The organism is Neisseria dentiae (genome assembly GCF_024580525.1).
GTDB classification, from domain to species: domain Bacteria; phylum Pseudomonadota; class Gammaproteobacteria; order Burkholderiales; family Neisseriaceae; genus Neisseria; species Neisseria dentiae_A.
This window is the reverse complement of the sequence record NZ_JANIKQ010000017.1, coordinates 1-56790: the sequence shown is the minus strand read 5'-3', so window position 1 is coordinate 56790 and position 56790 is coordinate 1. Positions and strand designations below refer to the sequence as shown.

General features: G+C 54.7%; 52 protein-coding genes, 1 tRNA gene and 4 pseudogenes (1 of these 57 only partly in view). 30 read left to right on the top strand and 27 right to left on the bottom strand.

The features are described from left to right. A protein-coding gene (locus tag NQ012_RS10320; RefSeq protein WP_306440850.1) for a zinc-dependent alcohol dehydrogenase family protein crosses the window boundary here: on the top strand, positions 1-398 show its 3' portion. Its footprint begins 424 nt before the window's first position; 398 of the gene's 822 nt are visible here — the last part of the coding sequence; its start codon lies beyond the left edge, outside the window; its stop codon occupies positions 396-398. 52 nt (positions 399-450) lie between these two features. Here the strand turns inward: NQ012_RS10320 and NQ012_RS10315 are convergent, their stop codons facing one another. Next, positions 451-570 (bottom strand): arsenical resistance-3 family transporter, encoded by a 120-nt coding sequence (locus NQ012_RS10315; protein ID WP_444939765.1) that lies wholly within the window; start codon positions 568-570, stop codon positions 451-453. A 77-nt stretch (positions 571-647) separates the two neighbouring features. Between NQ012_RS10315 and NQ012_RS10310 the strand changes: the two genes are divergently transcribed. From NQ012_RS10310 to NQ012_RS10295, 4 genes are all read left to right on the top strand, one after another. After that, entirely contained in the window at positions 648-878 is a 231-nt protein-coding gene (locus tag NQ012_RS10310) for a hypothetical protein (protein WP_444939764.1), read from the top strand. Positions 879-1010: 132 nt separating this feature from the next. Further along, positions 1011-1247, top strand: coding sequence for a DUF2933 domain-containing protein (locus NQ012_RS10305; protein ID WP_025235801.1), 237 nt, complete (start codon positions 1011-1013; stop codon positions 1245-1247). Next, complete coding sequence (locus NQ012_RS10300) at positions 1247-2851, top strand: multicopper oxidase family protein (protein WP_078318301.1); 1605 nt, start codon at positions 1247-1249, stop codon at positions 2849-2851. The genes NQ012_RS10305 and NQ012_RS10300 overlap by 1 nt, the downstream gene beginning before the upstream one ends. An 87-nt stretch (positions 2852-2938) precedes the next feature. Then, entirely contained in the window at positions 2939-3421 is a 483-nt protein-coding gene (locus tag NQ012_RS10295) for a DUF411 domain-containing protein (RefSeq protein WP_253224326.1), read from the top strand. Positions 3422-3621: 200 nt separating this feature from the next. Here the strand turns inward: NQ012_RS10295 and cueR are convergent, their stop codons facing one another. Beyond that, positions 3622-4026, bottom strand: a complete 405-nt coding sequence (gene cueR, locus NQ012_RS10290) for a Cu(I)-responsive transcriptional regulator (RefSeq protein ID WP_257067521.1) — start codon at positions 4024-4026, stop codon at positions 3622-3624. A 393-nt stretch (positions 4027-4419) separates the two neighbouring features. Here cueR and copM point away from each other — a divergent pair, with 393 nt between their 5' ends. The 6 genes and pseudogenes from copM (at position 4420) to NQ012_RS10260 (ending at position 10456) form a co-directional block, all read left to right on the top strand. After that, complete coding sequence (copM, locus tag NQ012_RS10285; RefSeq protein WP_257067514.1) at positions 4420-5160, top strand: CopM family metallochaperone; 741 nt, start codon at positions 4420-4422, stop codon at positions 5158-5160. Between the two features lie 296 nt (positions 5161-5456). Beyond that, a complete protein-coding gene (locus NQ012_RS10280) occupies positions 5457-7649 on the top strand; it encodes a copper-transporting P-type ATPase (RefSeq protein ID WP_445013496.1) in 2193 nt (730 codons plus the stop codon). Positions 7650-8089: 440 nt separating this feature from the next. Then, positions 8090-8266, top strand: a complete 177-nt coding sequence (locus NQ012_RS10275) for an alcohol dehydrogenase catalytic domain-containing protein (protein ID WP_005612082.1) — start codon at positions 8090-8092, stop codon at positions 8264-8266. A 53-nt stretch (positions 8267-8319) separates the two neighbouring features. Further along, a pseudogene (locus tag NQ012_RS10270) lies at positions 8320-9620 on the top strand (IS3 family transposase); the annotation flags it as partial. A gap of 145 nt (positions 9621-9765) precedes the next feature. Beyond that, entirely contained in the window at positions 9766-10191 is a 426-nt protein-coding gene (locus NQ012_RS10265) for a DUF4405 domain-containing protein (protein ID WP_257067513.1), read from the top strand. Between the two features lie 52 nt (positions 10192-10243). Then, positions 10244-10456 (top strand): Gfo/Idh/MocA family oxidoreductase, encoded by a 213-nt coding sequence (locus tag NQ012_RS10260; protein ID WP_005628486.1) that lies wholly within the window; start codon positions 10244-10246, stop codon positions 10454-10456. Positions 10457-11165: 709 nt separating this feature from the next. Here the strand turns inward: NQ012_RS10260 and NQ012_RS10250 are convergent. Continuing rightward, positions 11166-11309: pseudogene (locus tag NQ012_RS10250) on the bottom strand (lipoprotein signal peptidase); the annotation flags it as partial. 25 nt (positions 11310-11334) lie between these two features. Here NQ012_RS10250 and NQ012_RS10245 point away from each other — a divergent pair. Continuing rightward, the gene (locus NQ012_RS10245) at positions 11335-12066 is read left to right on the top strand and encodes a phosphoadenylyl-sulfate reductase (protein ID WP_257067511.1); all 732 of its coding nucleotides are present in this window, start codon (positions 11335-11337) and stop codon (positions 12064-12066) included. Positions 12067-12211: 145 nt separating this feature from the next. Here the strand turns inward: NQ012_RS10245 and NQ012_RS10240 are convergent, their stop codons facing one another. Further along, positions 12212-13378, bottom strand: coding sequence for a trans-sulfuration enzyme family protein (locus NQ012_RS10240; protein WP_257067510.1), 1167 nt, complete (start codon positions 13376-13378; stop codon positions 12212-12214). A gap of 234 nt (positions 13379-13612) precedes the next feature. Here NQ012_RS10240 and folE2 point away from each other — a divergent pair, with 234 nt between their 5' ends. After that, positions 13613-14386: a GTP cyclohydrolase FolE2 gene (gene folE2, locus NQ012_RS10235; protein WP_257067509.1), complete on the top strand. Its 774-nt coding sequence runs from the start codon at positions 13613-13615 to the stop codon at positions 14384-14386. 90 nt (positions 14387-14476) lie between these two features. On the opposite strand, the gene NQ012_RS10230 is transcribed toward folE2, so the two are convergent. After that, positions 14477-16057: a YdgA family protein gene (locus NQ012_RS10230; RefSeq protein WP_257067508.1), complete on the bottom strand. Its 1581-nt coding sequence runs from the start codon at positions 16055-16057 to the stop codon at positions 14477-14479. A 158-nt stretch (positions 16058-16215) separates the two neighbouring features. Between NQ012_RS10230 and NQ012_RS10225 the strand changes: the two genes are divergently transcribed. Continuing rightward, positions 16216-16659, top strand: a complete 444-nt coding sequence (locus NQ012_RS10225; RefSeq protein WP_257067507.1) for a DUF4149 domain-containing protein — start codon at positions 16216-16218, stop codon at positions 16657-16659. 84 nt (positions 16660-16743) lie between these two features. On the opposite strand, the gene yhbY is transcribed toward NQ012_RS10225, so the two are convergent. Continuing rightward, positions 16744-17025, bottom strand: coding sequence for a ribosome assembly RNA-binding protein YhbY (gene yhbY / locus NQ012_RS10220; RefSeq protein ID WP_257067506.1), 282 nt, complete (start codon positions 17023-17025; stop codon positions 16744-16746). 113 nt (positions 17026-17138) lie between these two features. On the opposite strand from yhbY, the gene NQ012_RS10215 reads away from it, so the two are divergent. Continuing rightward, complete coding sequence (locus tag NQ012_RS10215) at positions 17139-17759, top strand: RlmE family RNA methyltransferase (protein ID WP_257067505.1); 621 nt, start codon at positions 17139-17141, stop codon at positions 17757-17759. A gap of 63 nt (positions 17760-17822) precedes the next feature. Continuing rightward, a pseudogene (ftsH, locus tag NQ012_RS10210) lies at positions 17823-19667 on the top strand (ATP-dependent zinc metalloprotease FtsH); the annotation flags it as partial. A 413-nt stretch (positions 19668-20080) separates the two neighbouring features. On the opposite strand, the gene NQ012_RS10205 reads toward ftsH, so the two are convergent. The 3 genes from NQ012_RS10205 to rlmB all read right to left on the bottom strand — a co-directional run bounded on the left by NQ012_RS10205 (position 20081) and on the right by rlmB (position 22567). Continuing rightward, a complete protein-coding gene (locus NQ012_RS10205) occupies positions 20081-21031 on the bottom strand; it encodes an SPFH domain-containing protein (RefSeq protein WP_257067520.1) in 951 nt (316 codons plus the stop codon). Between the two features lie 43 nt (positions 21032-21074). Then, positions 21075-21491 carry an NfeD family protein gene (locus tag NQ012_RS10200; RefSeq protein WP_257067503.1) on the bottom strand — a complete coding sequence of 139 codons (417 nt, stop codon included), beginning with the start codon at positions 21489-21491 and terminating at the stop codon, positions 21075-21077. 323 nt (positions 21492-21814) lie between these two features. Next, positions 21815-22567, bottom strand: coding sequence for a 23S rRNA (guanosine(2251)-2'-O)-methyltransferase RlmB (gene rlmB, locus NQ012_RS10195; protein WP_257067502.1), 753 nt, complete (start codon positions 22565-22567; stop codon positions 21815-21817). Between the two features lie 120 nt (positions 22568-22687). Here rlmB and NQ012_RS10190 point away from each other — a divergent pair, with 120 nt between their 5' ends. Beyond that, entirely contained in the window at positions 22688-23947 is a 1260-nt protein-coding gene (locus NQ012_RS10190; RefSeq protein ID WP_257067519.1) for a multifunctional CCA addition/repair protein, read from the top strand. Between the two features lie 83 nt (positions 23948-24030). On the opposite strand, the gene NQ012_RS10185 is transcribed toward NQ012_RS10190, so the two are convergent. The 4 genes from NQ012_RS10185 to icd all read right to left on the bottom strand — a co-directional run bounded on the left by NQ012_RS10185 (position 24031) and on the right by icd (position 26856). Further along, a tRNA-Ser gene (locus tag NQ012_RS10185) sits at positions 24031-24124 on the bottom strand. 136 nt (positions 24125-24260) lie between these two features. Next, positions 24261-24749, bottom strand: a complete 489-nt coding sequence (locus tag NQ012_RS10180; protein ID WP_257067501.1) for a GNAT family N-acetyltransferase — start codon at positions 24747-24749, stop codon at positions 24261-24263. 18 nt (positions 24750-24767) lie between these two features. Next, on the bottom strand, positions 24768-25538 hold the full coding sequence (tam, locus tag NQ012_RS10175; protein ID WP_257067500.1) for a trans-aconitate 2-methyltransferase: 771 nt from the start codon (positions 25536-25538) through the stop codon (positions 24768-24770). A gap of 79 nt (positions 25539-25617) precedes the next feature. After that, positions 25618-26856, bottom strand: coding sequence for an NADP-dependent isocitrate dehydrogenase (gene icd, locus NQ012_RS10170; protein ID WP_257067499.1), 1239 nt, complete (start codon positions 26854-26856; stop codon positions 25618-25620). Between the two features lie 249 nt (positions 26857-27105). Here icd and NQ012_RS10165 point away from each other — a divergent pair, with 249 nt between their 5' ends. From NQ012_RS10165 to NQ012_RS10150, 4 genes are all read left to right on the top strand, one after another. Continuing rightward, positions 27106-27666: a pseudouridine synthase gene (locus NQ012_RS10165; protein WP_257067497.1), complete on the top strand. Its 561-nt coding sequence runs from the start codon at positions 27106-27108 to the stop codon at positions 27664-27666. Positions 27667-27803: 137 nt separating this feature from the next. Beyond that, positions 27804-28883, top strand: a complete 1080-nt coding sequence (gene mltB / locus NQ012_RS10160; RefSeq protein WP_257067496.1) for a lytic murein transglycosylase B — start codon at positions 27804-27806, stop codon at positions 28881-28883. 11 nt (positions 28884-28894) lie between these two features. Then, positions 28895-31084 carry a DNA polymerase III subunit gamma/tau gene (gene dnaX, locus NQ012_RS10155; RefSeq protein ID WP_257067495.1) on the top strand — a complete coding sequence of 730 codons (2190 nt, stop codon included), beginning with the start codon at positions 28895-28897 and terminating at the stop codon, positions 31082-31084. A 245-nt stretch (positions 31085-31329) separates the two neighbouring features. After that, the gene (locus NQ012_RS10150) at positions 31330-31665 is read left to right on the top strand and encodes a YbaB/EbfC family nucleoid-associated protein (protein ID WP_257067494.1); all 336 of its coding nucleotides are present in this window, start codon (positions 31330-31332) and stop codon (positions 31663-31665) included. A 247-nt stretch (positions 31666-31912) separates the two neighbouring features. Here the strand turns inward: NQ012_RS10150 and adhE are convergent, their stop codons facing one another. The 3 genes from adhE to mfd all read right to left on the bottom strand — a co-directional run bounded on the left by adhE (position 31913) and on the right by mfd (position 39306). Next, a complete protein-coding gene (gene adhE / locus NQ012_RS10145; protein ID WP_257067493.1) occupies positions 31913-34528 on the bottom strand; it encodes a bifunctional acetaldehyde-CoA/alcohol dehydrogenase in 2616 nt (871 codons plus the stop codon). Between the two features lie 517 nt (positions 34529-35045). Next, positions 35046-35699, bottom strand: coding sequence for a hypothetical protein (locus tag NQ012_RS10140; RefSeq protein WP_257067492.1), 654 nt, complete (start codon positions 35697-35699; stop codon positions 35046-35048). A 145-nt stretch (positions 35700-35844) separates the two neighbouring features. Further along, positions 35845-39306, bottom strand: coding sequence for a transcription-repair coupling factor (gene mfd, locus NQ012_RS10135; protein ID WP_257067491.1), 3462 nt, complete (start codon positions 39304-39306; stop codon positions 35845-35847). Positions 39307-39675: 369 nt separating this feature from the next. Here mfd and aroD point away from each other — a divergent pair, with 369 nt between their 5' ends. Next, positions 39676-40431: a type I 3-dehydroquinate dehydratase gene (gene aroD, locus NQ012_RS10130; protein ID WP_257067490.1), complete on the top strand. Its 756-nt coding sequence runs from the start codon at positions 39676-39678 to the stop codon at positions 40429-40431. Between the two features lie 53 nt (positions 40432-40484). Here aroD and NQ012_RS10125 read toward each other — a convergent pair whose 3' ends face one another. The 3 genes from NQ012_RS10125 to NQ012_RS10115 form a co-directional block, all read right to left on the bottom strand. Beyond that, on the bottom strand, positions 40485-41165 hold the full coding sequence (locus NQ012_RS10125; RefSeq protein ID WP_257067489.1) for a TetR/AcrR family transcriptional regulator: 681 nt from the start codon (positions 41163-41165) through the stop codon (positions 40485-40487). 119 nt (positions 41166-41284) lie between these two features. Continuing rightward, entirely contained in the window at positions 41285-42322 is a 1038-nt protein-coding gene (gene murB, locus NQ012_RS10120; protein ID WP_257067488.1) for a UDP-N-acetylmuramate dehydrogenase, read from the bottom strand. Next, positions 42322-43701 (bottom strand): MATE family efflux transporter, encoded by a 1380-nt coding sequence (locus NQ012_RS10115; RefSeq protein WP_257067487.1) that lies wholly within the window; start codon positions 43699-43701, stop codon positions 42322-42324. The genes murB and NQ012_RS10115 overlap by 1 nt, the downstream gene beginning before the upstream one ends. A gap of 67 nt (positions 43702-43768) precedes the next feature. Between NQ012_RS10115 and NQ012_RS10110 the strand changes: the two genes are divergently transcribed. From NQ012_RS10110 to NQ012_RS10085, 6 genes and pseudogenes are all read left to right on the top strand, one after another. Continuing rightward, complete coding sequence (locus NQ012_RS10110; RefSeq protein WP_257067518.1) at positions 43769-43963, top strand: lipoprotein signal peptidase; 195 nt, start codon at positions 43769-43771, stop codon at positions 43961-43963. A 97-nt stretch (positions 43964-44060) separates the two neighbouring features. Next, the gene (gene bioF / locus NQ012_RS10105; protein ID WP_257067486.1) at positions 44061-45218 is read left to right on the top strand and encodes an 8-amino-7-oxononanoate synthase; all 1158 of its coding nucleotides are present in this window, start codon (positions 44061-44063) and stop codon (positions 45216-45218) included. After that, a complete protein-coding gene (bioC, locus tag NQ012_RS10100) occupies positions 45208-45990 on the top strand; it encodes a malonyl-ACP O-methyltransferase BioC (protein WP_257067485.1) in 783 nt (260 codons plus the stop codon). The genes bioF and bioC overlap by 11 nt, the downstream gene beginning before the upstream one ends. A 30-nt stretch (positions 45991-46020) precedes the next feature. Further along, positions 46021-46167 (top strand): annotated as a pseudogene (locus tag NQ012_RS10095) (lipoprotein signal peptidase). A 256-nt stretch (positions 46168-46423) separates the two neighbouring features. Beyond that, positions 46424-47872 carry a sucrose phosphorylase gene (gene gtfA / locus NQ012_RS10090; RefSeq protein WP_257067484.1) on the top strand — a complete coding sequence of 483 codons (1449 nt, stop codon included), beginning with the start codon at positions 46424-46426 and terminating at the stop codon, positions 47870-47872. Between the two features lie 366 nt (positions 47873-48238). After that, positions 48239-49294: a sulfate ABC transporter substrate-binding protein gene (locus NQ012_RS10085; RefSeq protein ID WP_373566650.1), complete on the top strand. Its 1056-nt coding sequence runs from the start codon at positions 48239-48241 to the stop codon at positions 49292-49294. Positions 49295-49370: 76 nt separating this feature from the next. Here the strand turns inward: NQ012_RS10085 and NQ012_RS10080 are convergent, their stop codons facing one another. The 3 genes from NQ012_RS10080 to NQ012_RS10070 all read right to left on the bottom strand — a co-directional run bounded on the left by NQ012_RS10080 (position 49371) and on the right by NQ012_RS10070 (position 52032). Next, a complete protein-coding gene (locus tag NQ012_RS10080) occupies positions 49371-49892 on the bottom strand; it encodes a C40 family peptidase (RefSeq protein ID WP_257067517.1) in 522 nt (173 codons plus the stop codon). A gap of 178 nt (positions 49893-50070) precedes the next feature. Further along, entirely contained in the window at positions 50071-50952 is an 882-nt protein-coding gene (locus tag NQ012_RS10075) for a cupin-like domain-containing protein (RefSeq protein ID WP_257067482.1), read from the bottom strand. A gap of 174 nt (positions 50953-51126) precedes the next feature. Then, positions 51127-52032, bottom strand: a complete 906-nt coding sequence (locus NQ012_RS10070) for an NAD(P)H-hydrate dehydratase (protein ID WP_373566649.1) — start codon at positions 52030-52032, stop codon at positions 51127-51129. Between the two features lie 128 nt (positions 52033-52160). On the opposite strand from NQ012_RS10070, the gene NQ012_RS10065 reads away from it, so the two are divergent. Further along, positions 52161-52832, top strand: a complete 672-nt coding sequence (locus tag NQ012_RS10065; RefSeq protein WP_257067481.1) for a cytochrome b/b6 domain-containing protein — start codon at positions 52161-52163, stop codon at positions 52830-52832. Positions 52833-52983: 151 nt separating this feature from the next. Here the strand turns inward: NQ012_RS10065 and NQ012_RS10060 are convergent, their stop codons facing one another. The 4 genes from NQ012_RS10060 to NQ012_RS10045 form a co-directional block, all read right to left on the bottom strand. After that, positions 52984-53904 (bottom strand): alpha/beta fold hydrolase, encoded by a 921-nt coding sequence (locus NQ012_RS10060; protein WP_257067480.1) that lies wholly within the window; start codon positions 53902-53904, stop codon positions 52984-52986. A 173-nt stretch (positions 53905-54077) separates the two neighbouring features. Continuing rightward, positions 54078-54401 carry a hypothetical protein gene (locus NQ012_RS10055; RefSeq protein WP_257067479.1) on the bottom strand — a complete coding sequence of 108 codons (324 nt, stop codon included), beginning with the start codon at positions 54399-54401 and terminating at the stop codon, positions 54078-54080. Positions 54402-54427: 26 nt separating this feature from the next. Further along, complete coding sequence (locus tag NQ012_RS10050) at positions 54428-54898, bottom strand: tetratricopeptide repeat protein (RefSeq protein ID WP_257067478.1); 471 nt, start codon at positions 54896-54898, stop codon at positions 54428-54430. Positions 54899-54916: 18 nt separating this feature from the next. Next, positions 54917-56218, bottom strand: coding sequence for a PHB depolymerase family esterase (locus NQ012_RS10045; RefSeq protein WP_257067477.1), 1302 nt, complete (start codon positions 56216-56218; stop codon positions 54917-54919). Positions 56219-56362: 144 nt separating this feature from the next. Between NQ012_RS10045 and NQ012_RS10040 the strand changes: the two genes are divergently transcribed. After that, positions 56363-56527: a hypothetical protein gene (locus NQ012_RS10040; RefSeq protein WP_257067476.1), complete on the top strand. Its 165-nt coding sequence runs from the start codon at positions 56363-56365 to the stop codon at positions 56525-56527. A 113-nt stretch (positions 56528-56640) separates the two neighbouring features. On the opposite strand, the gene NQ012_RS10035 is transcribed toward NQ012_RS10040, so the two are convergent. Next, positions 56641-56790 (bottom strand): integrase core domain-containing protein (locus NQ012_RS10035; RefSeq protein ID WP_257065795.1); only part of this gene is annotated, 150 nt, incomplete at its 5' end.

Here is a 56790-nt window from a genome sequence, read left to right as displayed (position 1 = left end):
AAGAAGATGACGTTACGGCTAAATTACTAGAAATTACAAACGGCAAAGGCGTGAATTTGGTGTTCGACCCTTTGGGTGACAAAGAAGCAGCAAAAATTATCAACGCAATGACACAAGACGGCAAATACATCATCTACGGTGCATTAAGCCACGATGATATCGCCGTGCCTGTGTTCCCAATTTTAGGCAAACACTTAACCGTGCGAGGCTATGAATTGTTTGAAATCACTACCGTACCAGAAAAACTCGCTCAAGCGAAAAAATTCGTGTTTGACGGCTTAGCAAGCTGTCAATTAAAACCAGAAATTGACAAAGTTTTTGCTTTTGATGAAATGGCGGAAGCTCACCGTTATATGGAAAGCAATGCACAGATTGGGAAGATTTTGGTAAAGGTTTGATTGTTTTAAGGTAAATATGCCGTCTGAAAAATAAGTTTCAGACGGCACATCGTTATTTTACCTGCCGATTAAGCCACCACATTAGCGAGAGCATCACAGGCACTTCCACCAGCACACCGACCACCGTTGCCAATGCCGCCCCCGAGTGCAAACCGAACAAAGAAATTGCCACCGCCACCGCCAATTCAAAAAAATTACTCGTGCCAATCAAGCACGCAGGGGCGGAAATTTCGTCTGGTCAAAGGCGATTTGCGGGGTATTGCCACCGCACGCAAATTGTCTGAGGCCACCGTGCGCAATATGAAGGAAAACCTGTTATTTGCCTTCTTATACAACGGCCTAGGGGTTCCCGTTGCCGCCGGCGTGCTGTACCCCTTTACCGGCTGGCTGCTCTCGCCGATGATTGCCGCCTTGGTGATGAGCGTGAGCTCCGCCTCGGTGATTGCCAACGCTCTGCGGCTGAACAACAGCAGGCTATGAGCGTAAAGAAACGGCAAGAAAACTTTACCCGGCGCCCACAAAAAAGCCCTTGACCCTAACGCAGGGTAAGGGCTTACACTGAGCCCAAGTTTTCAAAAAACCGTTTCACCCAAACCTTTAAGGAGACCGACGATGAACACCCTAAGCAAACTGGCAAAAAACAAAAAAGCCCTGTTGGTATTGGCGGCTGCCGCCTTCGCCGTCATCGCCTTTGCCAAGCCCGCACTTTTGCCCTTCGCCCTGTTGATGCTCTGCCCCCTGATGCACCTGTTTATGCACGGCGGACACGGCAGCCACGGCACGCACAATGCCAAAACCGAAGCGGTGAAGATAACACACCGCCCCAATCTTGACACAGGAGACAAATAATGGATCGCAGAAAATTTTTACTCTACGGCATCGGCATCGGTGCGGCGGGCGCGTCTTGGTATGCCTTGTCGCGCTTCGGAATGAACGGGCAGCCTATGGATATGGGCGGCCAAGGGCACCAAATGGCGTCCGGCACGATGGGCGGTATGGGCAATATGCAGGGAACGGGAAAACTGATGCCGTCTGAAATGATGCCTTCGGGCCAGCCGCTTAAAGATTTGCCTAGGCTTGCCAACGCTTCATCGCAGGCGGGCGTGTTTCAGGCAGCCATTACGGCCGCGCCGGTGAAAATCACAATGGCGGGCGGCAAAGAAACCGAGTTTTGGGCGTATAACGGGCAGCTGCCCGGGCCGCAGATTGAAGTGTACGAGGGCGATACGGTGGAAATCACCGTAACCAACCGCCTGCCGCAGCCCACCACCGTGCACTGGCACGGGCTGGATGTGCCCAACGACGCCGACGGTAACCCACAAGACCCGATAGAGCCGGGGCAGAGCAAAACCTACCGCTTCACCCTGCCCGAGGGCAGCGCCGGCACTTACTGGTATCACCCGCACCCGCACAATTATGTTTCCGAGCAGGTCTACAAAGGGCTGGCCGGTACGCTCATCGTCAAAGCCAAAAACGATGTGCTCGCCCACAGCGAACAGCACTGGCTGATTTCCAACTTGCGCCTGAATGAAGACGGCAGCATTCCGCCCAACACAATGCTCGACTGGATGAACGGGCGTGAAGGCGAATTCGTGCTGATTAACGGGCAATACCGCCCGAAAATCAAGCTCTCCGGCAACGAGCGCCTGCGTATCTGGAACGCCACCAGCGCCCGCTACCTGCGCCTGAAAATCAAAGGTGTGCAGTGGATTGTGGTCGGCACCGACGGCGGCCTCTTGGAAAAACCGCTTGCCCCCGCCGACGAGCTGTTTTTAGCCCCCGCCGAGCGGGTGGAAGTGTTCGCCGTCGGTCAGGCGCAGACCACGGCCGAACTCACCAGCCTGTACTACGACCGCCGCAAAATGATGGTGCAGGAAAAAGCCGCCGACCTGAACCTGGGCGAAGTGCAATTCACCCCCGCCGATGCCGCCCTGCCTGCCGCCTTGCGCACACTGCCTGCGCTGCCTGCGCCTGTGGTCAAGCGTGAAGTGGTGTTCAGCGAACAAATGAAGCCGATGCAAAACACGCAAAGCCAAGGCGGTATGCAGGGAATGGATCACGGCGCAATGGCGGGTGAAATGGCGGGCGCGATGCAAAACACCATTCCCCAAGATATGGTAGGCGTGTTTTTGGTCAACGGTAAAACCTTCGATATGAAGCGCGTGGACTTTGTCGGCAACGAAGGCGATGTCGAAGAATGGACGCTGGCCAACCAAAGCCATATGGATCACCCCTTCCACCTGCACGGCACGCAGTTTGAAGTGCTGCAAACCAGCCTGAACGGCAACACCGCCCCCGCGCCTTACCGCGCCCGCAAAGACACGGTCAACCTGCGCCCGGGCGAAACCGCCGTCATCCGCTTTATCCAAGGAAACAAGGGTCTCAAAATGTTCCACTGCCATATCTTGGAACACGAAAATCTGGGAATGATGGCAATGTTGCAAGTGAAATAAACCCCGAACCGCTTTTTCAGACGGCCTTGCTTGATTAAGCCTGCCTGAAAAATCCCCAAACCACTTAACCCACGACGAGGCAAAACAATGAACAAATCCTTTTTTGGCAAAACCTTGGCCCTATCAGCCGTCTTGGCAAGCGTGGCAGGCGCAGGCTGGATGCTCGCCAACCCCGCCCCCGCAGAGGCCAAACCCGTACTGGAAGTGTACAAAAGCCCAAGTTGCGGCTGCTGCGGCGAATGGGTCAAGCATATGCAGGACAACGGTTTTAGCGTGAAAATCCACGACACCGGCAACAGCCAAATCCGCACACAAATGGGCATATCGCCTAAATACGGCTCCTGCCACACCGCCGTGATTGACGGCTACGCCGTCGAAGGGCACACGCCCGCATCAGAAGTCAAACGCCTGCTTGCCGAACGCCCCGACGCCGTCGGCATCGCCGTGCCCGCAATGCCCATTGGCTCGCCGGGAATGGACGGTGAAGCGTACGGCGGCCGAAAAGACCCCTACGATGTGCTGCTGCTGGGCAAAAACGGCACGCACAGCGTGTACCAAAGTTATCCTTGAACGCTCGGCAAAAAAACCAGCCTGAAAACGCTCATCGGTTTTCAGGCTGAATTTTTTCTCATCAAAGCGTCAAAAACCGCTGTTTTTTACCACCGATAAGTGCTTCTTGCGGTAAAAAACAGCGGTAAAACGGCAAATTGTGTTTTTTAAGACGGCCTTCTTAAATTAACCCTGCCTGAAAAAACCGCCAAAAAACTTTGTCAGCCCTTATCCTCACCGCCCTCCGCCAAGCCTTTTAAAATCGGGCAGTCGGGGGCGTTGTCGCCGGTGCAGGCGTCGCTCCACGCCTGCAAGGTGGCTTTCATCTGTGTCAGTTCTTCGATTTTCTGGGTCAAAAATTCAATGTGCACGCCCGTCAGGCTTTTAACTTCACAGCTTTTGCGGTGTGGATTGTCTTGCAGTGCCAAAAGCTCGCCAATTTGGGCAAGCGAAAAGCCCACGCCCCTTGCTTTGGCGATGAATTTTAGGCGGTCAAGCGTATCATTGCCATAAATACGATAGCCTGATGCACTGCGTGAAGTGTTTGATAACAAACCGGCTTTTTCATAATCACGGATTTGCTTGATGGACAGCCCTGTGGCTTTGGACGCTTGACCGATGTTCATTGTTGCTCCTTGTTTTGGCGTTTGTAAAAAATTGTCAATCCGCAAAAATAATCCTTGACCCTAACGCAAGGTTAGGATTTATGATACGCTCATCAAAACAAAAAAGCAATGTTTTTAGTGGCTTAAAAACGGTTTTTGTTTTGATAATCAACCTTTAATTTGGAGAATTGTTATGAACGACATCATCAAAAACCCAAACGCCCACTGCGGTTGCCAATCTTGCACAGGGCAAAATTGCAATCCAAAATGCAACTGCCAAAATGGCGAGCCGTGCATTTGTCAAAACTGCACTTGTGGCGATTGTGATTGCAAGTAATTGATTAACTAAAAACATTGGGCGGGCTTAGGTTTGCCCAATGTTTGCCAAATCCCATTTTGATAAGGAAAACTGTAATGAAAATGTTTAAAAACCGTGCCGTACAATTATCTGCCCTTGCCCTTGTTGTGGCGACTTTGACCGCTTGTGGTAATGCCAAAAACGATGTACCAACGCATTCTAATGTAGGCGATAACAATTACACCCAAAGCACTCACGACACCACAAACAACCAAAACAGCCACGCCAATATGAACCATTCGGCAATGGCAATGGACAATCAAAACACCGCTCCGCATACCCAAGCCTACCTTGCGATGATGGGGGCGATGGGCGATAAAATGAGTGTGGCAGGCAGTTTGGCAGACCCTGATGTGGCGTTTGTCTCTGGTATGATTCCCCACCATATTGGGGCGGTGGAAATGGCAAAAGTACAGCTTGAATATGGCAAAGACGAAACAATGAGAAAACTTGCCCAAGCGATTATTGACGGACAACAAGCCGAAATTGACTTGATGAATGGCTGGCTGAATGGCAAAGACACGACCACCCAAAACGCCAACGCCCCACACGCCAAAGCCTATGCCGCAGGCAAGGCGCACCACGAGGCGATGATGGCGGCAATCAATGAGCCAAACCCTGATGTTGCCTTTGCCAAAGCAATGATTCCGCATCATCAAGGGGCGGTCGAGATGGCAAAAGTGCAATTACAGTTCGGCAAAGACGAAAAAATGAAAAAGCTCGCTCAAGACATCATCAAAGCCCAAGAACCTGAAATCAAGCTGATGCAAGACTGGCTAAAACAGCAGGGGCAATAAGGCAAAACACCGCTTTTGATAAAGCGGTGCTTTTGAGGTCGTCTGAAAACAGGTTTAAGGCTTTTTCAGACGGCATTTGGGGTTTTCAGGCAGCCTTTAAAACAAGCCCCAAGGAAATGATGATGCCGACTTGTCGGACACATCGGCAAGCGATGTTCTGAACCTTCTGCTTTTTCAGACGGCATCGGTATTTGCAGGCAGCCTGAAAAAACCGTCATTCTGACCGGCCCAATCCGTACCTACTTTTTCGGTAAACGACCGGTGATGACCCTATGAACCCAACAGGAGAAATTGTGATGAAGCAAGAAACACACAAACCGCCCAAACACCACGAGTGCCGACACGGACACGGACAGCACCGCCCTGTGCAGACACCGTCCGATGCAGCGGCTGCTTCGGGCTACACCTGCCCGATGCATCCGGAAATCCGGCAAGACCGCCCCGGCAACTGCCCTCTTTGCGGTATGGCATTGGAGCCGCTGATGCCTGAATTGGACGACGACAATCCGGAGCTGCGTGATTTTTCCCGACGCTTTTGGTACACGCTGCCCCTGACGGCGGCAGTGCTGGTGCTGGCGATGTTCGGCGAGCGTCTGAACCTGATGGATATGGCCGCACAAAGCTGGGTAGAGCTGGTGCTGTCGCTGCCGATCGTGCTGTGGGCGGGGCTGCCGTTTTTCTCACGGGGTTGGCAGTCGCTGGCAAACCGTAGTCCCAATATGTGGACGCTGATTGCACTGGGAACGGGTGCAGCCTTCGTTTACAGCGTTGTTGCCACCGCTGCACCCGGCATCTTTCCGGCATCGTTTGTATCGATGGGGCGGGTCGGCGTGTATTTTGAGGCGGCGGCCGTCATCATCTCGCTGACCTTGCTCGGCCAGATGCTCGAACTCAAAGCCCGGTCGCAGACTTCGGCGGCAATCAAGACCCTGCTCGGACTGGCGCCCAAAACCGCACGGCGTATCGGCCCGGGCGGTGCTGAAGAAGATGTGCCGCTCAGCCACATCCACATCGGCGACCTTCTGCGTGTGCGCCCCGGCGAAAAAGTGCCTGTCGATGGCGTGGTGGTTGAGGGCGCAAGCTCGGTAGATGAATCGATGCTGACCGGCGAGCCGCTGCCGGTGCGCAAAGCCACCGGCGACAAAGTCATCGGCGCCACGCTCAACACCGGCGGTGCGCTCGTCATCCGCTCCGAGCGCATCGGTTCGGAAACCGTGCTTTCGCAGATTGTCCAGATGGTGGCCCAGGCGCAGCGCTCCAAAGCACCGATGCAGCGTATGGCCGACGGGGTGGCAGGCTATTTCGTACTGGCTGTTGTCGCCGTCGCCGTTGCCACTTTCTTTGTCTGGGGCGTGTTCGGCCCGCAACCGTCTTGGGTGTTCGGGTTGATCAACGCCGTTGCGGTCTTGATTATCGCCTGCCCCTGTGCACTGGGACTGGCCACGCCGATGTCGGTGATGGTCGCCACAGGACGTGGGGCAGGCAGGGGCATATTGTTCCGTGATGCCGCCGCTATCGAAAACTTGCGGCGAGTAGACACTTTGGTGATTGATAAAACCGGCACACTCACCGAAGGCCGACCCGCCTTTGACCGTGCCGTTGCGGCAGCAGGCTTTTCCGCCGAAGAAGTGCTGCGTTTGGCCGCCAGCTTGGATCAGGGCAGCGAACACCCGCTGGCCGACGCCATTGTGCAGGCCGCACGGGCACAACAGCTGAAGCTGAGCAAACCCGAACAGTTTGATTCAGGCAGCGGCATCGGCGTGAGCGGCGTGGTTGAAGGGCGTGCGCTGGCACTGGGCAACACGGCGTTTATGCAGCAGAACGGGCTTAGCGTCGAACCACTGATCGAGCAGGCCGAATCCCTGCGCAGTGAAGGTGCCAGCGTGATATATCTGGCTGCGGACGGACATCTTGCGGGACTGCTTGCCGTCTCCGATCCTGTAAAAGACAGCACCCCCGAAGCATTGGCCTCGCTCAAAGCAGCCGGCCTGCGCATCATTATGGCAACCGGCGACGGATTGACCACGGCAAACGCCGTGGGCGCAAAACTGGGCATCGACGAAGTGCACGGCGAAGTCAAGCCCGCCGACAAACTGGCACTGATCGAGCGGCTTCAGAACGAAGGGCGGGTGGTCGCAATGGCAGGCGATGGCATCAACGATGCCCCCGCACTGGCCAAAGCCGATGTCGGCATCGCAATGGGTACCGGCACCGATGTGGCAATGAGCAGTGCGCAAATCACGCTGGTCAAAGGCGATTTGCGGGGTATTGCCACCGCACGCAAATTGTCTGAGGCCACCGTGCGCAATATGAAGGAAAACCTGTTATTTGCCTTCTTATACAACGGCCTAGGGGTTCCTGTTGCCGCCGGCGTGCTGTACCCCTTTACCGGCTGGCTGCTCTCGCCGATGATTGCCGCACTGGCGATGAGCCTAAGCTCGGCATCCGTGGTCGGCAACGCACTGCGGCTGCGCAAAAGCAAGTTGTAGACCACAGCCTCGCAGGCTTCTTCCAATGACAAAACGACCTCAAAAACACCGCTTTTGATAAAGCGGTGTTTTTTATGCCGTCTGAAAAGGTCTTTAATACTTTTTCAGACGGCATTGTGTTTTTCAAACAGTTTCGCAGTGTGCGTCATTGCACCAACCCAATATTTCATCAGGAAAATGGTGCAACAAGTTGCACCCTACATCTTTGATGCTTTTTTAAGACGGCATTTTTTTCAGACGGACTAAAACGCCCAATCTTTCCATTTTTAAAAACCAACTTCCCATTTTTCGCCATTCTTATTGTTATTTTAAAACGCTAAAATACGCCCATTTTTAATATAGGTCAAAACAATGAGCAAACAAATCCAATTTACAAAAACAGGTTCGCCTGATGTCCTGCAAATCGTTGATGTACAAATCCCCGCCCAAAATCGGGCGAAGTGCAAATCCAAATGCACGCTTTGGGACTAAACCGTGCCGAGATGATGTATCGGGAAGGGGCGTATGTGATTGACCCTGTGTTCCCTGCGACTTTGGGTTATGCAGGGGCAGGCGTGGTCGTGGCGGTGGGCGATGACGCTGGCGAATTTCAAATCGGCGACAAAGTGAGCGTCTGATCTGCACCCCAAAAGTTGGACTAAAAACCAACTGATTAAGGTGCAGATTTTTTATGACGAAATACAACCAATCTTTCAAACAAGAAGTGATCGCATTTTTTCTCCAAAACGGGAAAAATTGCTCACTCACTCGCCAGCAATTTCAGCTTAAAGCCTCCACGCTACGTCGTTGGATTTCGCAATATAACTATAATGGAATCAATAGTTTAGCCGTACTGGGTAAGAAGCAAAAATATTCCCCAGAATTTAAATTAACCGTCATACAAGCGGTCAAAAAGGGGCAATTTTCTGCAGAAAGTGCTTGTCTGCATTTTGGTATTGCTAATTCAGGGGTGATTAGCCAGTGGTTGCAAGCCTTTGAAAAACAAGGTATAAACGGCTTATTTCCAAAGCCGAAAGGACGACCAGCAATGAAACCGAAATACCCGAAAATGCCTCCCCCACCCAAAACCGAAGAAGAACGCTTGCGTTATCGGATTTTGGAACTGGAAGCGGAGAATGCTTACCTAAAAAAGTTGCGGGAACTCAACCAAGCAAAAATGCGGAAAAAGTAGCCATCATGAAAATGTTGAGGGTAAATTTTTCCTTGGAAATATTACTCCATTTGACAGGTTTAAAACGCTGTTCATTCTTTTATCATTTACAGCTTAAAATTGATAAAAATGTGGCAATTAGGCAGGAAATTGTTGAGATTTATCGCAAAAATGACGGCAATTATGGCTATCGTCGTATTACGTTAGCATTGCGAAAAATGTTCGGTGCAATTAACCATAAGCGTGTGCAAGCGATAATGCAACAGCTTGATTTAAAAGGAAAATGTAAGCAGAGAAAATATCGTTCTTACAAAGGCGAAGTGGGTAAAATTGCCGAGAATTTATTGCGACAGGATTTTCACACAAACGCTCCAAATGAAAAGCTCGTCACGGATATTACCGAGTTTAAATGTGCGGAAGGCAAACTTTATCTTTCGCCGATTAAGGACTTATTTAATGGCGAAATTATCGCCTATGACCTTGCCCGAAGCCCAAACTTTGAGCAAATAATGCGAATGATGAAACAATCTGTCGCAAAGCTCCCGCAAGGAGCAAGCCCGATTTTACATTCCGACCAAGGATGGCAATATCAGATGGCAGGTTATCAGGCGATATTGAAACAAAATGGCATCGTGCAAAGTATGTCAAGAAAAGGAAATTGCTTGGATAACAGTGCGATGGAAAGCTTTTTCGGGCGATTGAAGACGGAATGTTATTTTGGTAAACGATTTGAAACATTTGAGCAACTCGAACAAACTATTCACAAATATATTCATTATTACAATCACGAGCGTATTCAAGTGAGACTAAAAGGGCTAAACGGTTTTGAGGCGTATTTGCATAAAACGGTAAGGGCTGAACAACAAGTGGAAAAAAGATTAGCTAAATTCTTAACCGAAAATGGTTATACAAAATAAAAATGTAGGGGCACACAGCGTATGTCCCTACCATTTAAATTTCAATTTTATGAAGAAAAAATATCTCCTCCAACTCGCTCAAGATTTGGTTCTAACGGCAATATTGCTTTCTCTTTTTGGCTATCATCTTTATGAAGAAATCACGCACGAATGGCTCGGCTTGGTCTTTTTTGCTTTGATTATCTCACATCTTTCACTGAATACATGGTGGCTCAAAAAGACCTTTTCAGGCAGTTATAACAGCTATCGCATTTTGCAAAGTGCGGTCAATTTTGCAACTTTTTTGTTATTTTTAACCGCTTGTATCAGTGGCATTATGCTTTCTAAACATCTATTGGTGGAAATGCTATTCCACTCTACCACAGATTTAATGCGAAAAATTCATATGACCAGCACCCATTGGTTGCAAATTTTAGTGGGTGTACATTTGGGGTTACATTGGAAACCTATTGCTAATTTATTCGCAAATGGCTAGATAGAAACGATCTTATACTCGCCACAATTTTATTAATTAAGGATAGCCAAATATGAAGAAAATTAATGTTGCCATTGTGGGGAGTGGGTATTCTACCCGTATTTTCCACGTTCCCTTTTTTAAAAATGATCATCGGTTTAACGTGATAAAATTTTTTGAGCGTTCAACCACTCGGGCATTAGCATGGTTCCCCAACATTGATATTGTGTCAAATTTTGAAAAGTTACTGACTGATGAGGTGGATTTAATCGTGATTAGTCAATAAGTGTAAAAATGGCATAATCAACTCAATGAATTTATGGACAAATATTATCTGTTTGGTATTTTATAGTAAGTACATTGTGTAAAAATAAAATCTGAAATCTAGTCTTTTTATTCTTTATTTTTACATATTCACACTTCAAATTTGACAAGTTAATATTTAATTGATTGATTTTAAAGCATTTTATAATTTACATTTTATAAATGATATAGAAACAACCGTTCTAAAGTCTGCTGACAATTGACCGGCAGCGGTTTTTTGAGGCAATAAAGCGCAGCAAGGTTAAACACCTTGCGGGTATTTTAGCTTCGCAAGTCCGCTACGCTACCTAACGCCGTGGGCGGGATTGTTGACCAAAAATACCGCCGTTGCGTTGTGTCAACAGACCCTGGCCCAAACCGGTCGGTCAGAGACCTTTACAAAACCCCCAGATGCGGATGCAGTTCAAGGCGTAGCAGCGCAGCGAGCGCAGACATATCAAGTAGATAGGCAAGCGAGCGAGCAGCGCACAACACAGAAATGCGCCGCAGATGGGGTTTTGCAAAGGTCTCGGGCAGTTTTCCTGTCCGCATGGTTGGCACAGTAGGGCAAAACGAAATCAAGGCCGTCTGAAAACATTTTGATTGATGTTTTCAGACGGCCTTTGGTTATAACCAAATAAAAAACCATTCTTTCCCAATGCGGCAGGGGCGGGCGCACAATGCGGCAGAAAAACAGAATGAGACCTTTGCAAAACCTCCAGATGTGGATGCAGTTCAAGGCGTAGCAGCACAGCGAGCGCAGACATAACATGGAGTTAGGCAAGCGAGCGAGCAGCGCACAACGCAGAAATGCGCCGCAGATGGGGGTTTTGCAAAGGTCTCAGAATACGGAACCCTACTATGTCGCTATACGCCCCTAAACTTTGGCAGATTCCCGCCGTTTCAGAAGCCGAAGCCGCGCAACAGCCCGCTAAAGAACAGGTTTTGGCCGCGCGTTTGCAGGAAATCACCGAACGCTTTCCCCAAGCCGTTTTCGCTTCCAGCCTGGCGGTGGAAGATATGATTATCACCGACCAAATCGCCCGCCTGAAGCTGCCGTTGCGCATCATTACGCTTAATACCGGCAAACTCAATCCCGAAACCGCCGCCCTGATCGACGAAACCGACAGCCGTTACCGCATCCGTATCGAAGTGTTCCGCCCCGATGCGCAAGCGGCAGATGCGTTCGAGCAGGAATACGGCAGCGCCGCCATGTATGAAAGCGTGGAATTGCGCCGCCGTTGTTGCCATATCCGCAAAATCGAACCGCTCAACCGCGCCTTGGCCGGTGCGCCCGCCTGGCTGACCGGGCAGCGCCAAAGCCAGTCGGAAACCCGCAGCGGCTTGAATTTCGAAGAGCACGACGGCGCGCGCGGCATCGCCAAATTCAACCCGATTTTCGATTGGGACGACGGTGATGTGTGGGCTTATGCCCAAGCACACCAAGTGCCGCTCAACGCTTTATACCGCCAAGGTTATCCCAGCATAGGCTGCGAACCCTGCACGCGCCCGGTGAAAGAGGGCGAAAGTATCCGCGCCGGGCGCTGGTGGTGGGAGAATAAAGACACGAAAGAGTGCGGCTTGCATAAATAGCGGATTTGCGCAGCTAATGACGGTGGTAAGCATTTTTCAGACGGCCTAAATGGCTTGCAAAGGTTTCAACTCTTAAAAAAGTACACCCGTCATACTCAGGCGGAGTCCGAGCATGACGGGATGGTTATGAAGTTAAGCGGTTTAACTATTGGCCGGCCTGTGCCGTATCCAGCGCGGCGGAAATATCCGCCCAAATGTCTTCCACATCTTCCACGCCGATGGAAAAGCGCAGCAGGCCGATTTTGATGCCGGCGGCGGTTTTGATTTCGTGCGGCACGCCGCTGTGCGATTGCGAATAGCAGTGGTTAATCAGGCTTTCCACACCGCCCAAGCTGGAGGCCATCTGAACCATTTGCAGGTTTTTAATCACGCTGTTGGCGGCTTCTTTGCTGTCGTTTTTCAGCCAAATGCTCACCACGCCGCCGAAATCCCTCATTTGCCGTTTCGCCAGATTGTGATGTTCGTGCGAAGGCAGGCCGGGGTAGAACACTTTTTCAACCGCAGGATGCGCTTCCAAACGGCGGGCGATTTCCAGCGCGTTTTCGCAATGGCGCTGCATACGCAGGGCCAGCGTTTTGATGCCGCGCAGCACCAGCGCGCAGTCCATCGGCCCGGCCACGCCGCCGGTGTTCATCATCATGGTGCGCATCGGGCGCGCCAACTCTTCGGCTTTCACCGCCACCACGCCCATCAGCACGTCGGAATGGCCGCACAGGTATTTGGTGGCGGAATGGAACACGATGTCGCAGCCCATATCGAGCGGGTTTTGCAGATAGGGCGTGGCGAAGGTGTTGTCGATGCCCACCAGCGCGCCGGCGGCTTTGGCTTTGGCAGCAAGCGTTTCGATATCCACCAGCCGCAGCAATGGGTTGGACGGGGTTTCCAGCCACACCATTTTCACGTTTGCGTGTTCGGCCAGCGCTTTATCGAGATTGGCGGGGTCGGTTAAATCGGCGAACACCACGTTCACGCCCCACAGGGCATACACTTCTGTGAGCAAATCGTAGCTGCCGCCGTAGATGTCGCTCACCGCGATAATGGTGTCGCCGGGGCGCAGAAAGGCGCGGTACACGCAGTCGATGCCGGCCATGCCGCTGCCGAAGGCAAAGCCCGCCGCGCCGTGTTCCAGCGCGGCAACAGTGTCTTCCAGCACTTTGCGGGTGGGATTGCTTGCGCGGGCATAGCGGAACGGAATCTGCTCGCCGATTTCTTTCATGCGGAACATGCTGTTCTGATAAATCGGCGGCATGATGGCGCGGTTGTGGTCGTCGGGGTCGTAGCTGCTGTGGATGGCTTCGGTGGCGAATTTCATGGCGTGGCCTTTCGGTTGGAGGGATAGAGGATTTTAGCACTATCCGAAAAATAGAAACAATCAATGCCCGGCGGGGCGCTAAGTGATATAATCTCGCATTTGAAAATTCGGGCGGCCTGTTCGGATCTGCTGCAAGGCCGTCTGAAACTTTATTTCAGACGGCCTTGCATTTTGCGCCGCCTGCACACACATAGGGGCTTCAAGCCCTCTTCAGATTCTAAGGAAATCCGACGCATGAACGCCATTGTAGACGTGCAATCCACCCGCGATTTACGCAACCTGCCGATTAACCAGGTCGGTATCAAAGACTTACGTTTCCCCATTACGCTCAACACCGCCGAAGGCACGCAGGCCACCGTTGCCCGCCTGACCATGACGGTTTTTCTGCCCGCCGACCAAAAAGGCACGCATATGTCGCGCTTCGTCGCCCTGATGGAGCGCCAAACCGAAGCGCTGGGTTTCGAGCGCCTGAAAACGCTTACCGAAGAAATGGTGTCGTTGCTGGATTCGCATTCGGGCAAAATCAGCGTGTCGTTTCCGTTTTTCCGCAAAAAAAGCGCGCCGGTGTCGGGCATACAGTCGCTGCTCGACTACGACGTAACGCTAACGGGCGAAATCAAAAACGGCGAATACAGCCACACGCTCAAAGTGCTGGTGCCGGTAACCAGCCTGTGCCCCTGCTCGAAAGAAATTTCGCAATACGGTGCCCACAACCAACGCTCGCACGTTACCGTAACCATCACCTGCGGCAGCGAAGTGGGCATAGAAGAAGTTATCGACTGCGTGGAATCGCAGGCATCGTGCCAGCTCTACGGCCTGCTCAAGCGGCCGGACGAAAAATTCGTTACCGAGCAGGCATATGAAAACCCGAAATTCGTCGAAGACATGGTGCGCGACGTTGCCACCCGCCTAATCGCCGACGGCCGCATCTGCGGTTTTGTGGTTGAAAGCGAAAATTTCGAGTCGATACACAACCATTCGGCTTATGCCTATATCGCCTATCCTTAACTGCATCGCGGTTTCAAATTGAAACAGGCCGTCTGAAACGTTTTCAGACGGCCTGTTGCATTAACGGCGTTCGGGTTTCAACCGGCGGCCTTAAGGCGCGGAAGCTGCGGCTTCGCCCTCGGGCAGCATATCCGCCTCGGTGAATTCCGGCTCGGGCGCGGTTTCGAATATTTTGCCGTTGAGTTTCAGACGGCTGTTGTCCAGCTCGACCAGCGTTTTGATGTTGCCGTTGTCAACGGTGAGGTATTGCTCGCGCGCCATCGAGTTGACGGTGCTTTCCACCATCAGGCGCAGGGTTTCGTTGATGTCGTCGAGGCTGGCGCGGCCCTCGGCAAGGTCTTCAGGGTTAACGCTGAAGATATTGTCGGCCTGGTTGACGGCCAGCTGCTCGAGCAGTTTCTGCGGCACCTGCATGTCGAAACGGGCATGGGTTTTTTTGAGCATGGCGCTAAAGTCGTTCATCTCGGCCCGGGTGAGGCCGTTGAAACTGAGGCGGCCTTTCACATCAACCAAACCTTGCGGCATTTTGAAGGTGAAGGTTTTAACGTTCAGCACGGGATTCTGGGTGAACAGGCCGGCGGCTTCGTTGCGGGCGGTTTTCAACAGCTCGCTTTGAATCTGCTCTTCGGTCATTTCTTTCGACGAGAGTTCGGCCATTTTGTTTTTAATGGCCAAAAGGCTCTTGGCGTGCAGATGCTCGGCAGCCACGTTGATGTCGAGCGGGCCGTAGTGCTCGTCGCCGTAGGCAAGGGTTTCGAAGCGGAAGCGGCCTTCGCTGTTTACCCATTCGCCGTTTTCACCGGTTCGGGTGTCGAAGCTGAGTTTTTCAACGGCGATTTTGGAAGGGGCGACGGTGCCGGTGGGGTTGATAAACGCGCCGATCTGCAAATCGGTAACCAAATTCACCAGCTCGTTGATTTTGATGTTGTAGTCGAAACCTTCTTTCCACTGCATCGAAAATTTATCGAGTTTAAAGCTGCTGCTGCCCAGTGCCAGTTGGTTGCCGCCGTCGGTGGTTTCGGTGCGGATATGCAGGTTTTCCAGCGCAACATCACCTTTGTCGGCCAGCTTGGCTTGCAGCGAAGGAGCGGTGTAATCGTGGGTGTAGGCAGTGAATTCGGGTTGGTAAACAGTGGTGCCGCTCAAGCCTTTCCAGTTGAGCTTGATACCCGAAAGCTCTTCGTAATCGAATGCGGGCACGCTTAAGGCCAGCTCGCCGCTGCCGCCGAGGTTAACGGTGTTGGTAAGGCTCACGGGTGCTTGTGTGCCGAAAAAGCGGGCCAGCACTTTGGCCACTTCGGGGTGGTATTTGAATTCGGTTTCCACATGGGCGCGCACGGGCGTAAAACCGCCGGCAAACGGGCCGTGTTTAACATGGTTGATAACCGTAATCGGTTCTTTCAAAACGGTTTTGAGGTTGTCGGGCAGGTATTTTCCGGTGTTGTGGAGCAGGGTGGGTTTCAGTCGCACAACGGTGGTTTCGGTGGCGCCGAACCAGCCGCGTTGGTATTGGTGCGACTCAACGGTGAGAAAGCCGGATTGCGACAGCAGTTTCTGCTGGGCGGCCAGGCTTTCTTCGGCCTTGATGCCGAGATAATAAGGCAGTGCGCCGAACACAAGGGCCAAAACGGCGGCAAGGGCGAGCGACAGGGAAATCAGTAGCTTTTTCATTGCATCACACAATAAACGGAAAGCGCGAAGCATAGCATTTTTTGCGGTGCTTGTCTTTGATTGAACGGGGCGTTCAGACGGCCCGGGGCTTTTCCCGCGCTTGATGGCGGCGTGCAGAAAATGGTATCGTGCGTGAATTTTAACGCGAGGGGCAGATAATGAAAAAATTGGCCGGCGTATTGGCCGGAGCGTGGCTGGGTTTGCAGTTGGGCGTGGGTTATCTGGTTGCGCCTCTGTTGTTTCAAAATTTGGAACGGATAGAGGCAGGCGCGTTGGCGGGTGTGTTGTTTACCGTAACGGCCTATATCGGCCTGGCTGTTTGGCTGCTGGTTTATTTTACGGGCAGATCGGAAGAAAAACGGGCTTATGCGCGCCCGCACACAGGCAAATGGGTGTTGCTGCTGCTGGCTTTGCTGGCAGTTAACCAGTTTCTGGTTACCCCCGTGATCGAGGCTCATAAAACGGGAACGGCCAACTGGCTGTTAACGCTCTTGGGCGGCTCGTTCGGCAGATGGCACGGCGTTTCAACCATTATTTATATGGTGTGCAGCGTGCTGGGGCTGGGCTTGGTGTTCCGTTTGGTTAGAATGGAGTGGCGGTAACCGGTTATAAAGCAGGCCGTCTGAAAAAGTTGCTACTTTAAATAACTTTTTCAGACGGCCTATTTGATTGTTGGTTGCCCTGTTTTAGTTTTCGGTGTTTTCACGCCACAAAACCAACAGTTTGCCGATATGCTGCACCAATTGTGCGTCCACCGCTTCGCACAAGGCTTCGCAAATGGCGATGCGTTCGGCGCGGTCGTCGCCCAACACGCGCACCTTGATCAGCTCGTGCGCCGTCAGCGCCGCATCGGTTTCTTTGATAACGGATTCGGTCAGGCCGTGTTGGCCTACCATCACAACGGGGTTTAAATGATGGGCGCGGGCTTTGAGTTCTAAAATTTCCCGGGTGGTGAGTTTGTCGGCCATATTCTCTGCTTAAATATCAAAATCGGTTAAATGCGTTATTCTACGCGAAGCGGCGCCTTTAAGGGAGAAAATAACGTACAATAGCGGCTTTATTATTGTTGTGTGGTTACGGTATGTCGGTGCGTTCAAAATCTTCCAAAGCATGGCTCAATGAACACGTTAACGACCATTATGTGCATCTGGCGCAAAAAGACGGCTACCGCGCGCGCGCGGCCTACAAGCTTTTGGAAATCAACGAAAAAGACAAACTTATCCGCCCCGGCACCGTGTTGGCCGATTTGGGCAGCGCGCCCGGCAGCTGGTCGCAGGTGGCGGCGCAACTGGCCGGCAGCAGCGGGCAGGTGTTTGCCTTGGATATTCTGCCGATGGATGCGCTGGAAGGCGTATCGTTCATTCAGGGCGATTTCCGCGAAGAGGCCGTATTGGCCGAATTCGAGCGGCTGCTGGATGGTCGCCCGTTAGACCTTGTAATTTGCGATATGGCACCCAATATGTCGGGCAATGCCGTAACGGATCAGGCACGCAGCTTTTATTTGTGTGAGCTGGCTTTGGATTTTGCCGCCAACCATTTGAAAACAGGCGGTAATTTTCTGGTTAAGGTGTTTCAGGGGGCGGGGTATCAAGAATACGCCGCCGCTATGCGCGAAGTGTTCGCTTCGGTGCAGACCAGAAAGCCGAATGCCTCCCGCAATCGTTCCAGTGAGATTTATTTATTGGGCAAAAATAAACGCTGACAATGCGTATAGCCTGATTTACAATCCGTTCTTATTTTTGACCCTTATATGGAGCCTGTTTCAGTGGGGAATATGTTAAAAAATGTGTTGGTTTGGCTGGTGTTGATTGTTGCCATGCTGATGGCGTTCAACGCAATCAGCGACAGCAAAGAAAACAAACAGCAAATCGAATATTCGCAGTTTATCGAACAAGTGAACAAAGGTGAAATTGCCAATGTGAACATTGAAGGTTCGGTGGTCAGCGGCTACCTGATTAAAGGCACGCGCACCGACAAAACCGAATTTTTCACCAATGCGCCGTTAGACGAAAAACTGGTTCCGACACTGTTGGATAAAAAAGTGCGCGTGAAAGTTACGCCCGAAGAAAAACCGAGCATGCTCACCAGCCTGCTGTTCAGCCTGCTGCCGGTGATGCTGCTGATCGGTGCGTGGTTTTATTTCATGCGTATGCAATCGGGCGGCGGCGGTAAAGGCGGTGCGTTTTCGTTTGGCAAAAGCCGTGCCAAACTGCTGGATAAAGACACCAACAAAGTAACCTTCGCCGATGTGGCGGGTTGCGACGAAGCCAAAGAAGAAGTGCAGGAAATCGTTGATTATCTGAAAGCACCCAACCGCTATCAGAGCTTGGGCGGGCGAGTGCCGCGCGGCATCCTGTTGGCGGGCAGCCCCGGAACGGGTAAAACCCTGCTGGCCAAAGCCATTGCAGGCGAAGCGCAAGTGCCGTTTTTCAGCATTTCCGGTTCCGACTTTGTTGAAATGTTCGTCGGTGTGGGTGCCAGCCGCGTGCGCGATATGTTCGAGCAGGCTAAGAAAAACGCCCCCTGCATTATCTTTATCGACGAAATCGACGCCGTAGGCCGCCAGCGCGGTGCAGGTTTGGGCGGCGGTAACGACGAGCGCGAACAAACCCTCAACCAATTGCTGGTTGAAATGGACGGTTTCGAAAGCAACCAAACCGTTATCGTAATTGCCGCCACCAACCGCCCCGACGTGCTCGATCCTGCTTTGCAGCGCCCCGGCCGTTTCGACCGCCAAGTAGTGGTGCCGCTGCCCGATATCCGCGGCCGCGAGCAGATTCTGAAAGTGCACGCCAAAAAAGTGCCGCTCGACGAATCGGTGGATTTGGTTTCGCTGGCACGCGGTACGCCCGGTTTTTCGGGTGCGGATTTGGCTAACTTGGTGAACGAAGCCGCCCTGTTTGCAGGCCGCCGCAACAAAGTGAAAGTGGATCAAAGCGACTTTGAAGACGCCAAAGACAAAATCTATATGGGCCCCGAGCGCCGCTCGATGGTGATGCACGAAGACGAAAAACGCGCCACCGCTTATCACGAAGCCGGCCATGCGATTGTGGCGGAAAGCTTGGAATACACGGATCCCGTCCACAAAGTAACCATCATGCCGCGCGGCCGTGCGCTGGGTTTGACTTGGCAGCTTCCCGAGCGCGACCGTATCAGCATGTATAAAGACCAAATGCTGAGCCAGATTTCGATTCTGTACGGCGGTCGTATTGCCGAAGATTTGTTTGTGGGCCGTATTTCCACCGGTGCCTCCAACGATTTCGAGCGCGCCACCCAAATCGCCCGCGAAATGGTTACCCGTTTCGGCATGAGCGACAAAATGGGGCAGATGGTTTATGCCGAAAACGAAGGCGAAGTGTTCCTCGGCCGCAGCGTAACCCGTTCGCAGCATATTTCCGAGAAAACCCAGCAGGAAGTGGATGCGGAGATCCGCCGCATTCTCGACGAGCAATATGCCGTGGCCTATAAAATCTTGGATGAAAACCGCGATAAGATGGAAACCATGTGCAAAGCACTGATGGAATGGGAAACCATCGACCGCGACCAAGTGTTGGAAATCATGGAGGGCAAACAACCCAGCCCGCCGAAAGATTACAGCCACAATATCCGTAAAAAAGACGGCGATACTACGGCACAGCCGCAGGTTGAATATGCAGATACCGCAGAAGCCCAATCTTCTGAAAGTAGCGCAAACGGTCAGGCAGTTGCGGCAGAATCCGGTGAGGAAACGCGCTATCCTGCGGATAAAGTATAAAATCCACGCGATTGAAAAGCGGCCGTTAAGGCCGCTTTTTTATGCACTTTAATATTGGAATCAAAGGCCGAGACCTTTACAAAAATACCTTAAGGCCGTCTGAAATGCTTAAATTCCGTCATTCCCGCGTAGGCGGGAATCCAGCCTTTAAACCATCAAGTATTTTATTTCAATAATTTACGAAAAAATGACTGGATTACCGCCTACGCGGGAATGACGATAATCTGATGTTTCAGACGGCCTAAATGAATTTTGCAAAGGTCTCAGTTTTATTTGGTTGCTGTTTTGTTGCCTTCAACGATTTTCAAACCGGCGGCAACCAAACCGCCGATATCGGCAATGTTGGCGGGCATAATCAAGGTGTTGTTTTCTTTAGCCAGCTTGCCGAAGGCTTCTACATATTGTTCGGCCACTTTCAAGTTCACAGCTTCGCTGCCGCCGGGGTTTTGCAGGGCTGCGGCCACCGCGCGGATGGCGTCGGCATTGGCTTCTGCCACCAGCCGCAGGGCTTCGGCCTCGCCTTGGGCACGGTTGATTTGGGCGATTTTCTGGCCGTTTGATTCGTTGATGGCAGCCTGCATTTCGCCTTCGGATTGTTGGATTTCCGCTTCGCGCTGGCCGCTGGCGAGGTTGATTTGTTCGATTTTACGGCCTTCCGATTCGGCGATGCGGGCGCGTTTTTCGCGTTCGGCAGTGATTTGCGCCTGCATCGCGCGCAGAATTTCCTGCGGCGGCACGAGGTCTTTGATTTCGTAACGCAATACTTTCACGCCCCAAGATACGGCGGCTTCGTCGAGTGCGGACACGACGATACTGTTGATTTCGTCGCGTTCTTCAAAAGTGCGGTCCAGTTCCATACGGCCGATAACCGAGCGCAGGGTGGTTTGCGCCAGTTGGGTGATGGCGGAAATATAATTGCTGGAGCCGTATGAAGCGAGCTTGGGGTCGGTTACTTGGAAGTAGATGATGCCGTCAACGGTGAGCTGGGTATTGTCGCGGGTGATGCACACCTGGCTGGGCACGTCGAGGGGGATTTCTTTTAACGTGTGGCGGTAGGCCACGCGGTCGACAAACGGTATCAGAATATTCAGGCCGGGATTTAAGATTTTGTGGAAACGGCCCAACCGTTCGACCACATAGGCTTCTTGTTGCGGCACCACGGTAAAGGCTTTGAAGCCGAACACGACAACGGCGATAAAAATCAGGATGGGAAAGCTGATGAAGATGTTGAAATCCATGGTTTTTCCTTTGGTTTAAGTCGGGTTAATGCAAGTTAATCAGTAGGATATTGCCGTTTTTGCCGGTGATGACGGCGGTTTGCGGTTGGGAAGCGGTTTGGGCATTGGCGGCTTCGGCTTGCCAAACAGAACCGCGGTAGTGCACTTCATACATATTGCCGTGCAGGTGGCGGTTGATGTGTACGGTTTGGCCGATGTCCAAATCATTAAGCGATGCGTCGCCGTTGTCGAGTCGGCGGTGGCGTTTGATCCAGCGGTTTGCCCAAGCGATACCCACGGAGGCCAGCACGGCGGCGGTGATGATGCTGACGGTTAGGTTGTTAAACAGAAGGGCAGCCAAGCCCGCGCCGAATAGGGCGGCGCTGACCACCAACAGGTAAATCGTGCTGACGAACAGTTCGAGAATCAGCACCAATGCCGCAGCGATAAACCAATATGTCATGGGGTTGCCTTTCTGTGGTTGGGATTCGTGTTGAACATAAGTCTGCCTGCAATAAAAATCAATGCTTTTGCAGCGGGAGGGCGGGTGATTCGTTAAAAGTTTACTTGGCTATTGCCCGGGCGTAAATATAGCAAAACCATTTGTTTTATAACCGTTCCGTCATGCTCGGTTCAAACCCGGGTATGAAGTGTGTACTTTTCATTAAGTTTATTTACGATAAAGTTTTTTTCAGACGGCCCGAGGGCAAATAAAAGGCCGTCTGAAAACAAAACGGCTTTCAGACGGCTTTTGATTCGATTGGCAAACGACACAGGCTTATTATCTTATCCGGCGGCAGCGGCCAACACACGGCGGCGGCGGGTTTCGCTCAACACCATGCCGGCGGTTACCGACACATTCATGCTTTCCACCGTGCCGAACATGGGCACGGAAACCAGCATATCGCAATGCTCGCGGGTGAGGCGGCGCATGCCTTCGCCTTCGTTGCCCATCACCCAGGCGATGCTTTCGGGCAGCCTGGCGTGATACAGATCGGCTTCGCCGCCCATATCGGTGCCGACCACCCAGATGCCGTATTCCTTCAGCTCGCGCAGGGTGCGGGCGAGATTGGTAACGGTGATGTAGGGCACGGTTTCGGCGGCACCGCAGGCCACTTTGCTCACAGTGGCGTTCAGCCCGGCGCTTTTGTCTTTCGGCGCAATCACGGCGTGCACGCCCATGGCATCCGCGGTGCGCAGGCAGGCGCCGAGGTTGTGCGGATCGGTGATGCCGTCGAGCACCAGCAGCAGGGCGGGTTCACGCAGGTTTTCCAAAACGTCTTCCAGATGAACGTGGTTTTTGGATGCGTCGATAAAGCCGGCCACTCCTTGATGGCGCGCGCCTTTGGCGATGGTGTTGAGGCGCTCGGCGGCGGCGAAGTGCACGCGCACGTTTTCGGCGGCGGCTTTTTCCAACACTTCCCGCGTGCGCGCGTCTTGCCGGCCTTCCTGTATATAAAGTTCGGTGATGCTTTTGGGGTTTTGCCACAAACGGGCGTTGACGGCGTGAAAACCGTAGATAAATCGCTGATTGGCCATGGCTCTGCTTTTGCTAAAGATTAGAGGCGGCATTATACAGGGTTTGCACACAGGCCGTCTGAAAAGCAGGGCGGTTTGTTATACAATCGGTTTTATTTTTCAGACGGCCTCACAAACACCATGCAGATTTACCTTGTCGGCGGCGCAGTCCGCGATACTTTGCTCAACCTGCCCGTTACCGACCGCGATTGGGTGGTAGTGGGTGCAGACGCCGAAACCATGACCAAGCGCGGTTTCCAGCCTGTGGGCAAAGATTTTCCCGTGTTTCTGCACCCCGAAACCCACGAAGAATACGCACTGGCACGCACCGAGCGCAAAACCGCCAAAGGCTACGCGGGCTTTGCCTTTTATGCCGACAAAAACATTACGCTGGAGCAGGACTTGCAGCGCCGCGATTTAACCATCAACGCCATGGCGCAAGATTCAGACGGCCTGATTATCGACCCTTTCGGCGGACGGCAGGATTTGCACGATAAAATCCTGCGCCACGTTTCGCCCGCTTTTGCCGAAGACCCCGTGCGGATTTTGCGCACCGCCCGCTTTGCCGCCCGCTACGGCTTCGAGGTTGCGCCCGAAACCATGACGCTGATGAAACAAATGGTGGAAAACGGCGAAGCCGACGCACTGGTGGCCGAACGGGTGTGGCAGGAGCTGGCGAAAGGACTGATGGAGCCGCAGCCGCGCCGCATGATGGAAATCCTGCGCGAATGCGGCGCTTTGAAAGTGTTGTTGCCCGAAGTGGATGCGTTGTTCGGCGTGCCGCAGCGTGCCGACTATCACCCCGAAATCGACAGCGGCATCCACACACTGATGGTGCTGCAACGCGCCGCTGATATGGGGCTGACGCTGCCGGAGCGCTACGCCGCGCTGCTGCACGATTTGGGTAAGGCGCTTACACCGGCCGACATCCTGCCCAAGCACCACGGCCACGACATTGCCGGCGTGGTGCCCGTGCGCACCGTCAACGCCCGCTGGAAAGTGCCGAAAGCCTGCGCCGAGCTGGCCGAACTGGTGTGTCGCTGGCACATCATGTTTCACAGCGTCGGCGAGCTGAGACCGAAAACCGCGCTGGATACCTTGAAAAAAGCCGATGCATTCCGCCGCCCCGAACGCTTTCAGACGGCCTTAAACGTATGCGTGGCCGACACGCAGGGCCGCCTGCACCGCGAAAACGAAGCCTACCCGCAGCGGGCGCATTGGCTGGCCCTGCTTGCCGCCGCCAATGAAACGGACACCGCCGCCATCGCCGCCGCCTGCGCGGATAATCCGCAGAAAACCGCCGAAGCCATCGACAAAGCGCGTTTGGAAAAAATCACACCGCTTCAGACGGCCTATAAGCAGGCTTTGAGCCGTGGCGGAAACAACGGCTCCGCGATGTAAGTTTGTATTTCTAGATGCTTTGAACCGACAGCAAAAAGCCGGTGAAAATTTCACCGGCTTTTTGCTGTATATTTTACTGATTTTGGCGGAGTAGGAGGGATTCGAACCCTCGATCCAGGTTTTAGCCCAGATGCACCCTTAGCAGGGGTGTGCCTTCAGCCTCTCAGCCACTACTCCGTAAAGAAGCGTGAACTATAAACAAGTCTGTTTGGGGTGTCAAGCAGGTTGGTGGTTTTTAGGCCGTCTGAAAATTAAGTTTTTGAATTTCATTTAAATTCATTTTAATTGGGTTTTGGCCGCGTTGCAGCCGGTTCTATTTGGGCTTGGTATGACCGGGTAGAACCTGTTTCATCACGCTCACGGTTTCGCCGTTGTGCGGCCGTTTTTCAATTTCGTGCCAGCCGTGGCGGACATATAAAGGCTGCATATCCGGTGTGTAGAGATACAGTTCGCGAATGCCGGTTTGCCGCGCATGGTGCAGGCAGTATGTGATCAAGGCGTTTCCCGCGCCTTTGCCGCGATATTCGGGCAGCACAAACACATCGCCCAGCCAGTATTCGTATTGCGGCAGCGAAGCGATGTCATGGCGCTTCAGAGCCGCGCTGCCGAGCAGGGTGCCGCTTGGGTCGACTGCTACGAATGCTTGCGGCAAATCGTTGCCGCGCAGGCATTTTTGATAGTAGGCACGGATTTTTTCAAGCGACGACCACGGGGCGAAGTCGTGCCATTCGGCAAACAGGGCGTTTGCCAGCGGCTCGATATGTTGGGGGTAGCGAGACAAGGGAAAAACGGAAACGGTCATGGTTTTTTAATGAAAACGTTATATTTTTTCGGCCACGATAAACAAACGCGGAAACGGCAGCAGCACGCAGCCGTCAGCCTGAACGGGATAGGCTTGGTGCAGGGCGTCGGTGTAGTCTGCTAAAAAATATTGTTGGTCGTGCGGCTCGAGCAGGTTTAGAAACGGCCGCAGGGCGGTGGATTGAAACCATTCGGTGATGTGTTTCACGCTCGGCATAACATGGTAATAGGTGGTGCGCCAGATATCGGCACGGCAGCCGGAACGGGTGAGGATATCGTAATAGGCGGAAACGTCGGGCAGGGCATCGCGGTTTCGCAGGGCGGCCATGGCTTGCCGCCAACGGGGTTGGGCGGCGGTTTCGCGCATCAGGCGGTGTGCGGGTTCTTCTAGGTTGTCGGGCATTTGTACGGCAAGCACACCGTTCGGGGCAAGTTGCGCTAAGAGCTTGGGCAGCAGGTGTTCGTGGTTGCCCGTCCATTGCAGCGAAGCGTTGGCGAAGATAAGGTCGGGCGGGGCATCGGCTTGCCACCGGATGAGATCGGTTTCGACAAAGCTGCATTGGGGCAGGCGTTGCTGTGCCGCGGCTATCATGGCGGGGGAGTTATCGATGCCGCAGATATCGGCCTGCGGCCATGTTTGCAGCAGCAAGGCGGTGCTGTTGCCTGATCCGCAACCCAAATCTGCGGCGCGGCTTACGGGGCGGTTGGCAATGCGTGCCAGCAGTTCGGCGGCCGGGCGGGTGCGTTCGGCTTCGAAGCGGCGGTAGAGTTCGGGATTCCAATCGGCCATTGGCGTTTCCTTTATGTGGCGTGATTGTGAAAGAAAAAGCCGTGCAGAAAATGCTGCACGGCTTTTTCAGACGGCCTGATTACATACGTTCGATCATGGCTTTGCCGAAAGCGGAGCAGGATACTTCGTTGGCACCGTCCATCAGGCGGGCGAAGTCGTAGGTAACCTGTTTGTCGCCGATGGCTTTTTCCATGGATTCGATAACCAAATCGGCGGCTTCTTTCCAGCCCAGATGGCGCAGCATCATTTCGGCAGACAGAATCAGAGAACCGGGGTTCACTTTATCTTGGCCTGCGTATTTCGGTGCAGTGCCGTGGGTGGCTTCGAATACGGCGTATTGGTCGGAAATATTGGCGCCCGGGGCGATACCGATACCGCCTACTTGGGCAGCCAGCGCGTCGGAGATGTAGTCGCCGTTGAGGTTGAGGGTGGCGATAACGTCGTATTCTGCGGGGCGCAATACGATTTGTTGCAGGAAGGCATCGGCAATGGCGTCTTTAACGATGATTTCTTTGCCGGTTTTCGGGTTTTTGAATTTGCACCACGGGCCGCCGTCGATCAGTTCGGCGCCGAATTCTTTTTGCGCCAGCTCGTAGCCCCAGTCGCGGAAGCCGCCTTCGGTAAACTTCATGATGTTGCCTTTGTGTACCAAAGTTACGCTGTCGCGGTCGTTGTCGATGGCGTATTGGATGGCGGCGCGCACCAGGCGGGTGGTGCCTTCTTTAGACACGGGCTTGATGCCGATGCCTGAAGTGGCGGGGAAGCGGATTTTTTTCACGCCCATTTCGTTTTGCAGGAAAGCGATCACTTTTTTAGCGGCTTCGCTTTCGGCTTCCCATTCGATACCGGCATAAATATCTTCGGTGTTTTCACGGAAAATCACCATATCGGTTTTGCTCGGGTCTTTCAGCGGAGAGGGTACGCCGTTGAAATAGCGCACGGGGCGCACGCATTGGTATAAGTCCAACTCTTGGCGCAGCGCCACGTTGAGCGAGCGGATGCCGCCGCCCACGGGGGTGGTCATCGGGCCTTTGATGGATACGGAATATTCTTTCAGGGCCTCCAGCGTTTCTTCGGGCAGCCATACGTTGTCGCCGTAAACACGGGTGGCTTTTTCGCCGGCAAAAACTTCCATCCAGTGGATTTTTTTCTCGCCACCATAAGCCTTGGCTACGGCCGCATCAATTACATTAATCATAACGGGGGTGATGTCTACGCCGATGCCGTCGCCTTCGATGAAGGGGATAATCGGATTGTTGGGAATGGCTTGGCCGGGAACGATTTTTTGGCCTTCGGCGGGTACTTTGATATGACTCATGGTGTCTCCTGTTTTTTACGGGTTTTTTTCTTGACGGTTTTGTTTGAGGCATTGCGCTTGCGGTTTGGCGGAGCATAACGGGCGCAACGGCTCGGAAGCCTACGGAAATATAAATGGGTTCCGCACACATAATGCTTGGGAATTATGCTTGATTTTTGCTTCTTGTGCTAGTGGCTGTTAACAATTGGTTTCGGGTGCGGCACGGCAGGGGGTAGAATATGCCGGCAAACGGATACGGTGCCAACAACTATGAAAAACCTGATAGCCTTTAACAAACCCTACGGCGTAATCTGCCAGTTTTCGCCGCACGAAACACATAAGAGCCTGAAAGATTATATTGATGCGCCGGGATTCTACCCCGCCGGACGGCTCGACACCGACAGCGAAGGCCTATTGCTGTTAACCGATAACGGCCGCTTGCAGGCGCAGATTGCCGAGCCTAAGCACGGTAAAGAAAAAACCTATTGGGCGCAGGTGGAAGGCAGCCCCGACGAAACGCGGCTCGATATGCTGCGAAAAGGCGTGGATTTGGGCGGTTTTGTTACCCGTCCGGCAAAGGTTAGGGTTTTGCGGTCCGAAGAAACCGCCCGTTTGTGGTCGCGTAACCCGCCCGTGCGCGAACGCAAAACCGTGCCCGATTTCTGGCTTGAAATTACCATTAGCGAAGGCAAAAACCGCCAAGTGCGGCGGATGACGGCCAAAGCGGGTTATCCATGCCTGCGTTTGGTGCGGGTGGCCGTGGGGCGGCTGAACCTGTTTGAGCTGGGCATAGAGCAGGGCGCTTGGGTGTTTTGCAAAACCATGCCTTGAATGTTTTTCAGACGGCCTCGGTATATGCCCGAGGCCGTCTGAAAAAAGCGGCCGGTAAAACCGCCCCATCTTTAACCGGCACGGTAAATTTGATACACTGCACGCCTGATTTTTCACACACAGAAAATGAATTACTCATGAAAAAAACCGCCCTGATCGCGCTTTCTGCATTGGTTTTGGCATCATGCAGCAGCGACACCCAAACCGGCCGCTCCGGTTCCGCCAAAGAAACGCCGGTTTCCCCCGTCGGCAAACGCCCCGTATTCGACCATTCCGCCGATTCGGTGGCTGTGGGCGGGTTTAACGCCAATGCCAACGTGCAGAAATTTATCGCACACGAAACCGCAAGCGGCAAATTTTCGGCGGGCGAGCTGCAAAGCTTTTTCGACGGCGTGATTTACAAGGGCAACATCATCAACATCATGAACCGTCCCGGCACCTCACGCCCGTGGTATGAATTCCGCACCGGCAATTCGGGCGCGGCCAGAATTGCCGGCGGCAAGCGTTTTTACGCCCAGCATCAGGCAACTCTTGATGCCGTGGCCAAAAACTACGGCGTGCCCGCCGAAATCATCGTGGCCATTATCGGCATCGAAACCAATTACGGCACCAATATGGGCAGCTTCCGCCTGGCCGATTCGCTGAGCACGCTGGCGTTCGATTATCCGCGCCGCGCCGAATTTTTTCAGAAAGAGCTGCATGAATTTCTGCTGATGGCCAAAGAAGAAAGGCGCGACGTGTTCGGTTTTAAAGGCAGCTATGCCGGCGCGATGGGTATGCCGCAGTTTATGCCTTCGAGCTTCCGCAAATATGCGGTCGATTACGACGGCGACGGCCGCCGCGACATCTGGAACAACATCGGCGACGTGGCCGCATCGGTGGCCAACTATATGAAAGCCCACGGCTGGCAGACCAACGGCAAAATGGTGGTGCCGGTTACGCTCACCATCACCCAAGAGCTGCAAAACATCATCGACGAAAAAACCGCGCTTACCCGCACCGTGGGCGATTTGAAACGCTTGGGCGTTACCCCGCAGGAAGTGGTGGACGACAACGAAAAAGCCGTGCTCTACCGCCTCGAAACCGCCCCGGGCGTGTATGAATACTATATCGGTTTGAATAATTTCTACACCGTTTGGCAGTATAACCACAGCCGCATGTATGTAACCGCCGTGCGCGACATCGCCAACGGCGTGAGCGGCAATTACCGTTTGTAAAGCAATCATTTATGGCCTATCAAGTTCTCGCCCGCAAGTGGCGGCCCAAAACTTTCGCCGATCTGGTCGGGCAGGAGCACGTTGTCAAAGCCTTGCGCAACGCGCTTGACGAAGGCCGTCTGCACCACGCCTACCTGCTCACCGGCACGCGCGGGGTGGGCAAAACCACCATCGCGCGCATTCTCGCCAAAAGCCTGAACTGCGAAACGCCGTCGCACGGCGAGCCTTGCGGCGTGTGCCAAAGCTGCACGCAGATTGACGCGGGGCGTTATGTCGATCTTTTGGAAATCGATGCCGCTTCCAACACCGGCATCGACAACATCCGTGAAGTGCTCGAAAACGCCCAATACGCGCCCACCGCCGGCAAATACAAAGTCTATATCATCGACGAAGTGCACATGCTCTCGAAAAGCGCGTTCAATGCCATGCTCAAAACGCTGGAAGAGCCGCCCGAACACGTGAAGTTTATTCTTGCCACCACCGACCCGCACAAAGTGCCGATTACCGTACTGAGCCGCTGCCTGCAATTCGTGCTGCGCAATATGACCACCCAGCAGGTGGCCGACCATTTGGCGCATGTGCTCACGGTGGAGCAGATTGCCTACGAAGCGCCCGCCCTGCAACTGTTGGGGCGTGCGGCGATGGGTTCGATGCGCGACGCGTTAAGCCTGCTCGACCAAGCGATTGCCATGGGTTCGGGCAGCGTAACCGAGCACGACGTACGCCAGATGATAGGCGCGGTGGACAAACACTATCTTTACGAGCTGCTGCAAGGCATCGTCAACCAAGACGGCGAAGCGCTGCTGCTGAAAGCGCAGGAAATGGCCGCGCGCGCCATCGGTTTCGACAACGCCTTGAGCGAGCTGGCCATGCTGCTGCAACGTTTGGCGTTGGCCAAAACCGTGCCCGCCGCCGTTGCCGGCGACCCCGAGCACGAAACTCTGCTGCGCCTGTCGCAATACTTGAGCGGCGAGCAGATTCAGCTTTATTACCAATGCGCCATCCACGGCAAACACGATTTGAGCCTCGCGCCCGATGAATACGCAGGCTTCGTGATGACGCTTTTGCGTATGCTCGCCTTCGCCCCGATTGCCGCCAAAGCACACGATGCCGACGGCGTAATCGAAGGCACGCAGCTGCATAATCCCGCACACACGGAACCTGCCGCAAAAAAGCCCCTGATTCTGCCGGACAGGCCGCCTGAAACCCTGGTTTCAAACACGGCCGCCGATGTTGTTCAAGACACCGTTCAGACGGCCTCACCCCACGCAAACAGGCCGTCTGAAAGCAGCGGCGGTTATCCGGCAGAAGACACGCCGCCGTGGGAAAATACGGCGGAATCCGCCGGATTATCCGAACCGCCCGCTGCAGTTGCCGACAACATTCAGACGGCCGCAACGGCAGCACCCGCTGAAACGCCAGCCATCACACCCGACACAACGGCAGCCGGGCCTCAGCCTGCCGTTTCCGCACCAGACGAAACATTGCCGCCGGCGGAAAACGCCGCCGCCGAACCCGTTTTTGCAGAAGAAGCAGTTGGTGCAGGCGACAACACTTTTCAGACGGCCTCTGTTGAAGAAACCGGCTTCGGACACGGCTTTTACGATAACGGCGCGGATTATCCCGACGAGCCGCCGTATTTCCCCGAAGACGACGCTTACCCCCTGCCGCCCGCCGATTTGCCAGTAGAAGATATGTTCGGTGCGGAAGCCGGGCAGACGGAAGAAGCGGCAGAGGACGGCGGTGCGGACGGAGAGGCGGAAGCAGGAGCCGCCTTTGCCGCGCTGCCCGATTTGGCCCCCGAAAACTGGCCGCAGATTGCCAAACGCCTGGCCGCCAAACTCGGCGCCGCGCAAATGATCGCCCAAAACGCCGCCTTTACCCGCTACGACGCCGAAAACGGCCTGCTGGTGTTCGCCCTCACTCAAGAGGCCCGCGCCACCACCAACAAAGAGCGGCTGGACAAAATCCAAAACACGCTGGCCGAAGCCTACGGTTTAACCCTGAAGCTGCAAACCGAAGCCTGGCGCGACGACGCAGGCTGGGAAACCCCCGTGATGCGCCGTAACCGCCTGCAAATCGAAGGCCGCCAACAGGCGCAGCAGCTGCTTGAAGCCGACCCCGCCGCACAGCAGATTTTGCAGCTTTTCGAGGCGCAATGGCTGCCGGAAACGCTGGAACTAAAACAGGCGCAGGAATAACGCAGGCCGTCTGAAAGCCTTGCCAAACCGTTCAGACGGCCTTAATTGAGTTGGCAAACAACTATAGTTAATCAACTTAAGAAAAATAACGGACGTCATACTCGGGCTTGACCCGAGTATCTTAAAACTTGATGAAAAGCAAGATACCCGGGTCAAGCCCGGGTATGACGGAACTGTTACTGAATTAAGTAGTTTAACTATAAACTTACTTTTTAATCCCAAACTTTAAAACAGGAGTACACACCATGTTCGGAAAAGCCGGATTGGGCGGTCTGATGAAACAGGCCCAGCAAATGCAGGAAAACATGAAAAAAGCGCAGGCCAAACTGGCCGAAACCGAAGTAAGCGGCGAAGCCGGCAACGGTTTGGTGAAAGTGGTGATGACCTGCAACCACGTTGTGCGCAAAATCGACATCAGCCAAGATTTGATTCAGGAAGCCGCCGACGATAAAGAAATGCTGGAAGACCTGATTTTGGCCGCCATCAACGATGCGGGCAACAAGGCCGAAGAAACCACCAACAAAACCATGGGCGCATTCACTCAGGGCCTGCCCGCAGGCATGGGCGATTTCTTCCGTTAAGCGCGGCAACAGGCCGTCTGAAATACCCAACCGTTGTCATACCCGGGCTTGACCCGGGTATCTGTTATTTCTTTTGAAACAAAAAGATGCTCGGGTCAGGCCCGAGCATGACACAGGGTTTTTAAGGTGTCGAAAGGGATTTTGCAAAGGTCTCAAGTTGATTGAATATAAATGCATCGCCATGCAAAAAACACAGGCCGTCTGAAAAGATTTTTTCAGACGGCCTGTTGTTTAATGCGTTAACGCATTATTCGCCGTAATAAGCCTTGGTGAGGATTTCTTCCATATCGGCCACCATGGGCAGGCGCGGGTTGGCGGGTGAGCATTGGTCTTCGTAGGCCATCAGCGCCAGCTCTTTGCGGGCGGCGATAAAGGCTTTTTCGTCGATGCCTTGCTCTTTGAACGACATTTTAATACCTACTTTGCGCGCCAACTCGTCGCAGGCTTTGGCAAACGATTCCACGCCTTCCGCCGGCGTGCTGCACGGCAGGCCGAGGGTGCGGGCGATTTCCTGGTATTTCACGTCGGCTTTGTAGTAGTTGTATTTCGGCCATGTAGCGGTTTTCTGCGGGCGTGTGCCGTTGTAGCGGATAACGTGCGGCAGGAAAATCGCGTTGGTGCGGCCGTGGGTGGTGTGGAATTTGCCGCCCACTTTGTGCGACAGCGAGTGGTTGATGCCCAAAAACGAGTTGGCAAAAGCCATGCCGGCGATGGTGGAGGCGTTGTGCATACGTTCGCGGGCTTCGGGATCGTCGGCGCCGTATTTGTAGGAGCGTTCCAAAAATTCAAACACGAGCTTGATGGCTTGTAGCGCCAAACCGTCGGTGAAGTCGTTGGCGAGCACCGAAACATAGGCTTCCACCGCGTGGGTGAGCACGTCCATGCCGGTGTCGGCGGTAACGCTGGCGGGCACGGTCATGGTGAACGAGGGGTCGACGATGGCGATGGTGGGCGTGAGCGAGTAGTCGGCAATCGGGTATTTTTTGTCGCCGTCGCTGATCACGGTGAACGGCGTTACTTCGGAGCCGGTGCCCGAAGTGGTGGGGATGCCGATAAATTTGGCTTTGCGGCCCAATTCGGGGAAGCGGAACGCGCGTTTGCGGATATCCATAAACTTCTGAACCAAATCTTCGAAGTCAACCTGCGGCTGTTCGTAGAAGAGCCACATGGCTTTGGCCGCATCCATCGGCGAGCCGCCGCCCAGCGCGATAATGGTGTCGGGCTGGAAGCTGCGCATCAGGTCGGTGCCTTTATACACGGTTTGCACGCTGGGGTCGGCTTCCACGTCGGTAAACAGCTGCACGGTAACTTTGTTTTTGCGCAGATTGAGCTGGTGGGTGATTTTATCGACAAAACCCAAATCCACCATGGAGCGGTCGGTAACGATCATCACTTTTTCGCAATCTTTCATATCTTGCAGATATTGGATGGAATCGCGTTCGAAATAGATTTTGGCGGGCACTTTAAACCATTGCATGTTGTTTCTCCGACGGCCTACTTTTTTGATATTTAACAGATTCACGGCGTTAACGTTGCCGCCCACGGAGTTTTTACCGTAAGAGCCGCAGCCTAAGGTCAGAGAGGGCAGAAACGCGTTATACACATCGCCGATGCCGCCGAACGAAGAGGGGGAGTTCCAAATCACGCGCAGGGCTTTCACGCGCTCGCCGAAGGTTTTCACCAGCTCTTTGTCGGCGGTGTGGATGGCGGCGGAGTGGCCGAGGCCGTCGAATTCCACCATTTCTTCGGAGAATTTCAAACCTTCTTCGGTGGTTTCGGCTTTGAGCATGGCCAGCACGGGCGAGAGTTTTTCGCGGGTCAGCGGCTCTTTGGGGCCGACTTCGCGGCATTCCACCATAATGATGTTGGTTTTTTCGGGCACTTTGAAACCGGCCTGTTCGGCAATCCAGGCGGCCGATTTGCCCACCACGGCCGCATTGAGTTTGGCGCCGCCGCAGTTGGCGCTGTTGGCTTTCACGCCGAAGATGAACTCTTCGAGCAGCGCCTTTTCTTTCTTGTTGGCGAAATACACGCCGTAGGATTTGAATTCGTCGGTCAGATCGTTATAAATTTCTTTGTCGGCGATAACGGCCTGCTCGCTGGCGCAGATCATGCCGTTGTCGAACGCTTTCGACATCACGATATCATGGGCGGCCTGCTTGATGTTGGCGGATTTTTCCACATAGGCAGGAACGTTGCCCGCTCCCACGCCGAGCGCGGGTTTGCCGCATGAATAAGCCGCCTCCACCATCGCGTTGCCGCCGGTGGCCAAAATGGTGGCCACGCCGGGGTGTTTCATCAGTGAAGACGTGCCTTCCATCGAGGGTTTTTCAATCCATTGCACGCAGTTTTCCGGCGCGCCTGCGGCGATGGCGGCATCGCGCACGATTTGCGCGGCGTGGGCGGAACATTGCTGGGCGGAAGGGTGGAAAGAGAAAATAATCGGATTGCGGGTTTTCAGCGCAATCAGGGCTTTGAAAATCGTGGTAGAAGTGGGGTTGGTGGTGGGGATGATGCCGCAGATAACGCCCACCGGGTCGGCGATTTCGGTGATGCCGGTTACGTCGTCTTCGCTAATCACGCCCACGGTTTTCAAATCGCGCAGGCGGCGCACCACGTTTTCGCAGGCAAACAGGTTTTTAGTGGCTTTGTCTTCAAACACGCCGCGGCCGGTTTCTTCCACCGCGTGCATGGCCAGCACGCCGTGTTTGTCGAGCGCGGCAATCGAGGCTTTGGCCACGATATAGTCGATTTGTTCTTGATTGAGCGTGCGGAATTGATCCAGCGCAACCAACCCTTTCTCAACCAAACGGTTGACCTCGGCTACGGCGGGGCTGACAGTGTTATCGGCAGGTGCGTTCATTGTGTCTCTCCTGAAAAGAAGTAAGGGTAAAGTAATAAATTTTCATTGAGAGCAGTATAAGTAATATTGTTACAAATATTCTTGACTTACATCATAAAACACCTTGCTTTGCCGCAGGGCTTGTTTTTGATTGGTTTTCAGAATTTAAGCCGTTGAAATAAAAAATATTTGTTAATATATTTAAGAATAGGGGCGTATCGTTGGTTTTACCCTATAGTCCGCGCTGCCGCCGATGGTTTATTCGGATTGAAATGAAATATGGCTGGCGTGTATCATAATTACATTTTGCAGAAGCAATCAGGCCGAGACCTTTGCAAAATTTGTTGTGGCCGTCTGAAATGTCTATTTGCCGTGATCTGTGATGCTTTTTGAATGTTGCAAAGGTTTCAGGCCGTCTGAAAGTTGTTTTCAGACGGCCCGGGCAGATTTTGGCGTGATGTTTGATTGCGGATTACGTTATTACCGCCGGAGCAAACCAATGCGGGGGCAAGTTCCGCCCACTTTGCCGCTATGCGGTTTATGAGAAATCATCGGGATCCAAATTGATCGAAGCCGCATACTTTTGCAGCACCGCTTCCAAAATCTGCCGGTCGGCAGGGCGCAATTCGCTGCGCTTGACGATATGCTCTTCGCGGTCGGTTTTCAGTGTAAGGCGTTTTTCCCGCGCCTTGAAACACAACTGCGCATAGGGCAGGCGGGCGGCTTTGCCGTTGGCGGCGGTTAGGGTGCAGCCTTCTTCGTCTAAGAAAATATGGCGGTAATGCCGCTGCCCGGCAAACGTGATCAGCAGCGGAAACTCGCTTTTTTCAAACGCCTGGAAATAAAGCGCATAGCCGAATTGCGGCTGCCGGCCGGCTTCGGCCGACAAGTATTTCTGCCTGCGCGAAATCAGATGGCTTTCGCCGTTGAACGACAACATTCCGCCCACCGGATATTGCGCTTCAAATGCCGCATCGTGCAGATTGCCCTGCCGTGAAAACACTCCGGCGCAGCCGCTCGTGTCGGCGAAAAGCTGGGGTGCCAGCGGATGGTTGTCGCTGTGGAACGACAGGCTGTAAACCGCGTTGCCGCGCGCTTTTTTACGGCTGCCGGAAACGGTTCGGAAAACCAGGAATGCGAAAACGGAAAGGATAGCTGCGAGAAATGCCGGATTGCCCCAAATGCCGCTCATATCGACGTTTCACCTTAAATATACGGACGGCGGCATTATAATAACAGCATTTTTATATCTCAACGGCATTGGTGCGAACGGATTTTCAGACGGCCTGAGCGGGTAAGGTGGGGCCGTCTGAAAACTTTTCAGACGGCCTGCCGTTTTATTTCCCCGCCAATTTTTTCAACACCGTTTTCACGGTGTGAATCCGCGTTTCCACATCGTCCGACACTGCGCCCACGCGCAGTTTGTCGGGGCCGGCCATGCGCCAGTTTTTGTTGCTCTGCATCAGCATGATGATGTCGGCGGGGTCGCGGTTGTGGTTTTTGCCGAAGGTGAGGGTAACGGCTTCGCCGGTGGCATCAATCGCGTCTATGCCCATCGCTTTGGCGCTTAGGCGGATGCGGTGGCTTTCGATCAGGGTTTTCACCGGTTGTTCGGGCAGGCCGAAGCGGTCGACCAGCTCTTCGTGCACGGCGTTGATTTGCGCTTCGGTTTCGCAGGTAGCGAGTCGCTTGTAGAGTACCAGCCGTTCGTGAATGTCGGGGCAGTAGCTTTCGGGCAGGAGTGCAGGGCTGTGCAGTTTGATTTCGGTGGTCACACCCAAAGGCGCGTCCAAATCGGGCTGGCGGCCTTTTTTGAGGTCGCGCACGGCCTGTTTGAGCATTTCGGTGTAGAGCGTGAAGCCGACCTGCATCATTTCGCCGCTCTGGCCTTCGCCGAGAATTTCGCCGGCGCCGCGGATTTCCAAATCTTGCATCGCCAGCGTGAAGCCGGCGCCGAGTTCGTCTGCCGCCGCAATCGCGTCGAGCCGTTTTTCGGCGTCTTTGGTGATGTATTCGGGGGTGAGCAGGTAGGCGTAGGCTTGGTGGTGGCTGCGGCCGACGCGCCCGCGCAATTGGTGCAGTTGTGCGAGGCCGAATTTGTCGGCGCGGTTGATGATGATGGTGTTGGCGTTGGGGATGTCGATGCCGGTTTCGATGATGGTGGAACACAGCAACACGTTAAAACGCTGTTGCAGAAAGTCGCGCATCACCTGCTCCAGCTCGCGCTCGCGCAACTGGCCGTGGGCGACGCCGATGCGCGCTTCGGGCAGCAGCGTTTCCAGCCGTTCGCGCATATTTTCGATGGTTTCCACTTCATTGTGCAGGAAAAACACTTGCCCGCCGCGCTTGAGTTCGCGCAGTACGGCTTCGCGCACGCTGCCTTCGCTGAAGGGTTTGACAAAGGTTTTTACTGCCAAACGGCGGCTGGGAGCGGTGGTAATCAGTGAGAAATCGCGCAGCCCTTCCAGCGCCATGCTGAGCGTGCGCGGAATCGGCGTGGCGGTGAGGGTGAGAATATCGACGTTGGCGCGCAGGCGTTTGAGCTGTTCTTTCTGGCGCACGCCGAAGCGGTGTTCTTCGTCGATAATCACCAGCCCTAAGTTTTTGAATTTGATGTCGTCCTGCACCAGTTTGTGGGTGCCGATCACAATATCCACCGTGCCTTCGGCCATGCCTTTGAGGGTGGCGGTGGTGGTTTTGCCGCTGTTAAAGCGCGACAGGCTGGCCACTTTCACGGGAAAATCGGCGAAGCGGTCGGCAAAATTCTGCGCGTGCTGCTCCACCAGCAGGGTGGTGGGGGCAAGCACGGCCACCTGTTTGCCGCCCATTACCGCCACAAACGCGGCGCGCAGCGCGACTTCGGTTTTTCCGAAGCCGACGTCGCCGCACACCAATCTGTCCATCGGCTTGCCTTGGGTGAGGTCTTTCAGCACCGCGCCGATGGCAGCGGCCTGATCTTCGGTTTCTTCGTAGCCGAAGCCGTCGGCAAAGGCTTGGTAATCCTGTTCGTTGAAGGCGAATTTAAAGCCTTCCTGCGCCGCGCGTTGGGCATAGAGGTTGAGCAGTTCGGCAGCGGTGTCGCGCGCTTTTTCGGCGGCTTTGCGCTTGGCTTTGCTCCACGCGCCGCTGCCGAGTTTGTGCAGTTGCACGTTCTCATGTGCCTGGCCGGAATAGCGGCTGATCAGGTGCAGCTGCGACACCGGTACATAAAGCTGTGCTTCGCCCGCGTATTCAAGCAGCATCATTTCGCTGACGCCTTCGCCCAAATCCATGCCCACCAAGCCCATATAGCGGCCGATGCCGTGTTCTTCGTGCACCACCGGGTCGCCGATATTGATTTCGGCCAAATCGCGCAAGAGGCCGTCTGAAACCTGCGCGTGCTTTTTGCGCCGCACATTGCGGCTTTTGGAGACGTATTGGTAGAGGTCGGATTCGGTGATGACGGCAATCGGTAGAGTAGGTCGGGCATTCATGCCCGACGGGGTTTGTGATGCGGCATCGGTGTCGGGCATGAATGCCCGACCTACTATTGTCTGAAAGCCATAAGCCAGCGGCGTCACCGTAATCGCCAGCGGCGCATCACTGCTTAAAAACGCCTGCCAGCCATCCACGCTTTTTGGTTTCAGGCCGTGTTGGGCGAAAAAACCGAGCATGGTTTCGCGCCGCCCCGCGCTTTCGGCGGTGAGCAGAATGCGGCCGTTAAAGGCCGTCTGAAAGTTTTGCAGCGCGGCGAGCGGGGTTTCGGACTGGCGGTTCACCGCCACATCGGGCAGTGCGTGGCGCTTGCCGTTCAAATCGGGCAGGATTTGGCCGTAGGCTTTCAGACGGCCTGCAAATTGGTCTTCGCTGAGATACAAATGCTGCGGGGGCAAAGGCGGATAGGTTTCGTCGCCCTGTGCCATCGCAAAGCGCGATTTTACGTCCGCCCAAAAGCGCGAGGCTTCGGCGTGCACGTCGCCGATGCAGACAAACAGCGCCTCGTCGCCGATGTAGTCGAACACGCTGGCCAACTCGTTTTCAAAAAACAGCGGCAGATAATATTCCACCCCTGCACCGAAATGGCCGCTGCTCACCGCCTTATACACGGCGGCGGCGTGATGGTCGGCGTTGATTTCCTCGCGGAAACGGGCGCGGAAGATTTTTTGCGCGTCGTCGTCGGTGGGGAACTCGTGCGCCGGCAACAGGCGGATTTCGGAAACCGGCGCGATGGTGCGCTGCGTATCGGGATCGAAGGTTTTGATGCTGTCGATTTCGTCGCCGAACAAATCCAAGCGGTAGGGCAGCTCCGAACCCATCGGGAAAATATCCAAAATGCCGCCGCGCATGGCGAATTCACCCGAGGCCACCACGTTGGAAACATGGCTGTAACCCGCGTCGACCAGATTGCCGCGCAAGGCTTCGGCATCGAGCGTCTGCCCCGTTTTCAGCCAAAACGTGCGGCCGAGCAGAAACGACACCGGCGCGAGTTTCTGCATGGCGGTGGCCACAGGAACGATCAACACGTCGGCCAAACCGCTTTTCACCTGCCACAACGCGGCCAAACGTTCCGACACCAAATCCTGATGCGGCGAAAAGCGCTCATAGGGCAGCGTTTCCCAATCGGGCAGAAACACGGCCTGATCCTGCGGGCGAAAAAACTGCCAAGCAATCTGCAAGCGCAGCGCCTGCTCGACATCTTGTGTGAGAATCACTTTCAGCAGTTTTTCAGGCAGGCTTTGTGTTAACGCCCACGGCAGGCTGCCGCGGGTTAAATCCGGCCAGCGGGATTTTTGCGAAGGGGCGGGGATGGGGTGGTTCATAACGTTATCGGCAGCAGTTTAGGGTCTGTTGACAATTGACCGGCGAAGCGGTTTTTTGAGGCAAAAACCGCGTATGCAAGGCAAAAAGCGCAGCAAGGTTGAACACCTTGCGAGCATTTTTAACGCCGCAGACGGGGATTTTTGACCAAAAATACCGCCGTTGCGTTAATTGTCGACAGACCCTAGGCCGTCTGAAAGGTTTTCAGACGGCCTGTGGTTGGGAAACGGCGGTATTTTACCATGTATTGCAGGCGGTTCAGGCTGCGTTGCGGCGTGCAGAGGCTTTACACTTTGCACGAAACATCGTTAGCATTATGAAAGCAGGCATCAGGCCGTCTGAAAACCGTTTTTATCATTTTAAGGAATAACATGAACACCGTAAAAATCAAAAATACCGTTTTGGGCGAGGGCAGCCCGAAAATCGCCGTGCCGTTGGTGGCAAAGGATTCAGACGGCCTGCAAGCGGCATTGCAGGATTTGCAGGGCTTGAGTTTCGACGTGGTGGAATTCCGCGCGGATTTTCTCGAACGGGCGGCTGATGCGGGGTATGTGATGGATTGTTTGCGGCAGGTGCGCGCAGCGCTGCCCGATACGCCGCTGCTGTTTACGTTCAGGCGGGCGGAAGAGGGGGGCGAATGCCCGGTTTCTCAAGAGGTTTATTTTGGGCTGGTGCAGGCGGCCATACGCTCGGGCTTGGCGGATATTGTCGATATCGAGCTGTTTGCGGGCGATGCAGAGGTGAAGGAAACGGTGGCGCTGGCTAAGGCGCATGGTGTGGCGGCGCTGTTGTGCAACCATGATTTTTATGAAACGCCACCGAAAGAAGACATTATCGCGCGCCTGCAAACCATGCAGGATTGGGGGGCGGATATTTGCAAAATCGCCGTGATGCCGCAGTCGCCCGCCGATGTGCTGGTGCTGCTCGATGCCACGCAAACGATGTTCGACCGATATGCGAAGCAGCCGCTGGTTACGATGGCGATGGGCAAAATCGGTGTGATCAGCCGTTTGGCGGGGGAAACGTTCGGTTCGGCGATGACGTTCGGCGCGGCGAAAAAGGCGTCGGCGCCGGGACAGATAAATGCCAATGATTTGCGTGCGATTTTGAATATTTTGGCTGGCTAAGCCGCCGGTGGAAAGTTTGAGGCCGTCTGAAAAGGTTCAGACGGCCTTGTTATTTAATGCGCCAGCGCGTTTTGCTGCACGCATTCCGATTCGGGGGTGAGGTTTTTGATGGTTTGGTCGAACTCGACCACATATTGTTCCAGCAGGTAGGGGCGCAGCAGGCTGAGGGTGCGGCCGATGCCGCGCACTTTAGAATCTTCGCTCAGTTTGGCGCGGCCGCGGATGGAGCCGTCGAAGTCGAACCAGTATTTGGTTACTATCCACATATTCACCGCCAGATCGTTCATGGCGGTTTCGTCGGCCTTGATGATGTTGAGGCCGTTGAGGCGGGTGAGCAGGTTGACCAGCAGCGGCGACACTTTGGCTTGGGTGAAGTTGTTGTGTTCGCCCAAAAGCTCGGCGCTGCGGGCGAGCAGGGTGTTAACGTCGCTGAAGAGGAAGCGGTAGCGCCACATCACGTCGTAAATGCCCGACATATACCCCACGGCTTCGCAAACGCCTGCGGGCAGCTCGGCGTTTTGCAGGTAGCCGAGCAAATCGTCGCTGTAGCGTTTGAAAAGCTGCACGATGATTTCGTCTTTGTTGCGGAAGTGGTAGTAGAGGTTGCCGGGGCTGATGCTCAGGTGGGCGGCGATGTGGTTGGTGCTGATGTTGCGCTCGCCTTCTTCGTTGAAGAGAACGAGCGCGGACTCGATAATACGCTGATATGTGTTTTGTTTGCTGTCTTTCGCCATGAGAAAACTCCTTATTACGGCATTACGGCGTTTTTATTAATTCTATCGGCGGTGATTATATCAATAAAAAGTATTTATGCTCTAAAACTTCTTGTTTTTCAGACGGCCTGTGTGTGGTTTCACGCATGAAAATCTGCCGGCAGCCAGTTGGGTTCTGCCTGCAAAGCCACGCCGAAGGCTTGCTGCACGGTGCGGCAGATGTGTTGCGCCAATGCGTAAACATCTTGTGCCTCTGCCTGTTGTTTGTTTACCAAAACCAGCGCCTGTTTGTTGTGAACGGCCGCGCCGCCGATTTGGAACCCTTTGAGGTTGCAGCGGTCGATCAGCCAGCCTGCGGCCAGCTTGACCGAACCGTCGGCCTGCGGGTAGTGCGGCATGGCGGGATGCTGCGCCAGCAGTTTCTGCGCCGTTTGCGCATCTACCACGGGGTTTTTGAAAAAGCTGCCCACGTTGCCCAGTGTTGCGGGGTCGGGCAGTTTGCTCGAGCGGATAAAGCACACGGCGTCGGACACGTCTTTCGCCGTGATTTTGCGCCCCGCGCAGGCTTGCTCCACCACCGCGGCCAAGTCGCCGTAGCGCACATTGGGGCGGAAGGTTTCGCTTAGGGCGAACACCACGGCGGTAATCACATACCGCCCTTTGCCCGCTTGTTTGAACAGGCTTTCGCGGTAAGAAAAACGGCAGTCGGCGTTATCGAGCGTAACAAAGGTGCGGGTATCCAAATCGAAGCAGCGCACGCTGTGTATCACGTCTTTCACTTCCACGCCGTAGGCGCCGATGTTCTGCACGGGCGACGCGCCCACGCTGCCGGGAATCAGGCTCAGGTTTTCCAGCCCGCTCAAGCCCGCTTCGAGCGTGTGCAGCACGAAGTCGTGCCACACTTCGCCCGCCTGCGCTTCTATATAAACGAGGCCGTCTGAACGGGAAAGTTCGCGGATTCCTTTGTTTTTTACATGAACTACCAAACCTTGATAATCACGCATCAGCAGAATATTGCTGCCGCCGCCCAGCCACAGCACGCTTTCGCGCTCGAATGCGGGCAGTTTCACGATTTCGTGCAGGTCGTTTTCATGTTCCAGCACCGCAAAATCACGCGCGCGGGCTTTGAGGCCGAACGTGTTGAGCGGGGTTAAATCCACATCGTGCATCACTTGCATCACAACATCCTTTTACGCGCCGCTTCTTTGCGGCTGCACCATTCCAAATACCAAACCAGCAGCACCGCCGCCACCGAAAGCGACAGCACCAGCGCCGTCCAAAAACCGTAAATGCCCATATCCAAGCCGTAGGCAAGCGCATAGCCGGGCAGCAGGCCGAATCCCCAAAACGCCAACGCGTGTATCAGCATGGGCACTTTGGTCATTTTATAGCCGCGCAGCGCATAAGAAGCCACGCATTGGGTGCTGTCGGCAAGCTGGAACACCGCCGCAAACAGCAGCACGGCAGCGGCGATGCCCAACACGGCGGCATCGTCGGTGTACATGCCCGCCAGCGAATAGCGCAGCAGCACCAGCAGCACGGCGGTCAGTGCGGCCAGCACCAGGCCCAGCACCAGCGACACGCCCGAAATATAACGTGCCCGCACATATTCGCCGCGGCCGAGCGAATAGCCCACCCGCACCGTGCCCGCCGCCCCCACGCTTTGCGGAATCATATAAATCACACCGGTGAGGCTGATCACCACCTGTTGCGCGGCGATATAGTCTTCGCCCAACGGGGCGATTAGAAACACGATAAACGAAAACAGGCTTGCCTCGAGAAAAAACGACAAACCGATGGGCGCGCCCAGCTTCCAGATTCTGCCGAAAGCGCCGGCATGGGGGCGGCTGAAACGGGCGGTTAAACCAAAGCTGCGGAAATAAGACTGTTTGGCCACATAAAGCCACAACACCGCCGCATTGAACCAAAACACCAGCGCCGTGGCCAAACCGCAGCCCGCGCCGCCCAGTGCCGGCATGCCGAATTTGCCGTACACAAACATATAGTTAAGCGGAATATTCAGCAGAAACGCCAAAAAGCTCACCACCATAATCGCGCGCGGGCGGTTGAGGCTGGAGGCATAAGCGTGCAGGGCGCGGTGCACCATCGCGGCAGGCATGGCCAGGCCCACAAACAGCAGATAATGCCCCATCATCCGCTCCACCTTGTCGCTCAGGGTCAGAAAATGCTGGAACAGCGGCACCGCCGCCCACAGCAGCAGCATACCGATAATCCCCAGCATGATGCCGAACCAGATGCCCTGCCGCCCCGTTTCGCCCACTTCGGTGGTTTTGCCCGCGCCGAACAGATGGGCGATCATCGGGTTGAGCGCCGTCATCACCCCCAAAAAGGTGATATACACGGTAGCAAACGCGCTGCTGCCCAGCGCCACCGCCGCCAAATCGTCTTTGCCCGCGCCGCCGGCCATCACCGTATCGACGAAACCGATGCCCACCTGCGCCACCTGCGCCAGCAGCATGGGCAGGGCCAGCAGGGAGAGTTTTTTGATTTCTTTGTTGAAAACGGGAAAAGAATAGCGGTTTAAATCGAGAAGCATAGGTTCGGTTGTGTATAGGGCAGGGCGCAGCCGGAAATTTTAAGCGTCGTTAAAGTTTTCAGACGGCCTGAGACCTTTGCAAAACCCCCATCTGCGGCGCATTTCTGCGTTGTGCGCTGCTCGCTCGCTTGCCTATCTATCTGATATGTCTGCGCTCGCTGCGCTGCTACGCCTTGAACTGCATCCACATCTGGGGGTTTTGCAAAGGTCTCGGCCTTTACCCCATCGGACCGGCCGTCTGAAAACGCGGCGTGTAGTGTAACAAAAAAAGCCCCGTTTCGGGCGGATTTGCAATTGACAGGCCGTCTGAAACATTACACACTCTGCCGCTTTAAAACCGCCCGCAACGTTTGCCCGCAATGAATTGGAACGACCACCTGCAAGCCGCATTGGAAGCGCGCGCCCAAGCGCAGGCCTACCGCCGCCGCACAGTGCGCCGTGCCGATACCGCTCCGCCTTATCTGGAAAGCGGCGGCGTGCGTTATCTGAACTTTGCGGGCAACGATTATCTCGGCCTCAGCCGCGATGCCGCCGTGATTGCTGCCTGGCAGCAGGCGCTGGCGGATTACGGCTGCGGCAGCGGCGGCTCGCCGTTGGTGAGCGGCCACACCGATGCCCACGAATATTTGGAAACACAGCTTGCCGGCTGGCTCGGTTACGAACGCGCCTTGCTGTTTCCCAGCGGTTATGCCGCCAATCAGGCCGTGCTGCTCGGCCTGCTGGGCAAAGACGACGTGCTGCTGGCCGACAAACTCTGCCACGCCTCGATGCAGGAGGCCGCCGCCCTTTCCCCCGCCGTTTACCGCCGTTTCGCCCACCAACGCTACGAAGTGCTGGAGCAGCAGTTGGCCGCCGTGCAAGGCAGGCGTGTATTGGTGGCGAGCGAAGGCGTGTTCAGCATGGACGGCGACAAGGCCGACATAGGCCGTCTGAACACCCTGTGCCGCCAATACGACGCTTGGCTGCTGATCGACGACGCCCACGGTTTCGGCGTGTGCGGCCCGCAGGGGCGGGGCAGCGCGGCGGAGGCGGGCGAACAGCCCGATATTCTGGTGGTAACTTTCGGCAAAGCCGCCGGGCTGATGGGCGCGGCGGTGTTGTGCAGCCGCACCGTGGCCGAATATCTCGTTCAATTCGCCCGCCACCTGATTTACAGTACCGCCTTTCCGCCCGCGCAGGCCGCCGCCTTATCCGCCGCAATCGAGCGCATCAAAGCTGCCGACGGTTTGCGCGTCAAGCTGCAACAGCATATCCGTTTTTTTCAGACGGCCTTGGCACAGGGCGGTTTGGCAGAACGCCTGCTGCCGTCCGAAACCGCCATCCAACCCTTCTTGTGCGGCAGCAACGAAAGTGCCCTGGCCGCCGCCGAAGCATTGCGCCGCCGCGGCCTCTATGTGCCCGCCATCCGCCCGCCCACCGTGCCGGCAGGGCAGGCGCGGTTGCGCATCACTCTCAGCGCAGCCCACGAAACGCAGCATATCGAAGCATTGGTCAAAGGTTTGCAAGATGCCGTCTGAAACCCCGCACAAACAGCAAATCGCCCGCGCATTCAGCCAGGCCGCCGCCACCTATGACGCAGCGGCCGCCTTGCAGCGCGAAGTGGGCGGCCGTCTGCTCGCCATGCTCGAAGCACGCTTTTCAGACGGCCTTCACGGCAAAACCATACTCGATATCGGCGCGGGCAGCGGCTGGTTCGGCAAAGAGATGCAGGCACGCGGCGCAACCGTTATCGCCCTCGATTTGGCCGAAGGCATGCTGCGCCACACCGCCCGCCACCGCCGCGCCGCTTGCTGCCTGCTGGCCGACGCCGAACGGCTGCCGCTGGCCGACAACAGCGTCGATGCCTGCTTCAGCAGCCTGGCCGTGCAATGGTGCGACCTTTCCGCCGCCGCCGCCGAAATGCGGCGCGTAACCCGCAACGGCGGCATGGTGGCCACCGCCACCGTCGTCGAGGGCAGCCTGCACCAGTTGAGCGGTGCCTGGCGGGCGGCCGACAGCGACGCACACACCAACCCGTTTCTCGGCGAGGCCGAAATCCGCCGCGCTTTCGGCTGCTTTGCGCACACCCAAACCGAAACCCGCACCCACACCCAAACCTTCGCCGATCTGCAAGACTTACTCCGCAGTTTGAAAAACATCGGCGCCAATCACATCGGCAACCGTGAAAACAAGGGTTTGACCGGCAAACGGCGTTGGCAGCGGTTTTGCGCGGCCTATGAAACCCTGCGCCGCCCGGACGGCCTGCTGCCTTTGGATTACCGGATCGCTTATATATTGGCGGGGGATTGAAACAGTGCGGCAAACGGCAGGCCGAGACCTTTGCAAAACCCCCATCTGCGGTGCATTTCTTCGTTGTGTGCTGCTCGCTCGCTTGCCTAACTCTATGTTATGTCTGCACTCGCTGCGCTGCTACGCCTTGAACTGCATCCACATCTGGAGGTTTTGCAAAGGTCTCAGGCCGTCTGAAAGAATATTTCAGACGGCCTGCCGCCATATCGGGGAATGAAATTACATATCAAGCCCGCGCCGCCCCGTGCGGATATGGCCGAAGTTTGTTTTACATCAATTAGTCTTGCCGGCTAACGTTTTCATTAAACTAAACTAATTGATTTCTGCCGAGAGTTTGATATGATGTGCCACAAAACTGACATCGGTGTCATACCCGCCGGGCATGATGCGATAAAAGCGCAACCCAACGACATTTAACTACAGGAAGAAAATCATGCAAGTGAAAAACGAAGCCATGTTGATTACCTATGCCGACAGCCTGGGTAACAATCTGAAAGATTTGAAAAACGTATTGGAAAAACACATGAAGGGCGTGATCGGCGGCGTGCACATCCTGCCGTTTTTCCCGTCTTCCGGCGACCGCGGTTTCGCACCGATGGACTACACCAAAGTCGACCCCGCATTCGGCGGCTGGGAAGACGTGAACGCACTGGCGAAAGATTACTACCTGATGTTCGATTTCATGGTGAATCATATTTCCGCCCAATCGCCTTATTTCCAAGACTTCCAACAGAAAAAAGACGATTCCGAATGGCGTAACCTGTTTATCCGTTATAAAGAATTCTGGCCCAACGGCGAGCCTACCGAAGAGCAGGTGGATTTAATCTACAAGCGCAAACCGCGCGCGCCTTACCGTATGGCCGAATTTGCTGACGGCACCAGCGAAAAAGTGTGGTGTACTTTCGACGAGCAGCAGGTCGATTTGGACGTTACCCACCCCGTTACCAAAAAATTCATCAAAGACAACCTCGAATTTCTGAGCAAACAGGGCGCGGCGATTATCCGCCTCGACGCGTTCGCCTATGCCAACAAAAAAATCGGCACCAACTGCTTCTTCGTGGAGCCGGAAATCTGGGAAACCCTGAAAGAATGCACCGATGTGCTCGACGCGCACAACGTTACCGTGCTGCCGGAAATCCACGAGCACTACACCATCCAGCTCAAAATCGCCGAGCATGATTATTACGTTTACGATTTCGCCCTGCCCATGCTGGTGCTGCACACCCTGTTCAGCGGCAATGTCGACCGCCTCGTGCATTGGATGGAAATCTGCCCGCGCAAACAGTTCACCACTCTCGACACCCACGACGGCATCGGCGTGGTGGATGTGAAAGACCTGATGACCGACGAAGAGTGCGAAGCCACCCGCGAAGCCCTTTACGCCCAAGGCGCCAACGTGAAGAAAAAATATTCCAGCGCCGAATACAATAATTTGGACATCTACCAAATCAACTGCACCTACTATTCGGCTTTGGGCAACAACGACCAAGCCTATATTCTGGCGCGCGTGCTGCAATGCTTCGCCCCCGGCATCCCGCAAATCTATTATGTGGGCCTGCTTGCCGGCGAAAACGACATCGAACTTTTGGAAAAAACCAAAGAAGGCCGCAACATCAACCGCCACTACTATTCTTTGGCCGAAATCGACGAAACCGTGAAACGCCCCGTGGTGCAGCAGCTTTTCAACCTGCTGAAATTCCGCAACACTTCCAAAGCCTTCGACGGTGAGTTCTCCGTGAAAGCGCTGGGCGAAAAAGAGCTGGAAATCGTGTGGAACAATGCCGCCGCAGGCGTATCGGCGAAACTGGTTGCCAACACCGGCGACAAAACCTTCACCATCACCGAAACCGTGAACGGTGAGAGCAAAGAAATCACGCTGTAAAAGGTTCGATATAGTGAATTCAATTACTTCAGTACAAGGCAGCAAGCCGCAGACAGTACAAATAGTACGGAACCGATTCTGTTGCCGCTTTAGCGGCTTACAAAATCGTTCTCTTTGAGCTAAGGCGCAGCAACGCCGTAATGGAGTAAGTGGATTCACTATAACAACCGTAAAGGCCGTCTGAAAGCACCAGCACCGCATAAATTGCGGTTCGGGCTTTCAGACGGCCTTAAGGTATTTAAGGCATCGGCTATATAACCAAATACGACAAGCATAAAACCAAGCATTCTTTCCTTTTTTCAGACGGCCTGTATAAAGTAGCGCCGTTAATATTCCCGCTAAGGAACCATCATGACCGCAACCCGCCTGTTTTCTTTTGCCGCACTGTTCGGAACCGCCCTGGCCCTGTCGGCCTGTTCGCCGAAAGCCGAAGAAAAGCCCGCCGCATCCGCTTCCGCCGCTGAAAACCAAAGCGCAGCCGGCAACGGCATCAAGCTTTTAAACGTGTCTTACGATGTGGCGCGCGATTTTTATAAAGAATACAACCCGCTGTTTATCAAAGAATATCAAGCCAAACATCCGGGCGCCGAAATCAGCGTGCAGCAGTCGCACGGCGGCTCGAGCAAACAGGCGCTGGCCGTAGCCAACGGCTTGCAGGCCGATGTGGTTACCATGAACCAAACTTCCGATATCGAGCTTTTAGAGAAAAAAGGGCTGGTGAAGGCCGACTGGCGCAGCCGCCTGCCCGATAACGCCGTGCCGTTCACCAGCACCACCGTGTTCCTCGTGCGCAAAGGCAACCCCAAACAAGTGCGCGATTGGGCGGATTTGGCCAAAGACAACCTGCAAATCGTGATTGCCAACCCGAAAACCACCGGCAACGGCCGCTATGCCTTTCTCGGCGCATTCGGTTATGCGCTCAAAGCCAATAACGGCGACGAAGCCAAAGCCAAAGAATTTACCGCCAAGCTGCTGAAAAACGCCCCCGTGTTTGAAAACGGCGGCCGTGCCGCCACCACCACGTTCACCCAGCGCAACATCGGCGACGTGCTGATTACCTTTGAAAACGAAGCCAACCACGTGAGCCGCGTGCTGGCGCCCAACCAGTTTGAAATCGTGTATCCGAGCTACACCATTCTGTCGGAAAGCCCCGTGGCCGTGGTGGACGGCGTGGCTGAGAAAAAAGGCACCGAAGCGGCGGCAGGCGAATACCTGAACTATTTATGGAGCGAACCGGCGCAGGAATTGGCCGCCAAACTCTACCTGCGCCCGCGCAATGCGGCGGTGCTCGAAAAACATAAGGCCGATTTCCCCGCCATTGAAACCTTCAAACCCAACGATGTGTTCGGTTCGTGGGAGGAAATCATGAAGAAATACTTTGCCGACGGCGGAGTGGTAGATCAATTGTCGGCCAAGAAATAACAGGGTTTTTACCGTAATCCTGAAAATAAAACAGGCCGTCTGAAACGTTTCAGACGGCCTGTTTTATTTGCCGCGCCTAATCGAAAAACGTGCCGGCTTTCACAAAGCGCTGGGCGTAATAAGGTTTGTCGAGCCGTTCGGTGCGCACGGTGCTGCCTGAGCGAGGGGCGTGGATAAATTCGCCGTTGCCGATATACAGCCCCACATGGGAGATACCGCGGCCGGAGGTGTTGAAAAACACCAAGTCGCCGCTTTTGAGCTTGCCCGGGCTGATTTTTTTGCTGGCTTCGGCCATTTGGCGCGAGGTGCGTGGGATGTTGACGTTGAGGGCGTTTTTGTAGAGGTATTGGATCATGCCGCTGCAATCGAAGCCGCTGTCGGTGGCGCCGCCCCAGCGGTAGGGGGTGCCGACCAAATCCATGCTTTGCAGAATCAGCTCGCGGCCGCCGTCTTCTTGGCTGATGTGTTTGATGCGCACGGGCTGCACGCTTTTGGCGGCGTGGGTTTTGGGTTTGCTGCGCGGCGAAGAGGTGCTGCCGCACGAGGCGAGGGCGAAAGCGGCGGCGGCGAGTGCGGCGGTGCGCAGGATGGGGGTGATATTGGGCATGAAGGTTCCTTAGCCTGTGGTAACTTGATTTAGTGCCTGCCGGCGCGTTTGGGTTTGTGTGGAAATGTTTTTCTGTGCAATAAGTGATTAATAAGCGGCAGGCCGTCTGAAAAGTTGCCGGCGGGGTTTTCAGACGGCCTGCTATTGCGTTGCGCCTGCCGCGATGTTGTCAGCGGCGCGGCAGCCCTTTTGCCAGGGCTTTGTCGGCGCGTTTGACGGCGAGTTGCTCTTTCCAGCCCATATAGCGTTGGCGGTAGCGCGCTTTCATGAAGTTGTCGAATTTGCGCTGTACGGTGAGGTTCCACACGCTGTGGGCTTTGACCGCCCAGCTTTCGTCCCATGCGCGCAGCGAAAGGGAAAACGAGCCGTCGAGGTATTTCATCCAGTGCCACCAGCCGGTGGGCATAAACAGGGTGTCGCCGTATTCTAGATGGCATTCTATGCCTTCCACGCCTTCGAGTGCGGGGAAGCGGGCAGTATCGGGGGCTTCTACGCTGTAGTCTTCGAGCGCGTAGGTGGCGAACGGGATTTGGTAGAGCCGCTCTTTCCATTTGTAGTCGAACAAAATGATGTGTTTGCGGCCGAAATGGGTGTGGAAGATATGCGCCATGTCGATATCGTAGTGCAGAAAGGTTTCGGAACCTATGCCGCCGAAAAACATGGTGGGGTATTTGTCGAGAAAACCGCCCATCAGGTCTTTGGGGAACACATAATCGTTGAGCAGGGAGGGGGCGTGTTTGATGGGGTCGAACAGGAAAATGCGCAGGTCGGTAGGCTCGCGTTTGATTAAGTCGATGTAGTCGCTGAACTTCATCTCGGCGCTGGCGGCGTTAATCGGCGCGGCGGGGTCGGCTTTGCTGCTGTCGTAGAGCGGCACGATGATGTCGCCCACGGCTTCTTTCATGTAGTCGAGCGACCATTTTTCATAGGCCGGCCAGCTTTTGCTCATGTTTCTGATTACAAGCGGGCGGCGCGGTTTGAGGTATTTTTCGCGGAATTCTTCGCGGCTGATGTCGTCGACCGTGTCGATCGGGGTTAGTTTGAAGCCCATGCTGTTGTTTTCGGTTGCTTGAAAATATCAAAACGGCGATTTTATTAAAATTTTGCGGCAGCGCAAACTGCCGGCACAGTAAAAAACCGTTGCTTTTGCATGAAATCAATATGAAAGGTTGCGAAGGCCGTCTGAAAAACGTTTGCCGTGCAGACGGCCTCGGTGTTTTGCGGTTTAGCCTTGCGGATGCAGGGCTTCGGTGATGCGGTTGCGCAGCCAGCGGGCGGCGGGGGCGAGTTCGCCGGAAAGCATGCCGGTTTCGCCGGTTTCGGAATCTTTCAACACATCGGCTGCGGCACCGTGCAGCCACACGCCGCCGCAAACGGCTTGCTCGGGCGTAGTGCCTTGCGCCAGCAGGCTGCCGATGATGCCGCTCAGCACATCGCCGCTGCCTGCCGCCGCCAGGCCGGGGTTGCCGCTGCGGTTGGTGTGGAGCAGGCTGCCGTCGGGAGCGCACACTAATGTGTGGCGGCCTTTGAGCACGGTGTAGGCGTTAAACAGGCGGCTGATGCGGACGGCGGCCTGTTCGCGGTTTGCCTGCACATCGGCGGTGGAAGTGCCGAGCAGGCGGGCGGCTTCGGCGGGGTGGGGAGTGAGAATCAGATTGCCGCGTTTGCCTGCCTGCGCGGCTGCTTCGGGGTGGCGGGCCAGCAGGGTGAGGGCATCGGCATCGAGCAACAGCGGGTTGCCGTCGGCAAGCTGTAGCTGGGTGTGCAGCACAGCGAGGGCGTTTGCACACAAATCCAAACCGCAGCCGAGCACCCAAGCGCTGATGTCGCCGCGTTTTTGCAGCTCGGGCGCGGTCGAAAGCATGATTTCGGGGCGCTCGGGAATAACGGGAAGCGGCAGGGCGCTTTGGTTGAAACCTGCCCACACTTTGCCGCAGCCGTTATAAATGGCGGCCACGGCGGCCAGAATCACGGCGCCGCTCATGCCCGCCGCGCCGCCAATAACTGCCAGCGTGCCGTGCGTGCCTTTATGGCTCTCGGCCGTGCGCGGCACGAAAAGCTGCGGGAAGCGGGCAGCGGCTTCCAACTGGGCGGCAAAACGTTTACTTTGGTAAGGGCTTGAAAACATCATGATTCCTGTGCGTAAATCTATTAAAATTAAACCGCAAAAAGTTTTCAGACGGCCGAATGCTTATGGGAAGGCCGTCTGAAAACGGCACAAACCACCATAAAACCATCATATAAGAACGAAAGCGGATTATGAAGCAAAAACTGAAAGTTTGGGATTGGCCCACGCGGCTTTTCCATTGGACGCTGGTGTTGGCCATTGCCTTTATGTGGTACAGCGCCGAAACGGGCGGCAACCTTTTGATATGGCATTTGCGCGTGGGGCTGCTGATATTGGGGCTGATTGTGTTCCGCATCTGCTGGGGTTTGTGGGGCAGCGACACGTCGCGCTTCGCCAACTTCGTGCGCGGGCCGGGGCAGATTGTGCGCTATCTCAAAGGCGAAATCAGCGAAAACGAACAGCCCGGCCACAACCCGCTGGGCGCGCTGATGGTGCTGGCCCTGCTGGCGGCGGTGCTGTTTCAGGTAACGACAGGCTTGTTTGCCAACGATGAAAACACCTTCACCAACAGCGGTTATCTGAACGGTTTGGTAGGTGACGATCTGGGCGGCACGTTACGCACCGTGCACGTTACCTTTTTCAATGTGCTGCTGGCGTTAATCTGCATACACGTTGCCACGATTTTCATTTATAAATTTCTGAAAAAACACGATTTGATTAAGCCCATGATCACCGGTTACAAATCAATCGAGGGCAAACTGCCTGCGCTGTCGTTTGCAGGCGGCGGAAAACTGGCGGCGGCTTTGGCTGTTGCCGCTGCCGTTGTGGCGTGTGTGTTGTTTATCGGTTCGGCGGGCGGATAAAGCCTGATTAAAAACCGGAGTGTTATAAAGGCCGTCTGAAAATTATTTCAGACGGCCTTTTCGTTAAAAATCCTATTAATCAATATCTTAATAATTGAAATCGAAACTTTGGTTTCAACTGCTTAAATAATCAGCTATTTGTTTTAGGTGTTTAATGGTTTTTAGAAGGCTGCCTCGTGCTTTTTACTGTTGATTTACCGTTTAAAAACGGTTGGACTACCGCCCACACGGCAGGGAAGTTCTCTGTGAAAACGGGATGGGCAGCGTTGGGGATAACGGCAAGCTGTGCGTTTGGCATGGCTTTATAAGCGGAAATAACGCTATCCAACGGTGCATTTTGATCGAGTTCCCCAACAACCAGTAAGGTTGGCACGGCAATCTTAGAGAAAAAGCGGGTATCTAGATTAACGCTATTATAATAGGCATTCATGGCGGCCAAATCCCGATTGATTGCTGCCTCGCTACTGCGGCGCAAACGGATTTGCTGTTGCCAATATGCTGCATCGAGTTTCTTTAAATCCTCCAGCGTAAGGTTGAAGTTACGTGCTCCTTTTTTCCATTCGCCGGCGCCGATGGCAACGAGTTTTTTCACTTTGGCGGGATATTGTCGGGCGAAAAAATAGCCGGTATATGCGCCGTCACTAAAGCCGATAATATCTACTGGTTGTGCGTTTATTTTTGCCAGCACCCGATTCAAGTCGTCGGCTTTTTGTAGGTAAGTGGGCGGTTTGGTGCCGCTTTCGGATTGGCCATGCCCGCGGGTGGAAACGGCAATTACTTGATGGTTTTTCGCCAGTTGGTCAATGAATTGCCCCATTTCCAAAGTGGATCCGACCATTCCGCCGTGCAATACAACCACCGGCGAACCCTTGCCGTATATTTCGTAATAAATCCGTGTGTCGCCGGTTTGGATAAAATGCCCCGCCTGCGGGTTGAAACCGTAGGGCCGGCTGCTTTGGTAGGCATTTGCCTGTTGCCCGAAATAACGCAGCTGCTCCGCATGGGCAAAAGCCGAAGACAATACCAGCATTATCTTCAACGCCGCACTGATTTTTTTGAACGAGCATTTCATGTTGCTTCTCCTTGCATGATTACATATCGTATTGTGCTTTTCTCACAAAATATCGGTATTAGGTTTGATTGCCGTATAGCCGGATTCTACATTTTCAGATGGCCTTTATTCCGCCGGTTTATCAGAAAACACCATAAGGGCAAGGAATCATATCTGCCGCATCCGGTGATGTTTTAACGGCAGACTTTGCCTTCCGTTTCGCCCATGAATTTGTCCAATTCGGCGGCAAGGTCTATATCCGTGCGTTTGGCCAGCACCATCAGCCACCACACGCATTCGGCGAGCTTGTGTTCCAGTTGTCCTTCGCTGTTGCTGGCCGGCCAGCGCTGCTGTTGCGCCATGGTCAGGCGGCCGACTAGTGCGGCATCGGTGAGAAAGGCGAGCGCATCTTCTTCCACCGTCCAGCGCGAGCCGTGGTGTTGATCTTCGAGGCGGTGGTAGCCTTGGCGGATGCGTTCGGCCTGCGCCAGCAGTTGTTTGAAGGTCGGGTCGGTCATGATGGGTTCCTGATTGCGAGAGAAGGTTACTGTTTCACCACGGCAATGCCCAGCCGTTGCAAGGCATCGATTGCGGGCTGCGAAACATGGTCGCCGCGTTGGGCGGATTTTTGATACCAATACACCGCCTGCTGCATGTCTTTGGCCGTGCCGATGCCGTTTTCATAGCAATAGCCCAGCCAGTATTGGCCGGTGATGTCTTTGCCGGAAGCGCGGCTAAAGGCGGCAAAGGCTTGCGCGGGGTCTTGGGCAACACCGTAGCCGTTCAGATAGGCCAGGCCGATATAGCGGTCGGCTTTGAAAAAGCCTTGCGCGGCGGCTTGGCGGAACAGGGGCAAGGCGGCGGCGTAATCTTGCGCGTTATAGGCGGCCAGCGCTTGGTCGAACACGGCTTTCGCCTGTTCGTGCTGCGCGCTGGGCGCTTCACGGCTGCCGGTGGGGGTTTGGTTGGCGCAGGCGGCCAGTGCCAAGGCGCATACGGATATCCATTTTTTCATCGGCATGATCCTTATCCATCATCTTTTTTTCTGGGCAAACAGCCATTCGCGTATCGGTTCGATGCTGTAAGCGATGCGCCAGGTATTGCGGTGCCCGCTGGCACCTTGGCGGCTGTCGGTTGGGCGGAACACGCTGTCTTTCACGAAGACGGTGTAATACATTTGGGCACGTTCGGCGGTTAAATCGTCGTAGGCGAAGCGGTATTGGTCGGCGTTCCATTTGCCGTCCCACACAGCGCGGCTGATTTTTGCGCCTTGCTGTTGCAGCCGTTCGGTAATGGCGTTGAAACTGGGGAAAGCGCCTAAATCGTCTTCCGATGCCATCCACCACACTGTGTTTTTCGCCATCGGCGCCACCAAATCCGCGCCCCATTTGCCGGCCACCAGATAGCTGGCGGCGAAGAAATCCGGGTATTTGATGTTCATGGCGGTGGCGGTCATGCAGCCGCCCGACTGGCCGGTGGCATAGAGGCGTTTGGGGTCGATTTTGTGTTCGCGCATCAGTTGGCGGATGAGGTTGATGGTGGTATCGAGATATTGGGACGTGCGCCAGTCATCATCGGCGATGATTTCGTCGTATTGCGGTGCCAGCACATAACAGGGGCGCTTGGCCTGCTCGGCAGGGTCTGCCCAAATCACCGCGCCCAAACCTTGAAACAGCGTGGCGCGGGTTTGTTCGCTGGTGACGCCCGCATCGTGCATAAACAGCACCAAGGGCAGCCGCTGCGTGGTGTTTTCGGGAACAAACAGGTTGTATTTCAACGTTTTGCCGGTTGCCGCATCCTGAAATTCGGCTTGGCGGAAGCTGTCGACAACCAGATTGGCCACGGCGGCGGTGTTCAGGGTTTTACCGTTGGCAGTAATGCTGGCCGCAGCGTCTTTGAAACGGATGGTCTTTTTCATTTTCTGCCCCGCCACCCAGTTGGGCTTGCCGCCCTGCATCTGCGGCTTGGCCTCTTCGGGGCTGCCTTCGTACACATCTTCCTGCAAGGAAGTATCGGCATCGTTTTCCGCAAGCTGCACAATCACAAACCTGCCGCTTTCAGACGGCGTCAAGCCGACGGACCGGGCGGCGAATACTTTGCTGACGGTGCGCCCGGCCACACTGAAATCTTTGGCATTCAGTGCGGCGGTGTCGACCGCTTCGGGGTAGGCCAGCGCAACGGCCATCAGCTTCACGCCGTCGCCGAACACTTGGGTAACGGCGGTGGCTTGGGTCGGCGCATTGGCGGTATTGGCGGCGGCGCGGGCGAAAACCGGTGCGCCCACGGCAAGGGCGGCGCCGGCGGCGGTTAATAAAAATTCGCGGCGTGAGGGCATCAACAATTCCTGTCTGAAAAATTTGAAACGGGAAGATTATACACCTCTCGGGACGGCGCTATCGGGTTAGGGATTAGGCCGTCTGAAAACTTTACACCTTGACGGGTAAAGCGTTTTTTTAGAAGCGATGATACACGGGTTTGTTTGGGCGCAATCCACGAGCTCGCTCCACCCGAAAACGGCTTCCGCCAAAAATCCACTTTCCGGTGCCCGAAAAACGCCCCGAAAGCGATTGCCGACGGCCATACCTTGCATTTTGCGATTGAAGTGGTGAATGGGATTAAAGATGCGATGGCATCGGCACGCTAAACTGCCGTGATTCCAAGGCCGTCTGATTTGTTTTTACCGGCTCTCTTGCCGCCGGAATTTGAGTGTTGCGTTTGATATGCGAGAATGTAAGGTGTAGGAAATGGTCGGGTTGTTTACACAACAGGTTGAGAAAAATAAGCCTGTAAAACCTCAAAAGGGGTGTCGCCTTTCAGGCTCTTGTGGGGCTTGACGGTGTTATAAAAGTTAACAAAACGACATAACTCTTTTTGCCGGTGTGCCGAATCCTTAAACGGATGCTTGTC

Coding starts and splice junctions, on each gene's coding strand:
- NQ012_RS10305 (WP_025235801.1), top strand. CDS start 1,011: ATGAACACCCTAAGCAAACTGGCAAAAAACAAAAAAGCCCTGTTGGTA.
- NQ012_RS10300 (WP_078318301.1), top strand. CDS start 1,247: ATGGATCGCAGAAAATTTTTACTCTACGGCATCGGCATCGGTGCGGCG.
- NQ012_RS10295 (WP_253224326.1), top strand. CDS start 2,939: ATGAACAAATCCTTTTTTGGCAAAACCTTGGCCCTATCAGCCGTCTTG.
- cueR (WP_257067521.1), bottom strand. CDS start 4,026: ATGAACATCGGTCAAGCGTCCAAAGCCACAGGGCTGTCCATCAAGCAA.
- copM (WP_257067514.1), top strand. CDS start 4,420: ATGAAAATGTTTAAAAACCGTGCCGTACAATTATCTGCCCTTGCCCTT.
- NQ012_RS10280 (WP_445013496.1), top strand. CDS start 5,457: ATGAAGCAAGAAACACACAAACCGCCCAAACACCACGAGTGCCGACAC.
- NQ012_RS10265 (WP_257067513.1), top strand. CDS start 9,766: ATGAAGAAAAAATATCTCCTCCAACTCGCTCAAGATTTGGTTCTAACG.
- NQ012_RS10260 (WP_005628486.1), top strand. CDS start 10,244: ATGAAGAAAATTAATGTTGCCATTGTGGGGAGTGGGTATTCTACCCGT.
- NQ012_RS10245 (WP_257067511.1), top strand. CDS start 11,335: ATGTCGCTATACGCCCCTAAACTTTGGCAGATTCCCGCCGTTTCAGAA.
- NQ012_RS10240 (WP_257067510.1), bottom strand. CDS start 13,378: ATGAAATTCGCCACCGAAGCCATCCACAGCAGCTACGACCCCGACGAC.
- folE2 (WP_257067509.1), top strand. CDS start 13,613: ATGAACGCCATTGTAGACGTGCAATCCACCCGCGATTTACGCAACCTG.
- NQ012_RS10230 (WP_257067508.1), bottom strand. CDS start 16,057: ATGAAAAAGCTACTGATTTCCCTGTCGCTCGCCCTTGCCGCCGTTTTG.
- NQ012_RS10225 (WP_257067507.1), top strand. CDS start 16,216: ATGAAAAAATTGGCCGGCGTATTGGCCGGAGCGTGGCTGGGTTTGCAG.
- yhbY (WP_257067506.1), bottom strand. CDS start 17,025: ATGGCCGACAAACTCACCACCCGGGAAATTTTAGAACTCAAAGCCCGC.
- NQ012_RS10215 (WP_257067505.1), top strand. CDS start 17,139: ATGTCGGTGCGTTCAAAATCTTCCAAAGCATGGCTCAATGAACACGTT.
- NQ012_RS10200 (WP_257067503.1), bottom strand. CDS start 21,491: ATGACATATTGGTTTATCGCTGCGGCATTGGTGCTGATTCTCGAACTG.
- rlmB (WP_257067502.1), bottom strand. CDS start 22,567: ATGGCCAATCAGCGATTTATCTACGGTTTTCACGCCGTCAACGCCCGT.
- NQ012_RS10190 (WP_257067519.1), top strand. CDS start 22,688: ATGCAGATTTACCTTGTCGGCGGCGCAGTCCGCGATACTTTGCTCAAC.
- NQ012_RS10180 (WP_257067501.1), bottom strand. CDS start 24,749: ATGACCGTTTCCGTTTTTCCCTTGTCTCGCTACCCCCAACATATCGAG.
- tam (WP_257067500.1), bottom strand. CDS start 25,538: ATGGCCGATTGGAATCCCGAACTCTACCGCCGCTTCGAAGCCGAACGC.
- icd (WP_257067499.1), bottom strand. CDS start 26,856: ATGAGTCATATCAAAGTACCCGCCGAAGGCCAAAAAATCGTTCCCGGC.
- NQ012_RS10165 (WP_257067497.1), top strand. CDS start 27,106: ATGAAAAACCTGATAGCCTTTAACAAACCCTACGGCGTAATCTGCCAG.
- mltB (WP_257067496.1), top strand. CDS start 27,804: ATGAAAAAAACCGCCCTGATCGCGCTTTCTGCATTGGTTTTGGCATCA.
- dnaX (WP_257067495.1), top strand. CDS start 28,895: ATGGCCTATCAAGTTCTCGCCCGCAAGTGGCGGCCCAAAACTTTCGCC.
- NQ012_RS10150 (WP_257067494.1), top strand. CDS start 31,330: ATGTTCGGAAAAGCCGGATTGGGCGGTCTGATGAAACAGGCCCAGCAA.
- adhE (WP_257067493.1), bottom strand. CDS start 34,528: ATGAACGCACCTGCCGATAACACTGTCAGCCCCGCCGTAGCCGAGGTC.
- NQ012_RS10140 (WP_257067492.1), bottom strand. CDS start 35,699: ATGAGCGGCATTTGGGGCAATCCGGCATTTCTCGCAGCTATCCTTTCC.
- mfd (WP_257067491.1), bottom strand. CDS start 39,306: ATGAACCACCCCATCCCCGCCCCTTCGCAAAAATCCCGCTGGCCGGAT.
- aroD (WP_257067490.1), top strand. CDS start 39,676: ATGAACACCGTAAAAATCAAAAATACCGTTTTGGGCGAGGGCAGCCCG.
- NQ012_RS10125 (WP_257067489.1), bottom strand. CDS start 41,165: ATGGCGAAAGACAGCAAACAAAACACATATCAGCGTATTATCGAGTCC.
- murB (WP_257067488.1), bottom strand. CDS start 42,322: ATGCAAGTGATGCACGATGTGGATTTAACCCCGCTCAACACGTTCGGC.
- NQ012_RS10115 (WP_257067487.1), bottom strand. CDS start 43,701: ATGCTTCTCGATTTAAACCGCTATTCTTTTCCCGTTTTCAACAAAGAA.
- bioF (WP_257067486.1), top strand. CDS start 44,061: ATGAATTGGAACGACCACCTGCAAGCCGCATTGGAAGCGCGCGCCCAA.
- bioC (WP_257067485.1), top strand. CDS start 45,208: ATGCCGTCTGAAACCCCGCACAAACAGCAAATCGCCCGCGCATTCAGC.
- gtfA (WP_257067484.1), top strand. CDS start 46,424: ATGCAAGTGAAAAACGAAGCCATGTTGATTACCTATGCCGACAGCCTG.
- NQ012_RS10075 (WP_257067482.1), bottom strand. CDS start 50,952: ATGGGCTTCAAACTAACCCCGATCGACACGGTCGACGACATCAGCCGC.
- NQ012_RS10070 (WP_373566649.1), bottom strand. CDS start 52,032: ATGATGTTTTCAAGCCCTTACCAAAGTAAACGTTTTGCCGCCCAGTTG.
- NQ012_RS10065 (WP_257067481.1), top strand. CDS start 52,161: ATGAAGCAAAAACTGAAAGTTTGGGATTGGCCCACGCGGCTTTTCCAT.
- NQ012_RS10060 (WP_257067480.1), bottom strand. CDS start 53,904: ATGAAATGCTCGTTCAAAAAAATCAGTGCGGCGTTGAAGATAATGCTG.
- NQ012_RS10055 (WP_257067479.1), bottom strand. CDS start 54,401: ATGACCGACCCGACCTTCAAACAACTGCTGGCGCAGGCCGAACGCATC.
- NQ012_RS10050 (WP_257067478.1), bottom strand. CDS start 54,898: ATGAAAAAATGGATATCCGTATGCGCCTTGGCACTGGCCGCCTGCGCC.
- NQ012_RS10045 (WP_257067477.1), bottom strand. CDS start 56,218: ATGCCCTCACGCCGCGAATTTTTATTAACCGCCGCCGGCGCCGCCCTT.